A 50,536-nucleotide genomic window follows, 5' to 3' on the forward strand; every position below is an offset into this window, starting at 1 on the left:
CAAAGAAGCCTGTTTCCTGCGCCCCCGGTCGGCTTATGCTGCTGACTGAGTCGGCGCACCCCGTCTGGAACGGGACCGCTGCAGGAACAATCTATTCGGATCGCAGGCAGGGAACAATCGCCGGAATGTCGTCACGGAACTGGACAATTGCGACACTGATACTGCTCGGGCTGACTCTGGCCGGGCTGGGCTGGCTGTTCTTTGCCCCCGTCGACAGCCGCCCGATCCGGGCGGGCAGCGATCTCCCCCCGGTTCCGGAGACCGCGTCAGCTGATCCGGTGCCAGACACGACACCCGCTCATCCGTCAAGAAACGCAGCACCGCCCCGACAGAATCCGACCCCGGTTCCGGAGCCTGTCGTCACGCCCCCGTCACCTGCTGCCGGGAAAACAGTTGTTAAAGCCCCGGTCACATCTGCCCGCACGCCCGTCAGCCCGCCGCCCTGGCATCGTTATGCAGCCCCCTTTAAAGCACAGGGCAAACGTCCGCTGATCGCCATTGTCATTGATGACGTCGGGCTGAGTGGCGACCGGACCCGGGATGTCATCAGTCTGAGAGCACCGGTTACCATTGCGTTCCTCAGCTATGCCGAAGACCTGCCGGCGAAATCAGCGGCAGCACGAGAGGCCGGACATGAAGTCATGGTGCATGTTCCGATGGAACCAATGGCAAAGGGAGACCCAGGACCTAATGCGCTGACAACGAATCTGTCCGCGGCAGAAATCCGTGAGCGGCTGGACTGGGCGCTGGGCCGCTTCGAGGGGTTTGTCGGTTTTAATAACCATATGGGCAGCAAGTTCACCTCAGACCGCGCCCTGATGACACAGGTCGCTTCGATCGCGAAGGAGAGGGGGCTATTGTTTCTGGATTCGGTCACCAGTTCAACGTCGGTCGCCTGGGATGTCGCCCGGGAACAGGGAGTTCCCACGGCCCGCCGGGATGTCTTTCTCGACAATGACAATGCGTTTGAGCCGATCCTGGTCCAGCTTGGCCGTCTGGAACGTGTGGCGCGGCAGGATGGCACCGCAATCGCCATCGGGCATCCGCATGAAGCGACACTGGAAGCACTGAACCAGTGGCTATCGGATATCGAAAAACGCGGTTTTCAACTGGCGCCTGTCAGTGAAATCGTCAGACGCAGAATGGCCGCGACGCCAGCGAACTGACGTCGCGATCACACCATCCGGTCAATAAAGCTGATCAATCATTTCACGGTTGACGGTAACACCGAACCGGGCACGCAGATCAGCCGTCAGCTGTTCGATGACATCACTCTGCAACTGGGCTGAAACCTGCTGTGTCAGTGCCGTATGACGGGTTTCATCCTGAACAGCAGGGCGAACTTCAACCAGACGGGCTACCGTCAGACCACCTTCACCGGGAGCCGTTGCCACGCCATTTACCTCAAGACCAAAAAGCTGTGCTGAAAGGGCCGGGCCGATATTGGCTGTCGGGTCACCGGTTTCGCGAACGAAAGCCTGAGACTGGGTGACAGGGAGATCATAGGCCTTGGAGACTTCACTCATCGCCTCGCCATTCTTCAGCCGTTCGGCGATATCGGCGGCAAGCGTCTCAAGACCTTCCTCGACTTTTTCACTTTTCCAGTCAGCAACCACCTGATCCTGTACTTCGGACAGGTCTTTGATCCGGCTTTCAGTGACTGCATCGACACGAAGCATGAAGAACCCGGAATCAGGAGATTCTGTCAGAATACTGGTTTTACCGGCTTCCGTTTCAAATGCCGTTGTCAGGAAGGGACGGGAAAGCTGAAACTGCTCTACCAGTGACTTGCCCTCCGGTGACCCACCATTCTGGTCGACGGCATCGATAATGATTGGCTCGACACCGATCTGACTGCCAGCAGCTTCAAGTGACGCACCTGCACCGACCGCATCTTCCAGCTTGTTGGCCAGATCGAAGCCGTCTTCGGTTGCCTTGTCGAGTGCCAGCTGTTGTTCGATTTCGTCACGGACATCTTCAAACGGGCGGACAGACTGGTCTTCACGTTCGTCGACGCGGAAGATGTGCCAGCCAAAATCACTCTTTACTGGCTCGCTGTAGCCACCCTGAGAGGCTGAAAACGCAAATTCGGCGACCTCGTCGCTGAGCAGGTCACCACGGTTTACCCAACCCAGATCAATGGCACCGGAAGAACCGGCAGCATCTTTGGCGACCGTATCAAAATCGCGGCCTTCAGAGAGCTGCGCATAAGCTGCGGCTGCATTTTCTTTGGTATCAAACAGCAACTGCGTCAGCTTGCGACGACCCGGAACCGTATAGTCATCCAGTTGTTCGTCATAGGCCGCCCGCAAGCTGTCCTCGCCGATGCTGGCATCGCGGGCCAGCAGGGCCGGGGCCAGATTAACCGCGACGATCTTGCGGTATTCCGGTGCGCGATAACGCTCCGCATTCGTTTCATAGTATTTCTGCAGTTCAGCTTCTGTCGGCTCGGCCGGTGCCGGCAGCTTGTCTGCGGTCAGGGTGATGGTTTCTGCAACACGCTGTTCATTACGATAGGCAAACAGCTTGTCGACGAGGGCCGCCGGGGGCTGAACGCCAATCGTTGCAGCCGTGACCAGCTGACGACGACGGATGTCCTGACGCAGAATATCCAGATACCCGCTTTCACTCATACCACCATTCCGCAGAACAGCCGCGAATACACTCGGATCAAACTTGCCACTGGCATCATGAAACGCCGGTTCGGCGGCTAGCTGCTGACCAATCACACCATCACCAGCGGCAATGCCGAGCTCAAGCGCCAGTGCATCAACTGCCGTCTGGGCAACCAGCCGGTTGACGACCTGATCGACCAGACCGAACTGACGCATCAGTTCCGGCGTCAGCTGTCCGTTGAACAGGGGGGCCATGCGCGCCGTTTCCTGCCGGATCTCCCGGGACATATCGACGGCGCTGATCGAAGCGTCACCCACTTCGATGGGGCGGTCATCGGCCTGAATGCGGGCAGAAACGAAATCGCCCACTCCCCATACGGCAAAAGACAGTGCGATGAGAATCAGGAAAGCTTTGACGACCCAGGAGCCGGTCTGACTGCGTATGGCTTGAAGCATTTTTTCATCCGGAAACAATAAATCATTGAACGGCGCCATCATTGAAAAGGCTGTAAAAGCGCCGAACTGGCCCGGATAATGTGTTCGGCGGCTGGATTATGCAAGGGCAGCATGGTAGCCGGTCCAACATACAGGTTTCAGATAAATCAGATCAGGAGAACGAATCATGGCGCGCCGCCCCCTCATCGCCGGTAACTGGAAAATGAACGGCCTCAAACAGGCCGGTCTCTCACTGGCGACAGAACTTGGCGAACGCCTGAAAGCTGCCGCACCTGATGCCGGTTTTGATATGCTGGTTTGTCCGCCTGCAACTCTGATCGATGCCGTCTCGACGGCTGTTTCAGGTACCGGCCTGCTGGTTGGCGGGCAGGACTGCCATGCCCGCTCAAATGGCGCACATACCGGCGATATTGCACCGGAAATGCTTGCCGACCTTGGTTGCAGCCACGTTCTCCTTGGTCACTCCGAGCGCCGGGCCGATCATGGCGAAACGAGTGACGAGGTCGCAGAAAAGGCTCTGAAAGCCGTCGATGCCGGTCTTGTTCCGGTCATCTGTGTTGGTGAGACCGAAGCCGAGAAAGATGCCGGACGCACCCTTGAAGTGCTTGGCGATCAGGTATCACGGTCCGTACCCGACGGTCTGGGAGCAAAGCTTTTTGTCCTGGCTTACGAGCCGGTCTGGGCAATTGGTACCGGACGCACACCGACGGCAACCGAGGCCAATGATATTCATGGTGCCCTGCGTAAAATGCTGGAGCAGAAGGTAGGTGACGCGGAAACCGTCCGTATTCTCTATGGTGGTTCCGTAAAACCATCCAATGCGGCAGAGTTCCTGTCATCAGAACATATCGATGGCGCACTGGTTGGCGGGGCCAGCCTGAAAGCGGATGACTTCTGGGCAATTGCCCAAGTTTGCGCTGGCCAAAATTGAGATCAGTGACTATGTACCGGCAACAAATTCTGCGAACTACTGACTGAATGACTCATGGTTGCTGTCCTTCTCGCCGTTCATTTGCTTCTCGCCATCTTTCTGATCGCTGTCGTTCTGATGCAGCGCAGTGAGGGTGGTGCGCTTGGCATGGGCGGTGGTGGCGGTGGCGGTCTGATGACCTCCCGTGGTGCCGGTAACCTGCTGACACGTTCCACGGCTATTCTGGCTGCCTGCTTCATGGCAACCAGCCTGGCTCTGGCTGTGTTTGGTGAGTCAGACCGCAACGCAGGGGCACTTCAGTCGATTCCCACGCCTGCTGTCGAGCAGCCAGCCGAACCGGCTGTTCCTGCGGCGCCGACAAGCGACTGATAACTAAGCTATTTCCGTTTTTTCCAACGCAACCCTTTGGGTTGCGGCACACATTGCTATAGGTTAACCGCCCATGGCGCGGTATATTTTTATCACAGGCGGCGTGGTTTCCTCTCTCGGGAAGGGGCTGGCGTCAGCGGCTCTCGGTGCGTTGCTTCAGTCCCGTGGATACACGGTTCGTCTTCGCAAGCTGGATCCGTATCTCAATGTCGATCCGGGCACGATGTCGCCCTATCAGCACGGGGAAGTCTATGTCACCGATGACGGGGCAGAAACCGACCTTGATCTCGGGCATTACGAGCGGTTTACCGGCGTTGCATCCCGACAGGCCGATAACGTCACCACCGGACGCATTTACCAGAATGTGATCGCGAAGGAACGGCGCGGAGATTATCTCGGCGCAACCGTTCAGGTGATTCCGCATGTCACTGATGCCATCAAGGAATTCGTGCTGAATGACGTGGAGGATGAAGATTTCATTCTCTGCGAGATCGGCGGCACGGTCGGTGACATTGAAAGTCTGCCGTTTCTGGAAGCCATTCGTCAGCTTGGCAACGAACTGGGCCGTGAACGGACAATGTTCGTTCATCTGACCCTGCTGCCTTATATCGCCGCAGCCGGCGAGCTGAAAACCAAACCGACCCAGCATTCCGTCAAGGAACTGCTCAGTGTCGGTATTCAGCCGGATATGCTGCTTTGCCGGGCAGAGCGCGATATTCCTGAATCTGAGCGCCGCAAGATCGCGCTGTTCTGTAATGTCAGTCAGGATGCCGTTATCCCTGCACTGGATGTCTCCAACATCTATGAAGTCCCCATCAGCTATCATGCCAAGGGAATGGACGATGTGGTCTGCCGACATTTCGGACTGACCGGCGCACCGTCACCAAACCTCAGCACCTGGCGACGGATTTCCCAGACAGTCAGCGCCCCGGAAGGCGGCGACGTGACGATTGCGGTTGTCGGCAAATACACGGTTCTGCTGGATGCCTACAAGTCACTGGCGGAATCCCTGACCCATGGTGGTATTGCCAACAATGTCCGGGTCAATCTGGACTGGATAGAATCCGAGATATTCGAAACAGACGGTGCCGTACAGCGACTTGAGAATGTTGACGGCATTCTGGTCCCCGGCGGTTTTGGCGAGCGCGGCTCCGAAGGCAAGATTGCCGCAGCCCGGTTTGCGCGGGAACGTGGCGTTCCTTATTTCGGTATCTGCTTCGGTATGCAGATGGCTGTCATTGAAGCTGCACGGAACCTTGCCGGTATAAAAGATGCGGGGTCGACTGAATTTGGCCCTTGTGACGAAGCTGTCGTCGGTCTGATGACTGAATGGGTTCGGGGTAACCGGCGGGAGACCCGCAGCGAAGAAGACGATCTCGGCGGCACCATGCGCCTTGGCGCCTATGATGCGGTGCTGGGGGAAGGAACCCGTGTCCGGGAAATCTACGGCAAGGCGAATATTTCGGAACGTCACCGGCATCGTTATGAAGTCAATCCCGACTATCGGGAACGGCTGGAAGCAAACGGCATGATCTTCTCCGGAATGTCACCGGATGGCGTGCTGCCTGAAATCGTCGAAATTCCGGAACATCCCTGGTTTATCGGCGTCCAGTATCACCCAGAACTGAAATCCAAGCCGTTTGATCCGCATCCGCTGTTCACCTCGTTCATCGAGGCCGCACGGAAGCATTCACGGCTGGTCTAGGAGCAACCAGATGGTTGAGCAGAGGACGGTCGAGGTCGGTTCGGTCAGAATAGGCAATAACCTGCCGCTGGTGCTGATTGCCGGGCCCTGTCAGATGGAAAGCCGCCAGCACGCACTGGAAATGAGTTCCGCGATCAAGGAAATCACCGATGCGCTCGGCATTGGCCTGATCTACAAAACCTCCTACGACAAGGCGAACCGTACCAGCGTTTCCGCCGCACGCGGTGTCGGGCTTGAAGCTTCACTGCCGGTTTTTGCAGAAGTCCGGGAAACCGTGGGCTGTCCGGTTCTGACCGATGTTCATGACGCGCTGCATTGCGCTCCTGTCGCTGAAGCGGTGGATGTGCTGCAAATCCCGGCTTTTCTGTGCCGCCAGACCGACCTGCTGATTGCCGCCGGTGAAACCGGCCGGGCCATCAATGTGAAGAAGGGCCAGTTTCTGGCTCCCTGGGACATGGCAAATGTCGCTGATAAAATCCGCAGTACCGGGAATGACCGGGTAACCCTGTGCGAACGCGGTGCCAGCTTTGGCTATAACACGCTGGTCAGCGATATGCGGTCACTGCCGATCATGGCACAGACCGGTTGCCCGGTCGTCTTTGACGCCACCCATTCGGTACAGCAGCCAGGCGGGCAGGGGACAAGCTCCGGCGGCCAGCGAGAATTCGCGCCGGTCCTCGCCCGCGCCGCCGTCGCTGTTGGTGTCGCCGCCGTCTTTATCGAGACCCATCAGGATCCGGACAGCGCGCCGAGCGATGGACCAAACATGATACCCATCAATGAGTTGAAGGGCGTTCTTGAGACATTGATTGCCTTCGACAAACTATCGAAGTCACTTCAGTAATCTTGACCCGCAGGCTTGGTCAGACAGTCTGCGAAAACCCTGAACGCTTTACCATGCCGGCATTTAAAGCCGGTCCCAGATACGCTGTTCCAGTTCAAGTTCCTCCTCAAACTCACGTAATTCGGATTTCGGAAAATCCTTTACCGAAACAACGTGATAACCGTGTTCACCTGTGTCGCTGACAACAATATGCCGCGTATTGTGCTCTCGCATCAGGCGAACGGCCTCGAACCCTTTCGCATCACAATCCAGACATACGGGGTTTGTCGTCATGACTTCCCTGACTTCTGTCTGCTTCGGGTCCAGGCCCGCTTCAAAGACACTGTTCAGCAAATTATAGAGTGTAAAAATCCCTTTGAGTTCATCACCTTCAAGAATCAAAACAGCGCCAACGCCGTGATCTTTCATCTTGCCGGCAACAATACTGACAGGATCAGACGGACGGACAGCCAGTAATATCTGGCCCTCAACAATTTCACCAAGTTTTCTCTGGGGCATGTCCTGATACCTCCTTCCCGGATCGTTATTTACAGGAAGTATCCGGGAAATTGCTTCCCGTATGAATGATATGGATCAACCCAGAGCAAGTTAGCAGAAAAAAGGCCTCATTTCTGCATCAGTAACGCATCCCGGGCTTCAATAGGCAGATGTCCCGAAATGCTTTCGGAAAGCTTCCATTTCCGCGCGTTCCGAGGATGAAGCTTCAACCAGCCATTGCCGGAACTGAGTAACCAGCGGACGTTTTGCTGATTGTTCCGGGCAAACAAAAAAATAATTGAAACAGCTGGTTAACTGGATATCGAGAGGCATCACAAGATTGCCATTCTCAAGGTCCGGTTTCACAAAACCATAATCGGCAATCGCCACACCCAACCCGCGCATCGCCGCACTGACAGCCATTTCAAGGGTCGAAAAGGCAAGGCCGTCGGTGGTTTCAATTGTCTGCTGATATCCCGTCCGCTCCAGCCAGTCGCGCCAGTCTTCGCGGCTGGGTGTCGGATGAATCAGTACATGCCCAGCGAGGTCAGCCGGTGATGAAAGCGGATGCCGTTCCAGATAGTCACGGGAGCATACGGGGGTAAGGACCTCCGTCAGAATATGATCGCTGACAAGACCCGCAGGGGGAGTACGGTCGCAATAAATGGCAGCATCGAACTCCTCGCGCCGGAAATCCGCATTCTCCCCGGTCGTAATCCGGACATCGATATCCGGATGCAATTCCTGAAATTCAGAAAGGCGCGGGATCATCCAGCGAATCGCAAAGGTCGGCGGTGTCTTGATACGCAGTTCCCTCCGTTCTTCCATCACCGAAGCGACAGCATCAGCCAGCCGGTCAAATGACACAGACAGATCTGGCAACAGGGCTGCGCCACGGTCAGTCAGACTGATGGCCCGGTGCAAACGCCGGAACAGCGGAAAACCGAGATACTCTTCCAGTCCCTTGATATGACGACTGACCGCACTCTGGGTGACATGCAGTTCCTCTGCTGCATCCGAAAAACTCAGATGTCGCGCAGCTGCCTCAAACGCCCGAAGCGCATTCAATGACGGAAGACGTCGCATTATTAGCATCTCTTTTTATCATGCAATGGATTAAATCTATCCGTTTGAGAGCCCTTATATCAATGAATACTCTGGATTTCTGACATAAACGGACAATCACATGAATATCACAGCATCAGTTTTTAGAATAAGAGTGGCCCTGACAGAGACACTCATCTCAGTTAGAAACTCCGGTCCTGGTTTTTCTGAAACCCTGCGCTGCTGGAGCTATCGCATCAGAACCCGCCATCATCTGTCCACCATGGACAGTCATCTGCTGGCAGATATCGGGCTGACGACGGAAGATGCCATCACCGAGTCCCGGCAGCCGTTCTGGAGGCCAGTATCTCCATCCCGGAGCGGGCTTGGCTTGCGCCGCTAAGCGGCCTCGTCTAGAACCGCTCGTCCTTTCACTGACGCCGGAGTCCGGAGGTATCATGTCTGCCATTATCGATATTCATGCCCGCGAAATTCTCGATTCCCGGGGCAACCCGACCGTTGAAGTCGATGTCTGCCTCGAAACTGGTGCTGTTGGTCGCGCGGCGGTGCCGTCCGGTGCCTCCACGGGCGCCCATGAAGCCGTAGAACTGCGGGATGGCGATGCCTCCCGGTATGGCGGCAAGGGTGTTCTTAAAGCCGTCGAAGCCGTGAACGGCGAGATATTTGATGCGCTTTCCGGTATGGATTCAGAAAATCAGACCGCCCTTGATCAGATCATGATCGCGCTGGATGGCACCCCGAACAAAAGCCGCCTCGGCGCGAATGCAACGCTTGGCGTCAGTCTCGCGCTGGCCAAAGCGACCTCGATTGAACTCGATCAGCCGCTGTTCCGCTATGTCGGCGGCGTCTTCGCCCGCGACCTGCCTGTGCCGATGATGAATATCGTCAATGGCGGCGCCCATGCGGACAACCCGATCGACATTCAGGAATTCATGGTCATGCCGGTTGGCGCGGAAAGCGGATCGGAAGCCATCCGCGTTGGTGCAGAAATTTTTCAGGCCCTCAAGAAGGCACTGTCGGCTGCGGGCCATAACACCAATGTCGGTGATGAAGGCGGCTTTGCTCCCTCACTGAGCAGCGCCGACGAAGCTCTCTCCTTCATCATGAAGGCGATTGAAGCAACCGGTCGCAAGCCGGGCGATGATGTGTTGCTGGCGCTGGATTGCGCCTCCACCGAATATTTCAAAGATGGCATCTATGATCTGGCGGGTGAGGGCAAGAAGCTCGATGCTGCCGGTCACGTCGCCTATCTCGCCGACCTCTGTGCCCGCTATCCCATCCTGTCGATTGAAGACGGCATGGGCGAAGACGATATGGCGGGGTGGGAACATCTGACAGCCGAGATCGGTGACAAGGTACAGCTTGTCGGTGACGACCTGTTCGTGACCAACACCGCGCGCCTCATTGATGGCATCGCCAACAAGCGGGCCAACGCCATTCTGGTGAAGGTGAACCAGATCGGTACCCTGACTGAAACACTGGAAGCGGTCGAGACGGCCCACAAGGCTGGTTACCGGGCCGTCATGTCTCATAGGTCGGGAGAGACCGAAGACTCAATCATTGCCGATCTTGCGGTTGCCACGAACTGCGGCCAGATCAAGACCGGCTCACTGTCGCGTTCTGACAGAACGGCGAAATACAACCAGTTGATCCGGATCGAGGAAATGCTGGGTGCAGCAGCCCGTTACCCCGGACGTGCCGCCCTGGCACGATAATCCCGGCGACATTTACGCTTTTTAAAGCGGCGGAGGTGTTATCTGACCTCCGCCGTTTTGTTTTTTGGGGCAGGGGACCGTTATCTGGCAATGACTATTGTCGAACAAATCAGAATGCGCAGCCGTCGTGCGGTCATGCCAGCCTGTGCCATCGCCTTCCTTGGTTATTTCGTCTATCATGCACTGCAGGGGGATCTTGGCCTTGTGGCATGGTGGCGACTGAATCAGGAGATCACTGTCGCTCAGGCTGAACTGGCTGAGGCGACAACCCTCCGTGAAACATGGGCCCGCCGGGTGCATCTGCTGCAGCCGGAAAATCTCGATCCGGATATGATGGACGAAAGGGCACGCAAAATGCTCAATCTGGTCCATCCGGACGACCGCATCATTCCAGTCCCCGGAAGTATAAATTAACCGATATCAAGTTATTTTTCATATTCACAAATAAAATCAATGACTTAACGATTTTTACGATTTTTCCGTCTATTGCATAACTGAAGAATTATCATTATCCTCCAAGGAAAGATTAGGCTGGACCCGTTGGTATCTGGCTGACTGACCGCGCAGATCACAGCGCAATTTCTGGAGGGAATGATGGCGACATCGACCAAACGCAAATCATCCGCGCGCGGTAAATCCGCGGGGCCGGACAAGGATACCCTGCTTCATTATTATCGCGAAATGCTGCTGATCCGCCGCTTTGAAGAAAAAGCCGGGCAAATGTACGGCATGGGTCTGATCGCCGGTTTCTGCCACCTCTATATTGGTCAGGAAGCTGTCGTGGTCGGTATCCAGGCAGCCATGAAAGAGGGTGATACCGTCATCACCAGTTACCGCGATCATGCGCACATGCTGGCAACCGGCATGGAAAGCCGTGGCGTGATGGCAGAACTTACCGGCCGTTCCGGAGGGTATTCCCGCGGTAAAGGCGGGTCGATGCATATGTTCTCCCGCGACAAGGGCTTCTTCGGTGGCCATGGCATCGTGGCGGCTCAGGTGCCGATCGGTACGGGACTTGGCTTTGCTCACAAATACAAAGACGAGGACAACCTCTGCGCCACCTATCTTGGTGATGGCGCCATCAATCAGGGGCAGGTCTACGAGGCTTTCAACATGGCCGCTCTCTGGAAGCTGCCGGTCCTCTATATCATTGAGAACAACAAATATGGCATGGGCACTTCGGTCGCCCGCGCCTCGGCCCATACGGATCTGTTCAACCGCGGCAGCGCCTATGGCATTCCCGGTGAGGAAGTCGACGGCATGAATGTGGTGACCGTCAATGCGGCTGCCGCAAAAGCCATCGAGCATATCCGGGCAGGCAAGGGGCCTTATATCCTTGAAATGAGCACCTATCGCTACCGCGGGCATTCCATGTCCGATCCGGCGAAATACCGCTCAAAGGAAGAAGTTCAGAAGATGCGGTCCGAACGCGACCCGATTGATAATGTGCGGGCCATGTTGCTCGACATGAAGGATGTCACGGAAGAATCGCTGAAAGAAATCGACAAGGAGGTGAAAGCCATCGTCTCCGATGCAGCAGATTTCGCACAGCAGTCTCCTGAACCCGATATTTCCGAACTCTGGACCGACATTCTGGTGGAGGCCTGATCCATGCCAATCGAAATTCTGATGCCGGCCCTCTCGCCAACCATGACCGAGGGCACACTATCCAAATGGGCCGTCAAGGAAGGTGACAGCGTCGCCAGTGGTGACGTCATTGCTGAAATTGAAACCGACAAGGCGACGATGGAAGTCGAAGCCGTTGATGAAGGCAAAATCGGCAAGATCCTGATTGACGAAGGCAGCGAAGGTGTTGCGGTAAATACACCCATCGCCATCCTGCTCGAAGAAGGCGAAAGTGAATCGGATATGGAGAACATGTCCTCATCCGCGCCGAAGCCGGATGCCGGGTCTGACGCCGACAAGCCGAAGGCAGAGCCGGACAGCGCGCCTGAATCCCGCCCGGAACCGACTGCGGCTTCCGCCAGCCCGATTCCTTCCGCCCCCGCAGAACCGGAATATTCCGGCGAAACGACAAGCTGCACGGTCCGTGAAGCACTGCGCGATGCGATGGCAGAGGAAATGCGCAAGGACGAACGCGTCTTCCTGATGGGCGAGGAAGTCGCTGAATATCAGGGTGCATACAAGGTCAGTCAGGGCCTGCTCGACGAATTCAGCTCGAAGCGGGTGATTGATACCCCGATCACCGAGCACGGATTTACCGGCGTTGGCGTTGGTGCCGCTTTCGGGGGCCTGCGCCCGATCGTCGAGTTCATGACCTTCAACTTCGCCATGCAGGCGATGGACCATATTATCAACTCCGCCGCCAAGACGCTTTATATGGCCGGTGGTCAGATGGGCTGTCCGATCGTCTTCCGTGGTGCGAATGGTGCGGCCTCACGTGTCGGCGCACAGCATTCACAATGCTATGCCAGCTGGTACGCCCATGTACCCGGCCTGAAGGTTGTCTCGCCCTGGAACTCGGTTGATGCGAAAGGCCTGCTGAAAGCAGCCATCCGCGATCCGAACCCGGTGATCGTGCTGGAGAATGAAATTCTCTACGGCCAGAGCTTCGACGGCGTTCCGACCGACCCGGACTGGGCATTGCCAATCGGCAAGGCCAAGATCGAACGGGAAGGCTCCGACGTTACCATCATCGCCTATTCACTGATGGTTGGCCGCGCACTTGAAGCCGCCAAGAAGCTGGAAGAAGAAGGCATCTCGGCAGAAATCATCAACCTGCGCAGCCTGCGCCCGCTGGATACTGAGACCATCGTCAAGTCGGTCAAGAAGACCAACCGCATCGTTTCAGTCGAAGAAGGCTGGCCGGTGGCTGGCATGGGTTCGGAAATCGCTGCAATCTGCATGGAACAGGCCTTCGACTGGCTTGATGCGCCGGTGGTTCGTGTCTGTGGTGCAGATGTGCCGATGCCCTATGCCGCCAATCTTGAAGCCCTCACCATTCCGCAGGCAGACAAGGTGGTCGAAGCCGCCAAGTCCGTCTGCTATCGCGACTGAGCCGGTAGGGAGGAAAAACCATGACCGTTGAAATTCTGATGCCGGCCCTGTCCCCGACGATGACGGAAGGGACACTTGCAGCCTGGCATAAGAAAGAAGGCGATAGCGTTGCCTCGGGTGACGTGATCGCTGAAATTGAAACCGACAAGGCCACGATGGAAGTCGAGGCTGTCGATGAAGGTGTGATGGGGAAAATTCTCGTCGAAGCCGGCACGGAAGGCGTCGCTGTCAATGCGGCCATCGCCATCCTGCTGGAAGAAGGCGAGGACGAAAGCGCACTGGATGCCGCCGTGAAGAACGCCGGTTCCAGCGCCCCGTCAGGATCCGGATCCCAGCCGAAGGAAGAAAAGGCGGAAGCCAGGGCCGAACCTGAAAAACCGGCTGCTGACAGCAAACCTGCCGAAAGCAAATCCGGTGGCGTCACCTTGTCGGAAGATTCAAAAGCACCGGCAGCACCGAAGTCGGAAAGTGGCGAGCGTATTTTTGCCAGCCCGCTGGCCCGCCGCATCGCCAGCCAGGAAGGTGTTGATCTGAAAGCCGTGAAGGGCTCCGGCCCACACGGTCGTATCGTGAAGGCTGATGTTGAAGAAGCCATCAAAAGCGGTACAGGCAGTCCGGCAAAAGACGCTGCGAAATCTGCCGACAAGCCGTCAGAGAAGGCAGCGACACCACCTGCACCGATGTCGACAGACAATCCGTTCGAGCCGGAGTTCGAGCTCGAAAAACTCAACAATATGCGCAAGACCATTGCCAAGCGCCTTGCCGAATCGAAACAGAACATCCCGCATTTCTACCTCACGGTGGATGTCGAACTGGATGAACTGCTGGCGCTGCGCAAAAAACTCAATGACCGCGCAGACGGGGCCTACAAGCTGTCGGTCAACGATCTGGTGATCAAGGCCGTCGGCATTGCCCTGCGTCAGGTCCCGGCAGCAAACGCATCCTACACGGCGGATGGCATCAAACTGTACAAGCAGGCTGATGTCTCCGTAGCTGTCGCCATCGATGGTGGCCTGATCACCCCAGTGGTCCGCGATGCGGGGAACAAGGGTCTGTCCGTCATTTCCAATGAAATGAAGGAACTGGCCAGCAAGGCGAAAGAAGGGAAGCTGCAGCCTGAGGAATATCAGGGCGGCACTTTCTCGATCTCCAACCTCGGCATGTTCGGCATCACCAATTTCCAGGCAGTCATCAACCCGCCGCAGGCCTGTATTCTGGCCGTCGGTGCGGGACAGCAGCGTGCGGTCATCAAGGATGGTGCCGTACAGGCAGCGACCGTAATGTCCTGCACCCTGTCGGTTGACCACCGGGCCGTTGACGGTGCTGTCGGTTCCAGCTTCCTCACAGCCTTCAAGAAGCTGCTGGAAGAGCCACTTTCAATGATGCTGTGAGTTTGCGCGCATGAATTGCGTAAACATCAGCGACAAACTGGCGCAGTTCGATGACTGCTGGTCACCAAAGGTGGTCGGTCAGGTCAACAACTGCGCCATCAAGCTGGTGAAACTTGAAGGCGAATTCGTCTGGCATCATCACGAGGATGAAGATGAAATGTTTCTGGTCCTATCCGGCCAGATGAACATGGAATTCCGGGACAGAACCGTCGAGGTCGGTCCCGGAGAATTCATCGTCGTCCCGCATGGCGTCGAGCACCGGCCGGTTGCGATCGGTGGTGTCTGCGAAGTGATGCTGGTGGAGCCGGACAGCGTGCTGAATACCGGGAACGTTCATAACGAACGCACCGTCGAACATCTGGACAGGATTTAGAGGAGGCCGGTCATGGCCGATAACAATTTTGATATCCTCATCATCGGTGGCGGCCCTGGCGGCTATGTCGCTGCAATTCGGGCTGCTCAGCTCGGGATGAAAACCGCCGTGGTCGAGAAGAAACATCTCGGCGGCATCTGCCTGAACTGGGGTTGTATCCCGACCAAGGCGCTGCTGCGCTCGGCTGAAATTTATCACTACATGAACCACGCCGAAGATTACGGTCTCACGGCCGGCAAGGTCGGGTTTGATATTGCCAAGGTGGTACAGCGTTCCCGTGGCGTCTCGAAGCAGCTTAACGGCGGTGTCGGTCACTTGCTCAAAAAGAACAAGGTGACAGTCATCGATGGAACCGCCCGTCTGCTTGGTGGCGGTAAGGTCGGTGTGTCGAAAGATGGCAAGAGCATCGGTGATTACAGTGCCAAACATATCATCATCGCAACCGGTGCACGTCCGCGCGGGCTGCCGGGTATGGAGCCTGATGGCAAACTGATCTGGACCTATTTCGAGGCCATGGTTCCTGAAACCATGCCGAAAAGCCTGGTTGTCGTCGGCTCCGGCGCCATCGGTATCGAATTCGCGAGTTTCTATCGCACCATGGGTGCAGATGTGACTGTGGTTGAGGTCATGGACCAGATCATGCCGGTCGAAGATGCCGAGATTTCCAAGATTGCCCGCAAGCAACTGGAAAAGCAGGGTCTCAAGATCATGACCAAGGCCAAGGTGACTGCCGTCAAGAAGGGCAGCAATGATGTCACCGCGACGGTTGAGGATGCCAAGGGCAAGACCATTGAAATCAAGGCAGAACGCATGATTTCTGCGGTTGGTGTGGTCGGAAATATTGAAGATATCGGCCTGGACAGCACAAAGGTCAAAACCGACCGCGGCTGCATCGTCATTGATGAATATGGCCGGACAGCAGAGCAGGGCATCTATGCCATCGGCGATGTTGCCGGACCGCCGATGCTGGCGCACAAGGCAGAACATGAAGGCGTGATCTGCGTCGAAAAAATTGCCGGACTGCATCCGCATCCGATGAAGAAAGAACAGATCCCCGGCTGTACCTACTGCCACCCGCAGGTAGCCAGTGTTGGTCTTACCGAAGCAAAAGCCAAGGAAGCCGGCTATGACGTTCGCGTCGGACGTTTTCCGTTCATTGGAAACGGCAAAGCCATCGCTCTGGGTGAGCCGGACGGCCTGATCAAGACGGTCTTCGACAAGAAGACAGGTCAGCTACTCGGCGCCCATATGGTCGGGGCGGAAGTCACCGAACTGATCCAGGGTTATGTCGTCGCAATGGGCCTTGAGACCACCGAGGAAGAGCTGATGCACACCGTCTTCCCGCATCCGACACTGAGCGAAATGATGCATGAAAGCGTCCTCGACGCCTACGGCCGCGTCATTCACATGTAAAATCCTCCGCTTCATCCCGAACGCTTCCGGGATGAAGCGGAGTTCACAGCCTCAGGCTGCGGCTTCCAGAGACGACCGGCGAAGCTGGCTGGCCCGGTGCATCAATGTCCTGTTGATATGTCCGTTGGACTTGATCGCCAGACGTTCTGCTGCGAATGCTTCAGCCACATCCCGTGAGCCGGAACGAATCGCGGCATCGGTCAGTGTCCAGTCAATGATATCGCGCTGGGCGTGACTTCCACCGAAAGCATGCGCGAAACGGCGCACCGGATGCAGGCGTTCCACAGCCTGCGAGAAATCACCCCGGTGCCAGGCCTGAAAACCTTCAATCAGGGGCAAGGCAATGGTGGCAGCCCAACCGGCTGACTCGCTTCCACACGCTGACTGTTGCCGGCAGGTTGACAGCAGATCCTCAACCTCTTTCTCCCGCCCGGCGCCGAGATAAACCATAGCGGCATGCCAGTCATTAAAGCCATAAAGCCTGCCATCCGCATGCAGGGACCATCGGTCTGCAATCGATATGCAGCGGTCACTGACATCCACCCCCGTCATTTTCAGACGCCATAACATCGCGGCCGCATCAACCAGATCGGCAGCAACGGTACTGGCCCCGGCAACAATATGATCATCATAGATGGCGATGGCTTCCGCTGACTGGTCCAGATCAAGATGAAACAGGGCCTTGTGCCACCAGTTATGGACCTGAAAGAAATTATCCTCGGCTGACCAGTAAGCCTCACGGGTTGCCATCCAGCCAATGCCATCTTCCGGACGACCCTGCATTTCCATTACATGCGCGACGGCGTGATGTGCCCAGCAATCCCGTGGATTCATCGCCAGCGCACGACGTCCTGTTTCCTCGGCTTTTAAATAATCACCGGCTTCCTCAAGCCCGAAACTATGCATGCCAAGGACCAGCGAGTACCCAGGGATATCCGGAGTCCAGTGGGGCAGGGCGCGGGCAATCCGGTTGCGCAGATTCCGCGCATCGCCGCGAAAAAAATCAAGCAACTGCCCGACCTGCAATGCCAGAATGTCCCGTGGGTACTGCATGGACAGGAAATCCAGTGTCACGGCCGCCCGGGACCATTCGCCGCGCAGCAGGTTGTCCAGCGCAGCGATGTGAAAGCCTTCACGCTCATCATGACCAAGTGATTTGGCATGCATGACAATTTCACTGGCAGCAGCGGTTGCTTCCGGCTCTGTCGACACAGCAAACAACCAGCTCTTCAGAATATGGGCCATTGCAAAAGCCGGCGCTTTATCGATAGCTGCATCAGCCAGCGCCACCGGATCACCTGAATAAATCTGGAATGCAGCAACGGCATCATCATAAAGCTCCGCAGCTTCAAGGGTCGCACCCGTTACCGCATTGCCCTGTCTGTCTTTCGTTATCATCTCTACTCCTTCGGATAAAAGCCATCACCGGCACCCGGCCGGAGATGTATTGAGGGGAGCGGTTTTCTATATTTCAGGCCCATGCAGAACCAGAGAACCTGTGGTATGGTTTTCACGGTTATATTTATTGTTTTAAATCAGATAGTTATATTCTCCAGATCAGAAACCTTCCCTGATCTCGGTTCAAACGGGTCTGTCAACTATACCTGCGGTACAGCTGGAATGATGGAGTGAACGACAATGTTGTCAGCTGATGAAGGGAAACCCGGCGGTACCCGCCAACAAATTCTGGACGCGGCGGAGGAAGCTGTTCTCGCAAAAGGCTTCGGCGCGACCTCAATCGAGGAACTGATTGCCGCTGTTGGTATTTCGAAAAGCGGTTTCTTCTACCATTTCCGGGACAAGGGAGAACTCGCCAAGGCATTGCTGAACCGTTACATCGAACGGGACGACAAGATCTTCGATGATATATTTTCCCAGGCTGACGACCTTGATGAGGACCCGTTACACAGCTTCCTGATCGCCCTCAAAATACTGTCTGACCTGTTCCGGGACTTGCCCGGCGGTCATCCCGGCTGTCTCGTCGCCTCAATCTGTTATCACGAGCAGCTTTTCGATCAGGGAGTTCAGGCGCTCAACACGACAGCCGTGCTGAAATGGCGTGCCCGCTTTCGGGCAAGACTGGTAAAAATCGCTGCTGTTTACGAACTCTCTGCGGAACACGACCTCGACGATCTGGCAGACATGTTTTCCAGTATCGCTGATGGCGGCATTATACTGGCCAAGGTGACCAGGGAACCGGAGGTTCTGGCACGACAGATGTTGCTCTACCGCAGCTTCATCAGGCTCGTCTTCAGTAAAAAGCGGGAAGCTGCCTGAAAGCGTTATCCCGCCAGTTCGGTTATCTTTTCATACAGGCTGCGGTTTACCTGAATACCCTCGACCGGTGTTTTCTGCCGGTTCTTGTGCCGGCGTTGACCGGGCAGGCGTACCCCGTCCTGTGAGGTCAGTTCCCGGAAGAATCCTTCCGCATGAGTACGCCAGCCATCGGCGTCGCCAAAACGGGCGGGGTCGAAGGCCAGGATCAGTTCACCACCCGGCGGGGGGCCACCATCTGCATTGTCCTGTTGTCCGGCCTCATAGCTGAACAGATCGCCCATAAGGCCGCCGGTCAGCAGTTCGACCATCATCGCAATTCCCGAGCCCTTGTAGCCGCCAAACGGTAATTGTGCGCCTTCCAGAACCTTGTTCGGGTCTGTTGTCGGATTGCCGTCCGCATCAATGCCACAACCCGGCGGCAGTTCCTTTCCATCACGGGCATGGATCATCACATCACCACGGGCCATAGCAGCAGAAGCCTGATCGAAGACCAGAGGAGGGGCCCCGTCGCGGGGAAATCCGAACGCCATCGGGTTGGTGCCGAAAAACGGCTTTGTCCCGCCTGCCGGTGCCACCATTGGACTGGCGGCAGTGAAGGCCATGCCGACAAGACCGGCGTCAGTCAGCATCTCGATCTCCGGCCAGAGCGCCGCAAAATGATAGATGTTACGAAGCGCCAGAGCCGCCATGCCCTGTGTGCGGGCCAGTTCAATGAGCCGGGGCATGCCCGTCTCGATAGCCAGTGGCGCAAACCCGCCTTTACCGTCAACACGCAGAACAGAAGGCGCGATCACGGAAGCCTCAGGCACTGCCTTGCCATCAACCTTTCCATTGCGCAGCGAGGTGACGTAGCCCGGCAAACGGAACAGCCCGTGCGATTCGCAGATATCACCTTCTGCAACCATCATGATTTCGGCAACAGCCTCGGCATTGGCCTGGTCACAGCCATTTGCCAGCAATGCCCGGACAGCCAGCGCCCGGGCATCTGCGAGAGAGATGTTGATGCGTTCCATATAAGGTCTCCTGCGATTTAGGTTCCGCCATGAGACCGTGCAATGAACGTGCACGCAACCCGGCTGCAGAAAACTCTCAGCTCACGTCATCGACAGGAACTGCTGGCCCTGATTTCAGCCTCTGGTTCTATCCCTTGGCTTTGGCTTTTGCCCAGGCATCACGGAGTCCGATTGTCCGGCTGAAAACCGGTCTGCCATCCGCTGTATTCTCTGCATCGCGGACAAAGTAACCCTGACGTTCAAACTGAACCGGGTCTTCGCCGGTAAAGTCGAGCAGGGAAGGCTCCAGCATGGCGCTTTCAATGACCGTCAGTGACTCCGGGTTGATATCATCCAGCCAGTCACCTTCAGCCCCCGGATCGGGACGACTGAACAGATAGTCATAGATGCGCACTTCCGCAGGCACCGCCTGCGGTGCTGAAACCCAGTGCAGAGTTGCTTTTACCTTGCGGCCGTCGGGCGCATCGCCGCCACGGGTTTCCGGATCATAGGTGCAACGCAACTCAATGACATTACCCTCATCATCCGTCACGTAATCCTGGCAGGTAAGGAAATATGCCCAGCGCAGCCGTACTTCACGGCCCGGGCCAAGGCGGAAGAATTTCTTCGGCGGATCAATCATGAAATCTTCGCGCTCGATATAAAGCTCGCGCGAGAAGGGAACCTGACGAACACCGGCGGCTTCATCTTCCGGGTTGTTCACCGCATCCAGATATTCGGTTTCACCTTCCGGATAGTTCTCGATCACCACCTTGATGGGATTCAGCACGGCCATCCGGCGTTCTGCCGACTTGTTCAGCAGATTACGTACGCAGAATTCCAGCATCGCCATCTCGACCGTGCTGTCACCGGTCTTGGTGATCGCAATCCGGCTGATGAAGTCACGGATAGCCGCGGCCGGAAAACCGCGGCGGCGCAGACCTGCAATCGTCGGCATCCGGGGATCATCCCAGCCCGCCACATGACCGCCGGTCACCAGTTCATTCAGCCGGCGCTTCGACAGCACGGTATGGGTCAGGTTGAGGCGTGAAAACTCATACTGCTTCGGTGTCGCCGGCACCGGAAGATGAGCAATGAACCAGTCATAAAGCGGCCGGTGGTCAGAAAATTCGAGTGTGCAGAGAGAGTGGGTCACATGCTCGATGGCGTCGGACTGACCATGCGCAAAGTCATAATTCGGATAGATGCACCATGTATCACCAGTCCGCGGATGTGCTTTCTTCAGGATGCGATAGAGCACCGGGTCCCGCAGATTTATATTCCCCGAAGCCATGTCGATCTTTGCCCGAAGCACGCAGGTGCCCTCAGCAAACTCACCGGCCCGCATACGGCGGAACAGGTCCAGATTTTCTGCGCTGCTGCGCTCACGATAAGGGCTGGCTGTCCCCGGTTCGGTCAGCGTTCCACGGGTTTCACGAATCTGATCAGCAGTCTGATGGTCAATGTAGGCATGGCCGTTTTCAATCAGATGTTCAGCCCAGGCATAAAGCTGCTCAAAATAATCCGAGGCAAAGAACAAGTTGTCGTTCCAGTCAAAACCCAGCCAGCGGACATCGCGCTGAATCGCATCGATATATTCCTGTTCTTCCTTCGCCGGGTTGGTGTCATCAAACCGCAGATTGCACTGGCCGCCAAACTCTTCGGCGACACCAAAATTCAGACAGATCGATTTTGCATGACCGATATGCAGATATCCGTTCGGCTCCGGCGGAAACCGGGTCTGAATGGCCTGAACTTTACCGGAGGCAAGATCACTGCGGATCTGGTCGCGGATAAAATCACGGGCTTCTGCGGCGGTTTCGCTCGTCTTCTCGGTCATGTCGCATCATTCGGGCTGTGGGAGGGCTTTTGAAACACATGTTTTGCGTATCGGGTCCGCACCTGTCCAGCAGGAACCTCTAAGAGCCGCTATTTGCCCGAGGAAAGCTTGACGAATCACGGCTTTGGGTCCATCTAGCATCTATGGCTGATCCCAATCTTCGCCACCCGGAAAAGGCGCACAAACCGGATAGTCCGATCCAGCGGAAACCGTCATGGATTCGTGTAAAGGCGCCGACGTCGCGTGCCTATCAGGAAAGCAAGAAGGTCGTCCGCGACGCGGGTCTGCATACCGTCTGCGAAGAGGCCGCCTGTCCGAATATCGGTGAGTGCTGGGCGGCGAAGCATGTGACCGTCATGATTATGGGCGACACCTGCACCCGCGCCTGCGCCTTCTGCAACGTGAAAACCGGGAAACCCGGCGCGCTCGACCCGATGGAGCCGTACAATCTTGCGATGGCGACGAAGGATCTTGGTCTCAAGCATGTGGTGATCACCTCCGTTGACCGGGATGATCTGGAAGATGGCGGGGCGGCCCATTTCGCGGAATGCATCACGAAAATCCGGGAAGCCACGCCGGAAACCACAATCGAAGTCCTGACACCGGATTTCCTGAACAAGCATGGCGCTTTACCCAAGGTCGTCACGGCACGTCCGGATGTCTACAATCATAATCTGGAAACCGTGCCCCGGCTTTACCATTCGATCCGGCCCGGCGCGCGCTATTTCCACAGTTTGCGTGTTCTTGACGAAGTAAAGCGTCAGGACCCGTCGATCTTCACGAAATCCGGCCTGATGGTCGGCCTCGGAGAAACCCAAGACGAAGTTACCCAGGTGATGGATGATCTGCGCTCTGCCGGTGTCGATTTCCTGACCATTGGCCAGTATCTCCAGCCAACCCGGAAACATGCCCCCATTGACCGGTTTGTGACCCCTGATGAATTTCAGGATTATGCACAGATTGCCCGTGGCAAGGGATTTCTCATGGTTTCTGCCAGCCCGCTGACCCGGTCTTCCTATCATGCGGATAGCGACTTCGCAGAAATGCGGGCCGCCCGCGAGGCGAAGCTGGCCGCAGCCAGCGCCTGACCGGGTATGCCGAGCCACGCTGAAAAGCGCATTCTGCATCACAGGCCGGAACAGTTGTTCGACCTGGTTGCTGATGTTGGTCGCTATCCCGAGTTTCTGCCCTGGTGCATTGCAGCCCGCCGGAAAAGCCAGAGTGGGAATGTCCATCTCTGGGATCTGATCATCGGCTTCAAAATGATCCGCGAGCGTTTCACCTCGAAAGTCACGCTGACGCCGGATGATATGCGGATTGATGTGACCTATCTCGACGGACCGTTCCGCTATCTCAACAATCACTGGATATTCCTCAAGCATGAGGACGGCTGCATGATCGACTTTTATGTCGACTTTGAATTCCGCTCGAAGATGCTGTCAAAAATCATGGGCATGGTGTTCAGCGAAGCCGTACAAATGATGGTACGGGCGTTTGAAAAGCGGGCAGATGCGCTCTATGGCCCCGGCGGCGATACTCTCTCCGAAACCTGAGTCACCCCGTATCAAATCGATGTGAGGCTGCTGTTTCCTTCCGGCTGAAAGTCTAGACTGTCTCAGCCATTAAGGAGGTATCCATGTTGCGCTTCATCTCGATTTTCATTGCACTGACCCTTGCCGTTCCTGCCCTGGCGGACGGCCCCGAGCAACAGAGGGTCACCACCGTTAAACCGTTTCAGCAACTGGTTGAAGACCTCAAGGCATCCGTCAAAACGCACAAGATGCTTGTGGTCACCTCTGCCTGTGCAAGCTGTGGCGCAAAGGGCAGGGGAATCATCATCCCCGGGAACATGGTCATCGGTGTTTACCGCAACGATTTCGCGATTCGCATGCTGGAAGCAGATACGGACGCCGGTATAGAGGCACCCATTCGCTTTTACGTGACCGAAAACCCTGACAAATCGGCCACCCTGTCCTGGCGCAAGCCATCGGATATCTTTGCCCCATACAGTAATGCAGGTCTCACGGCGCTTGCGCTGGAACTGGACGGCATTTTCTCGGTCATTGCTGCCGACGCCGTGAAATAACAACACCAGATCATGAGCGGCACAGAAATCCGGACGACACCGAAACCACAATATCTTATCGCCGGAACGGCTGTTGCTCTGTTGGCCATACTGGCACCACAGGCCGGGTCCGGCGGCTATCTGTCTCCCACATTGATGGTTGTCGGCACAGTCCTCGGTATCGTGCTCTATCATGCTGCATTCGGATTCACGGCGGCCTATCGGCGCTGGTTCCTGCATGGGGATCGCCGTGGCGTACGGGCACAACTGATCATGCTTGCTGCCGTTACCCTGCTGTTTGCCCCCACACTTGGCGCGGGCGAAATTTTCGGGCATGCGGCGAACGGCATCTATGCCCCGGTTGGTCTGCGACTGCTGATCGGTGCCTTCCTGTTTGGCGTCGGGATGCAACTCGGCGGAGGATGCGGCTCGGGCACGCTTTTCACCACCGGTGGAGGCAGCCTCCGGATGCTGGTCACGCTGGTGTTCTTCTGTGCCGGCTCCCTCTGGGCAACACTCGACATGACATTCTGGCAAGGTCTGCCTGCCTGGCGTTCAGTCTCTCTGATCGAGGAATTTGGCTGGATACCGGCGGCAACCGGACAACTCTGTTTCATCAGTCTGTTATACTGGTGGCTGCGGCGACGGCCGGGAGAACCCGTCTCCCGGCCGGAAGACGGGAAACATCTGTCGCGTATCCTGCTCTCCGGACCCTGGCCGTTAATCGCCGGGGCCTTGCTTCTGGCCGGGCTGAACTGGCTGACACTGGCGCTCGCCGGTCATCCATGGACCGTAACCTGGGGTTTCGCGATCTGGGGCGCAAAAAGCGCCGCTTTGCTGGGCTGGGATCCATCGACTTCGGTCTTCTGGTCAGGTGAGTACACCCGGCGCCTGCTGGAGCAGGGCATCCTGACAGATCACGCATCAATCATGGATATCGGTATTCTGATTGGCGCGATGATGGCAGCAGCTCTGGCCGGGCAATTCAGACCAACATTACGCATTCCGCCCCGGTCGCTGGCCGCTGCTGTCATTGGCGGCCTGATGCTGGGTTATGGCGCACGGGTTGGGTTTGGTTGCAATATCGGGGCGTTCTTTTCCGGGGTTGCCTCGATGAGCCTGCATGGCTGGGTCTGGATTCTCGCCGCGCTCGCCGGCTGCTTTGTCGGTATCCGGTTACGACCCTGGTTCGGCCTCGCCAACTGAACAGGAGCAGATATCAGATGATATCACGCAGCATGACGAACGCCGTCATGACCGTGGCATGACGTACATCGGTTCTGTCGCCGGGAAACACTTCCCGGCGGGTCCGGACAACGCTGTTCAGCCGTTTCGCGACGGCCAGATAAACCAGCCCCACCGGTTTCTCCTCTGATCCGCCACCCGGGCCGGCAATACCGGTAACGGCGACAGAGACATCAGCCAGAGAATTCATCAGCGCGCCATAGGCCATTGCCCGGGCGACCGGCTCACTGACAGCCCCATGTTCGGCCAGCATCTCCGTCGGCACGCCCAGCATTTCGGCCTTGGCTTCATTCGAATAAGTGACGAATCCGCGATCGACCACATCTGATGAGCCGGCAACCGCGGTGAGGGCTCCGGCAATCAGTCCGCCTGTGCAGCTTTCCGCGGTCACAAGCCGGAATTTCTGCTCTCGGGCAAGGGTCAGGATCGACTCGGCTTCGAAAATAACGTCAGAATTCAGCATGCCTACACCACATATTCAGCAAAAACCCAGGTTGCCCCGGCAGAATAAATCGCCGCGAGGACATCATCCAGCATCACCCCCTGCGCCCCTTTGACAGTCCTGTCCGCCCAGCCCGCTGGCCAGGGCTTGAAGATATCGACGATCCTGAAAGCAACGAATCCGAAAGCGTAAATCACCAGATCGGGAGGGACCATAATCAGGGTCATCCACATACCGGCAACCTCATCAATAACCACCGGCCCGGGGTCGGGGTCGTCTGTTGTCCGCAGAAACACACGTGTTGCCCAGACACCGACCAGATAGACAATCACGGTAGCAGCGGCCAGCGACCACATTCCGCCGCCCGAAACAATGACCCAGGCAAAGGGCAAGGCGGCCAGCGATCCCCAGGTCCCCGGCGCTTTTGGCAACAGGCCGGATCCAAACCAGGTCGCGAGTGCACGACCCACTATATTCTCAACGGACACTGACAACCGCCTTTCTTGGTTAAAAAGTACTTATCGACACTTGAATTGATAATGCCGACCAACTACGGTCATGCCCACAATATTCGGGGTTGCAGACAAGGCGTCGGGGGATGCCCCTGCAAAACACAGGCAGGTACCTGTTCAGACCTGCAAATAATTTATTTCGCGCCACTATTTGGCCGTGATTAGGAACTACGTAGCCGGCGACGCAACGCGGGTTGCATGGGGAGGGTCCTGAGAAGATGAGCGGTTTCGATCCTGAAACCTTTGACGGCGGTTCAGAAGAACGCACGATGATGATGCGGCTTTTTCCCGAGAGGGAAATCATCCTGCGCACCGAGACCCGGGTCCGTTATCTGAAGGTTCGGCCCTGGTTCCAGAAAACCGTGGTCCTGTTTTTGATCGGTCTTGTATCCTGGGCCGGCTTTTCCAGTTTTCAGTATTACCGGCATGACCGGATTGTCCTCGCCAAGGAAGATGAGATTGCCCGTGGCAATCAGGCATACCGGGCCCTGCTGGATGAGATCGCCAATTCCCAGCGCGAAATCGCCCGTATTTCGCGGGAGCTCGATCAGAATGACAAGCGCGCACAGCAACAGCTTGCTTCCACCCGCACACAGGCTGAACAGCTTGAAAAACAGAATATCTCGCTGAAGGAAAAACTGGGCAGCGTGAAGATAGAACTGGGCCGCACCGAGCGGGAGCGCAGCCAGGTTCTTAACCAGCGCGAACAGCTCAACTCTCAGCTTTCTGCCCTCGAACAACGGCTGAACGGAATCTCCAACCAGAAATTCAGCCTCGAAGACAATCTGAATTCGGTCGAGAGTGAACTGCGCCGCGTGACCAGTGAACGTAACGTCGCACGGCTGGAACTTGACCGCATGCAGGGACAGGTCAAGAACCTGCAGACCCGCCTTGGCGAGATACATACCTCCCAGCTCGCAATGATGACCGAGTTCAGCGAACGCAGTTCCGAGAAGATCGACAAGCTGGAAAACCTTCTGGCCATGACCGGTGTCAATGTCGAGAGCATGATCAGCCGGACCGATGTTCCCCTCGGGCAGGGCGGGCCTCTGGTTGAAATAGATCTTGAGAAGGCGGATGAGAAACAGGTCTTGCAGGCATCTGTTCAGGCATTCGAATACCAGATGAACCGCTGGGACGCCCTGAATGTTGTGTTGAGCCAGCTTCCAATGGCACTGCCTGTCAAAAATGGCCGGCTGAGCAGCACCTACGGCAAACGGAAAGACCCGGTCACCGGCCGCTGGGCCATGCATGGCGGGATTGATTACGCCGCTTATTTCAAGACGCCGATTTACAGTACAGCCGCGGGCAAGGTAAGCTATGCAGGCTGGAAGTCCTCCTTCGGAAAAGTGGTTGAAATCGACCACGGTTTCGGGATCACAACCCGCTATGCGCATATGCATAAGCCTTTGGTGGAAACCGGTGAAACTGTTGCATTTGGACAGGCAATTGGACAAATGGGCAGTACAGGACGCAGTACCGGCACGCATCTGCACTATGAAGTTCTTCTGGATGGCGTACCGCAGGACCCCATGAGATTCATCGAAGCAGGACGATATGTTTTCAAAGAACAGTAAAGAGAATAGTAGCTCGCAGGTTGTTCCGGCCTCACGCTCCTCGGTACCGTCGATTATCTCGGTTGATCTCACGGTTCAGGGAAATCTGATCAGCGAAGGGGAAATCCAGCTGGATGGATCGGTGACCGGGGATGTCACGGCCCATGCACTGACCATCGGTCAGAATGGTACTGTGAATGGTGAAATCGATGCGGAAACGATCCGTGTTCATGGCACCGTGAATGGCCAGATCCGGGCCAAGTCGGTTTTTCTGGCGAAATCGGCGCGGGTTCGCGGGGATGTTGTTCACGAATCCCTCGCCATTGAACCGGGAGCCCTGCTGGAAGGTCACTGCAAGCGCATGACAACCCTGCCGGATGCCGTGAACGCCTCGAAAACCAAGACAAACGGTTCAAAGCCGGAAGACGGGAAGATCAATCTGATTGTCTCGGACAGCGATAAAAAACCGGAAGCCGTAACGGCCTGACCAGCCGTTTAACCGGCTGCGTCGAAAGCCCGCCGGAACATCTCCGCATCGACATTGCCACCGGATGCAACAACCACGGTGGTTCGTCCCCGTGTTTCCAGCCGTCCTGCAAGGGCTGCGGCGAGAGCAACAGCACCGCCCGGCTCAATGACCAGTTTCAGACGGTCAAAAGCATGGCGCATAGCCATAAAGACTTCCTCGTCACTGACTACCAGTCCACCACTCAGCCGGCGTGAATTGACCGCAAATGTCAGTTCTCCCGGTCGTTCTGAAAGCAAGGCATCACAAACGGACCGTGCTGCCGGATCATTTCCAAGACGATGCCCTGCGACCAGAGATCGCGCCGTATCATCAAACCCGTCGGGCTCTGCACTGTAAATCGCAAGCCCCGGAATCGCGTCCTGTAGCGCCGTTGCACATCCGGCAGTGAGACCGCCGCCGCCACAACAGATGATGACCTGATCCAGTTCGGCCTGCTGTTCCCTGCATTGTTCAGCAATCTCATATCCGATGGTTCCCTGACCGGCGATTACGCCCGCATCATCGAATGGCCTCACCAATGTCCCTCCGGTACGCTTCAGCACATCAGCGGCGACGGCTTCCCGGTCTTCGCTATAGCGGTCATAGGTAATAACCTCCGCACCATAGGCACGGGTATTTGCCAGCTTCATTTCCGGGGCATCGGCAGGCATGACAATACAGGCCGGAATGCCGGAAAGCTGAGCCGCATGAGCGACCCCTTGCGCATGATTACCCGATGAAAAAGCAACGACCCCGCGGCCACGCTCATCCTCCGCTATCTGTGCTATACGGTTATAGGCCCCCCGGAACTTGAATGAGCCGGTGCGTTGTAACGGCTCAGCCTTCACCAGCAGGCGGCCACCTACGAGATCATTGAGGAACGACGATTCAAGCAGCGGCGTCAGGACCGCAACCCCGGCAAGCCGTTCCCGGGCTTTTCGGATGTCAGCCGGTGTCGGTGCCCGATCCGGAAACTCTGGAGGCCGTTGCCCTGCATTATTGGCAACCGGTGGACGGGATGGCGCGGCAGCACTCATTTTCAGGCACCAAGAATGGACGGAAGAGCAGTGAGATCAGTCAGTTCATTTTCCGGCCCATCCGGGAGGCGCTCCCGCTTCTGGCCGAACCGGTTGATCCAGTTCACACGAAAGCCAAAGGTTGCCGAACCGGCTGCGTCCCAGGCATTCGATGACATGAACGCTACCTTTGACGGGGCACTGATCCCGAGGTCATCCATTGCCAGCTGATAAACACTGGGATGCGGTTTATAGATTCCGAGATTGTCGACAGAGAGAACGCCGTCCAGCAGATCTGACAAACCGGCATTTCTGACAGCAGCATTCAGCATATCCGGCGACCCGTTTGACAGAACAGCGGTTTTCAATCCCGCCTCTTTCAGACGTCGCAACACATCCGGCACTTCCGGATAGGCATCCAGCTCCAGATACAGCTGCATCAGCCGCTCCCGCAGGGCAGGATTGTCTATTCCCACGGTCTCCAGAGCAAAATCGAGACCATCTCCGGTTATCTGCCAGAAATCCACATACCGTCCCATCAGGCTCCGCAGCCAGGTATATTCCAGCTGCTTTGTCCGCCATATCTGGGCCACCTGATCCGCCTTGCCGCCCAGGTCGTCACGACATCTCGCAGCAGCAGCCGTCACATCAAACAGGGTTCCGTACGCGTCAAATACACAGGCTTCCATATCCTGCATCTGTGTTGGCTGGGGCATATTCAATCCTGTTTCAATTACGGGTCAGACAAAATGATTACTGGCAGGCTGTGCAGGCACGCTGCAAATCGTCAGGCAGGGATGCCGTAAGATCGGCACCATCGAGCAGATGGCGGTACACCTGCAAATTCTCCATGACCCGCTGAACATAGTTGCGGGTTTCCGTGAAAGGAATCGATTCAACCCAGTCAATGGGATCTGTCGAGGGGTCACGCGGATCCCCGAACTCCCTGATCCAGCGTGAGACGCGATGCGGACCGGCATTGTATCCGGCGATCGCCATGATGTAGGAGCCGTCGAAATTTTCAATCAGACCGCCGAGATAAGACCGCCCCAGACGTATGTTGTAAGCAACATCATCCGTCAGTTTGCTGCGCTCGTATTTCAGCTTCAGAGAACCTGAAACCTGTTTGGCGGTCGCTGGCATCAGTTGCATCAGCCCGCGGGCCCCGGCAGGACTGATAGCATCCGCATCAAACACACTTTCCTGACGGATGATAGCGTAGGTCAGAGCAGGTTCCACAGCCGCGTCATCCTTACCGAAAGCAATCTGGGGATAGCCGGCAACAGGCAGTATCTGACCATCCAGCATGGCCTTCTTGGCCAGCCGGACCCCAAGATCGGGATGCCCGAGCCCCGTCGCAAGTGAGGCGGTCAGTGTCCGGTGAGTCATATTCTCATTCATTTCGAACAGCCTGTCGACGAGGCTGCGGAGCGGCCAGCGGTCTTTCAGCCGAGCCGCATAACGTATCGCACGAACCAGTTCGTGACTGGCAAAGGCGGCCCGCTCGGCCGGCTCGATGGTCACAGCCCCCGGCGGGGTGAGGGGGCCGACAGACGCCCCCAGTCTGGCAGCAGCCAGTTGCCCGTAATAGGTCATCGGCAATGCCGCCGCGAGTTTGTACCAGTTGCCTGCCGCAAGCTCGTCCTTCATCGCCTCAGCGGCACGACCGCTCCAGTAAGCCCCACGGGCAACACTGATCGGATAGCTGACATTGGCATATAATTCTTCAAAATGTTTGCGGGCCAGAGCCGGGTCATCCAGAAACCGCAGCGCAATCCAGCCGGACAGCCAGAGGGATTCAGCCCGGTCCGCGCCGGAGATATCGCCGCTTCCGGAGGCCAGTTTGTAAGCATCCGTGATATGCCCCTGGCGCAGCAGATAACGGGCGATATAGCTTCGTTCATCCCACCAGCGGCCGGGACCACCGACATCCGGCGTTTTCTTTGACAGCAGCAGCTCTGTCGAGCCTTCCAGATTGCCGGCACGCCGCCGCCAGCGAACCCGTTCGAAGATCAGACCGGGGTCATCAGACAACGCTGCCGGCACCCGGTCGATTGCAGCATCAACACCGGCAAGACGCTGCCGAAGCCGGATTCGTGCATCCGCCAGTTTCCTGTAGTCATCCGAAATGAGAGGAAACATGCGCCGGGCTGAGTTCTGATGGCCATCCCACAACAGCCTGTCCAGTCGGGCAAGGTGGTCAGCTGATGTCAGGGTTCCGCCGGAGAGCTTTCTGAAAGCCGTTTCAGAGCGTGCATCGAACGTCATTTCGACCCAGGTTCTTCGCGCGTAATCTGCGGCCCGGGTGTTATCCCCACCTGTCATGAGAGCCGAGAGATACAGAACGGCACCATCATCCGTGAGCGGCTCACCGAGTGAAAAAAAGTCCAGAATCACCGCTGCTGGCATCGTTGAGACAAGCTTTCGCTCGGCATTGAGCCGCAACCGGCCGCGAGATGGCCAGTCGGGATTCCGGTTCATGAACCCGGTGATTTCCTCAAAGCTGCCCAGAGAATTGCGATAGGCAATCCAGTCAACCAGTTGCCGGGCAACATCATCCGCAGCATTGGCAACGGCTGCCCTTGCCGCATCGGGATCACGTTTTTCAATGGCTTTCTCGGCATTCAGCAATGCCGCAACGGTTTCATCAAAGGAGGCAGCGGCCGCCCCCGGACGGCCTGAAGCCAGAGAAAGGAAAATCAGTGAGGTAAGAAAAACGGCCCTGTATGTCATGAGCCTATCCTATTGGGTCGCGAATCCCACAACAAGAGGCGCTGCGATCAACTTAGAGCGAGCCTTGCCCGACATTCCCTTGATCGCTATGTTCGGCGCCCGAATACATCATCCGCCATGCTGAAGGAAACTGGCCATGTTTATAGGATCTTGCGTTGCCCTGATCACACCGTTCACTAACGGCACCGTGGATGAAAAAGCATTCCAGAAATTCGTGCAGTGGCAGATTGATGAAGGCACGGAAGGCGTTGTACCTGTCGGAACGACCGGGGAATCCCCGACGCTGAGCCACGAAGAGCATATGCGAGTCGTGGAACTCTGCATCGAAGTCGCTGCAGGCAAAATCCCTGTCATTGCCGGAGCTGGCTCAAATTCGACCAGTGAAGCAATCATGCTGACCCAGCATGCCGAACAGGCAGGGGCCGACGGCGCGCTGGTCGTCACGCCTTACTACAACAAGCCAAGTCAGGAAGGCCTGTACCAGCATTTCAAGTCAATCCATGATGCCACCAACATTCCGATCGTCATTTACAATATTCCCGGTCGCAGCATCGTCGACATGACCGTCGAGACCATGGCCCGTCTGGCGAAACTGCCCCGGATTGTCGGCCTGAAGGATGCAACGGCTGATCTCAGCCGCCCCCAGCTCACCACACAGGCCTGTGGGACAGACTTCTGCCAGCTCAGTGGCGAAGATGCCTCTGCATTACCATATCTTGCTGCAGGCGGGCATGGCTGCATTTCGGTCAGTGCCAATGTTGCCCCCGGTCTGCTGGCGAAAATGCATCGCGCCTGGCGTGACCGTGATATCAACACCGCACTGGAAATCCAGCGCCGGCTGACGCCACTGCACAAGGCTATGTTCTGCGAACCAAGCCCGGCACCGGCGAAATATGCTGCTGAACTTCTGGGGCTTGCCGGCAGCGAGGTGCGTCAGCCGATTCTTGAACTGACCGACGCCGGAAAGAAGCAGGTTCATGATGCAATGGTCTTTGCCGGACTGCTGAACTGATTGTCGGGTTGAAAGCGGAAACAAATGAGTCTTCCTGACCGCATAGCGGCACAAAATCGCAAGGCCCGTCACGATTTCTTCATTCTGGAGACAATCGAGGCAGGGATTATGCTGACCGGTACCGAAGTGAAATCACTTCGGTCCGGACGTGCCAGCATTCAGGAATCCTACGCAAGCGAAAAAGACGGGGACTTCTGGCTCGTCAATGCACATATCCCGCATTACGAACATGCCGGGCCGGCCTTTGCTCACGAACTCCGCCGTCCGCGCAAGCTGTTGCTCCACCGCAAGGAAATCTCCCGGCTTGTCGGGGCGATCAACCGCAAGGGCCATACGCTTGTTCCCCTGAACATCCACTTCAATTCCCGTGGGCTGGCAAAGGTCACTCTGGGCCTTGCCAAGGGCAAACAGGCCCATGACAAGCGCCAGACCATCAAGGAACGGGACTGGGAGCGCAACAAGGCCCGGGTGCTCCGCGATAACGGCTGACGAACTTTGTTTCGGTCTTCGCCTGGTACTCGCCCGGGCTGACCTTACATGCGGCAGGCAAGCCGGACAGCAGAGAGACAGATGGTCAATCACATCGAAACCAAGCGGCGCCTCGCAGCAGAACGTAAAAGCTTCCGCTCATCTGGTAGTCCGGACGCAAGGCGGCCGGCTGGACAACATGTGACCCGTGACTTTCCGGTTCTGGACCTTGGCACCCAGCCTGCTGTCACCCCGTCCGACTGGGAGCTCAGAATTGGCGGGGCAATCGGGCAGCCACTGACGGTAAACTGGTCTGACCTCGACCGCTTCCCGGCAGTTCATTTGAAATCTGATATTCACTGTGTAACTGGCTGGACAAAATACAATAATCTGTGGCGGGGCATTCGGCCCAAATGGTTCATTCAGGAAGTTCAGCCGAATGCTGATGTCAGTCATGTCATGGCTCGCGGCTATGACGGATACTCTACCGTCATTCCGATCAGGGCATTCACCGACGATCAGTCACTTATTGCAACCCACTGGAATGACGAGCCGCTGAATCGCGAACATGGCGGGCCGGTCCGACTTGTGATTCCACGGTTATATTTCTGGAAAAGCCTCAAATGGCTTCACAGCCTGACATTCATCACCAGATATCAGCATGGATACTGGGAGGCACAGGGCTATCATCCGGAAGGCGATCCGTGGAAGGAACAACGATATGAATAAGTTCACCATACAGCCCTTGCTGGCGATGTCCGGCCTTCTGCTGACAGCTATGTTGTCGTTTGCCGGTTCAGCCTCATCTGCCGGGAATGCCCATGACTTCAGCTTTACCGCGATTGAGGGTGGCACGCTGCCGCTCTCCCGTTTTCAGGGCAAACTGGTGATGGTGGTGAATACCGCGTCGCAATGCGGTTTCACGCCGCAGTATGAGGGGCTTCAGACGCTCTATGAGAAGTACCAGTCGAAAGGCTTTGTCGTACTGGGTGTTCCCTCGAACGACTTTGGCGGACAGGAGCCCGGCACTGCGGCTGAAATAAAGGAATTCTGTGAAACCAGCTTCGCTGTCGATTTTCCCATGGCCGATAAAACGGCTGTACGCGGGGAGGCGGCCCATCCTTTCTATCGCTGGGCACGGGATGAATATGGCGCTCTGGCCGCGCCCCGCTGGAACTTCCACAAATATCTGGTCAATGGTGACGGAGAACTGGTCGACTGGTTCTCGACGGCCACTGAACCCGGTTCATCCCGGATCGCCCGACGCATTGAAGAAATCCTCGCAACACAGAAATAACGGAGAATGACTTGTCCGCATATGATTACAGCTTTGAGAAAATAACCGGCGGTTCTTTGCCGCTTGATCAGTTCCGCGGCAAGGCCCTTCTGGTCGTCAATACAGCATCTAAATGCGGCTATACCCCGCAATATGCCGGGATGCAGGAACTCTATGACGCCTATACCAAACGCGGACTTGTCATCATCGGTGTGCCCTCAAACGATTTTGGCGGTCAGGAACCCGGAACCAATGAGGAAATTTACGCATTCTGTCATACGCATTACGCCGTCGACTTTCCGATGACTGCCAAAGTTCCGGTTAAGGGGCCGGACGCACATCCGTTTTACAAGTGGGCTGTCGAACAACTGGGCACTGATGCAACACCAGCCTGGAATTTCCACAAGATCCTGATTGATCCGCAGGGCAACGCCGTTGACTGGTATCCGGCCGGCACCGCCCCTGTTTCCGAAGCGATCATCAACCGGCTGGAAGAGCTGCTCCCCGCAGCCTGACATCAATTGTCGATGAACTGCCGGACTGCGTGGAAAACGGTTTCGAACATTTCTGTCGTCAGCCGGCCCGTGTTCGTGTTGTAGCGTGAGCAATGATAGCTGTCGAAAAGGGTCAGCCCGCTCTCCAGCTTGTAGCTGGCGCCATGCACAAATTTGAATGCTGAGCGTTTGAGACCGAGGGTCGACAGCACATTCGCATGTGAGACAGATCCCAGTGACACAATCGCCCGCAGGCCAGTCATTGCGGCAATTTCATCGCTCAGAAACGGACGGCAGGCCTGCTGTTCCGCACCAATCGGCTTGTTCTGTGGCGGCACACAGCGAACCGCATTGGTGATCCGGCAATCCGTCAGTTCGAGTCCGTCATTCGGATCTGCGGCAAATGTCCCTCTGGCAAAGCCAAACTTGACCAGAGTCGGATACAGCAGATCACCCGCCCAGTCACCGGTAAAGGGGCGGGCGGTACGGTTCGCACCGCGCAGCCCCGGCGCGAGACCAACAATCAGCAGCGGCGCACCAAGCGGGCCGAAGGCTGGCACCGGGCCATTATGCCAGTCCGGAAAGGCCGCCCGGTTCTGTGTTCTGAACTCAACCAGCCGGGGACAGAGAGGGCAATCCCGCGAAGGTTCGTTAAAGCCCGTGCTCACGAGTCATCTTCATCGTCAAAGTCGTCATCCTCGCCCAGCGGGGCTGCATGTTCGGGGCGGCCGCCGCGTGCAATATGCTCACGCAGGTCTGAAAGTTCGAGAAAGACATCTGCCTGACGGCGAAGTTCGTCGGCAATCATCGGCGGCTGGGTACGGATCGTACTGACAATGGTGACCCGGACGCCGCGACGCTGCACGGCCTCAACAAGGCTGCGGAAATCACCGTCTCCAGAAAAGATCATGACATGATCGAGGTGAGGGGAGAGTTCCATGACATCGATTGCCAGTTCGATATCCATGTTCCCCTTGATTTTCCGGCGCCCCGTGGCGTCAGTGAACTCTTTCGCCGGTTTGGTAACCATCGTGTAGCCGTTGTAATCCAGCCAGTCGACCAGCGGGCGGATCGGCGAATATTCCTGATCTTCGAACAGCGCGGTATAATAAAGCGCCCGCACCAGACGTCCCTTGCTGCCAATCAGATCAAGCAGCTTTTTGTAATCGATATCAAAACCAAGTGTTTTGGCAGCGGAATAAAGATTCGCACCGTCCACAAACATGGCAATTCGTTCTTCCGGGTAAAATATACGGCCCATGACTTAATGTCCTTTTGTCTGAATTATATGCTTTGGTTTATGATGGTCGGTAAACGCATGAAGTAAGCAGAAGGTTCCTAGACCTGCCTGTCGTTTGCCGCAAGCGCCCTGGAGTTGAATGACAGAACATATATACATCGCGCTCGGTTCAAACCTGTCTGCGCCCGGATTCAATACACCCGCGGAAACGCTCGAAGCAGCCATCAGTGCCCTGATGGCTGCCAGCCTGCCCATTATCAGGCGGTCCGACATCTGGCTGACAGAACCAGTCCCGGTATCTGACCAGCCGTGGTTTGCAAATGCAGTGATTGAGACGGCCAGTGAGGATGAACCGGGCATCCTGATGCAGAGGCTGCATCGTCTGGAGGCTGATTTTGAAAGGGTCCGGAGCACGCCGAACGCCGCCCGGACACTGGACCTCGACCTTATCGACTATGCGGGACGACTGTCGCAAACCGGTGATAACGGGCCAAATCTTCCCCATCCACGACTACAGGACCGGGCATTTGTGCTGTTGCCGCTACAGGAAATTGCCCCGGACTGGGTCCACCCTCTCAGCGGAAAGGCGATCAGTGATTTGATCGCTGCTCTGGATTCTTCGCAGAAAGCCATACGAATATAACCAGACCCCTTGCGTTTTCAGCATCCCGGGTTATATCTCTCGCCCACCTGAATTCTGGAGCGAATACGCAATGGCGCGCGTCACTGTTGAAGATTGCATTGTCAAGATCCCGAACCGTTTCGACCTCGTGATGGTCGCATCCCAGCGTGCGCGCGATATTTCCGGCGGCATGCCGCTTACCATTGACCGGGACAACGACAAGAATCCAGTCGTATCGCTGCGGGAAATCGCTGACGAAACAGTTGATCTTGACGAACTGCGCGATGCCATCGTCAAGGGCCTGCAGAAGCACGTCGAGATTGATGAGCCCGAAGATGATGATCCGGAGCCGACAGGTCCGGAAGCAGGCATGAATCCGGATCTCGAGCTTGGTGGTTCCACCTTCGATGATGGCGATCCCCTGCGTGCCGCGATCATGGCAGCCAAGGCCCAGGCCAGTGAGCTGTTCGTCGAGGAAAGCAGTGAACCTGCTGTCGAATTCCCCGTAGACGAGGACTGAGCCGGCAACCAAGCCAACGCTTGTCGGACGCCCCATATCAAGAAACAATACTGCTTCTGACAGTGTTGGAAGACAGTTATGATTCGGCAGTTTGAGCTCGTCGAGAAAGTTCGCGCCTATGACCCGAATGCAGATGAAGATCTGCTGAACCGGGCCTATGTCTTCGCGATGAAGGCACATGGCACGCAAACCCGTGCGTCCGGCGACCCGTATTTCTCGCATCCGCTTGAAGTTGCCGGCATTCTGACCGGGTACAAGCTGGATACCGCCTCAATCGTTACGGCACTGCTGCACGATACGATTGAGGACACCCGCGCGACCTTCGAGGAAATCGAAAACCAGTTTGGCCCGGGAATCGCCAAGCTTGTCGATGGCGTGACGAAACTGTCTTTGCTGGAGCTTCAGTCCGACAGCACCAAACAGGCAGAGAATTTCCGCAAGCTGCTGCTGGCGATGTCGGAAGATATCCGGGTGCTGCTGGTCAAGCTGGCTGACCGGCTGCACAACATGCGTACCCTGCATCACATAAAGAAGCCCGAGAAACGAAGCCGTATCGCCCTTGAAACCATGGAAATCTACGCCCCGCTGGCTGAGCGGGTCGGGATGAAGGAGGTCAAGGACGAGCTGGAAGAGATCGCCTTCAGGGAGATCAATCCGGAAGGCTATAACTCGATCAATAAACGCCTCGAATTTTTGCGTAATGAAGCCGGGACGCTGGTTGACACCATTGTCAGCGAAATCCAGACCCTGATGGATAACAGCGGAATCGCCGCCTCAGTCGGTGGCCGCGAGAAAACGCCTTATTCCATCTGGCGCAAGATGCAGCACAAGAATGTCGGCTTTGAACAGCTGGCCGACATCATGGCATTTCGCGTTGTCACCGAAGACACCAACGACTGCTATCGGGCGCTGGGCGCGCTACACCAGAAATACCGCGTCGTTCCGGGCCGGGTGAAAGACTATATCTCCACACCAAAACCGAACGGCTACCGGTCCCTGCATACCGGCATTATCGGCCCGTCCCAGCAACGGGTCGAAATCCAGATCAGAACCCGTGACATGCATCATGTGGCAGAACTGGGCGTTGCAGCACACTGGATCTACAAGCAATCCGTACCGAATACTGAAGGCCGTCAGTATCGCTGGCTGCGCGAGCTTCTGGACATTCTGGAACATGCTGAAAGCCCTGAGGATTTCCTCGAACATACCAAGCTGGAGATGTTTCAGGATCAGGTCTTCTGTTTCACGCCGAAAGGTGACCTCATCACACTGCCGCGCGGATCGACCCCCATCGATTTCGCCTATGCCGTTCATTCGGAAGTCGGCGACACCTGCGTTGGTGCCAAGATCAATGGCCGGATGGCACAGCTGAAAACCGAACTGCACAACGGGGATCAGGTCAAGATCATGACCTCGAAGGCGCAGACACCGTCACCGGTGTGGGAACGTTTTGTCGTGACCGGCAAAGCACGGGCGCGCATCAGGCGGTTTGTCCGCGCCAAGCAGCATTCCGAGTATGTCACCCTGGGTCGCGCCATTCTGGAGCGCGCCTTTGCGCAGGAAGGCCACGAGTTCGAACCGAAAAAGCTGATGCCGGTTCGTAATCATTTTGGCGTCACTGATGTCGATGAACTGATCGCATCAGTAGGTGAGGGGGTGCGCCCTGCGGGAGACGTTCTCACAGCAGTCTTCCCCGGTATCAAGCGCAAGGCCGTTGCCACCCCGCGGCGTAACCCGAACGATCAGGATGTGAACGCCATACCGATCAAGGGGCTGATCGGCGGAATGGCGGTGCATTATTCAAGCTGTTGCCATCCGCTGCCAGGCGACCGGATTGTCGGCATCGTCACCTCGGGCAAAGGGGTCAGTATCCACACCATAGACTGCGACACGCTGGAAAACTTCACCGACAGTCCGGAACGCTGGCTGGATGTCGCCTGGGTCGTCGACAAGGATGCTGCCCAGATGTTCGTCGGCCGGATGAAGGTCACCCTGTCGAATGAACCGGGCAGCCTTGGAGACCTCTCCACTGCAATCGCCCGCAATGAAGGCAACATCATAAATCTGAGGATAACCAACAGGTCATCAGACTTCTTTGAGATGGAAGTTGATGTCGAAGTCCATGATGTGAAACATCTCAGCGCGATTATCGGTAACCTGCGTGCCACGCCGACAATCACTTCCGTCAATCGCATGAAGACCTGACACACGGTTATAACGATATTCGCGATTAAATCGTCTGACTTCACCGCTCATAGTCACTATATCTGCGCCATGCTGTTTCGCGCCCGCCAAAAACCATCACTGTTTCGCCGTGTCGCAAATGTCGTCTGGCCAAGAATTGGCCTGCGCCGCAGCGGCAAATATGTTGCCTATCGCGTCGCACGGTTGCCCGGCACGCCCTACAGCATTGCCGCCGGGTTTGCGACGGGTGCTGCCGTTTCCTTCACGCCGCTGGTGGGCCTGCATTTCCTGCTTGGCGGCGTACTGGCCTATCTGATCCGCGCCAATGTCGTTGCATCCGCCATTGGCACCATTCTCGGCAATCCCTGGACGTTTCCGGCCATATGGCTGTGGATCTACAAGGTCGGGCGCTGGATTGAGAGTTTTGGCAATGCATCACTGGATGCCGCTGCAAATGTTGATTTCTGGGCCGTCCTTGGCGGGCTGGTGCCCGCGCTGGTGGCCATGGATGTCACCTTTTTGAGCGAAGAAGCATGGCCGCTGATCCGGCCCATGTTCATTGGCGCCATACCGACAATGATCTTTGTATGGTTAGCTTTCTATTGGCCGATCAAGACCTTGCTGATTAAATACCAGCAGCGGCGGACGAGACGGAGAGAAGCCCGTGTCGCCGCACAACAGGTTCTTCAGGTGCAGGAGTAGGTAATGAGCAACAAACTCAGGCTGGGCGTCAATATCGATCATGTAGCCACGATCCGTAATGCCCGTGGTGGCATCCACCCGGACCCCGTGCGCGCGGCCATTCAGGCTGCTGCTGCCGGAGCCGATGGTATTACCGCGCATCTTCGTGAAGACCGTCGCCATATTTCTGACGATGATATGTCGCGGCTGATGCGTGATATTGATCTGCCGCTGAATTTTGAAATGGCAGCTACTGACGAAATGCTGGGGATCGCCATTCGTCATCGCCCGCATGCAGCCTGCATCGTGCCGGAAAAACGCGAAGAACGAACCACGGAAGGCGGTCTGGATGCCGCCGGTGGACATGACTATCTCGCTCCCTATGTTGCGAAACTGGGGGCAGCAGGCATACGGGTATCCCTGTTTATCGAACCGGACTGCCGCCAGCTTGACGCCGCCCGCAGCCTCGGGGCACCGGTCGTCGAACTTCATACCGGCGCTTACTGCGAGGCCCGTGGCAGCGAACAGGCGCGGCATCTGGTGCGCATCCGCGATGCCGCAGAATATGCCACAGCCCTCGGGCTGGAATGCCATGCCGGTCACGGCCTTGATTTCGATACGGTCGCACCAATTGCCGCCATTCCGGAGCTGTATGAGCTGAATATCGGCCACTTCCTGATCGGAGAGGCCATTTTCAGCGGCCTCGACAGCTCAATCAAACGGATGCGGGCGCTGATGGATAATGCCCGTGCTGACGCCACCGGATCACGCAGCGCCTGACATGATCCTCGGCATTGGCAATGATATCATCGATATCCGGCGTATCGGTGAAACACTGGAGCGGTTCGGAGACCGGTTCCGTGACCGCATCTACACACCGGTGGAGATTGCAAAGGCCGAAAAACGCCGGCTCTCTGTCGATACATATGCCAAGCGGTTTGCCGCCAAGGAAGCCTGCTCGAAGGCTCTCGGCACCGGCTTCCGCAAAGGTGTCTTCTGGCGGGATATGGGGGTGGTCAACCTGCCCTCCGGCAAACCGACAATGGCACTGACAGGTGGCGCCCTGAAACGCCTTCAGGAAATCACACCCGAGGGAATGGAAGCACAGATTGACCTGACGATCACCGACGACGGCCCGATGGCGCAGGCTATCGTCATCATTTCCGCCAATCCGAAACCCTAGAACAAAGCCCGCAAAGCTTGACATAGGCAGGGTCCGTGGGCTTCATCCGCCTCAATCCTGAAAGCCCGGCGCCCGGCGTCCTCCTACAGAAAAGACGACATCTGATCATGAGTGAAAAATCCGGCGGCATCCTCGATATGCTCAAAACAGTCGTTTACGCTGTATTGATCGCAGTCGGGGTCAGAACCGTTGCCTATGAGCCGTTCAATATTCCTTCCGGCTCAATGCTGCCGACGCTGCTGATCGGTGATTACCTGTTCGTCTCCAAACTGTCCTATGGCTACAGCCGCTATTCCCTGCCGCTGGACCTGCCCCTGTTCCCCGGACGCATTCTGTTCGAAGAACCCGAGCGGGGAGATGTCATCGTCTTCAAGCATCCGACCGCCGACAAAACCTACATCAAACGGCTGATCGGACTGCCCGGAGACAAAATTCAGGTCAGGGGTGGCATCCTGCATATCAACGACGTTCCGGTGAAGCGGCGCAAGATTGAGGATTACGCCCATCATACTGAAAATGGCGGTGTGATTGTCTTCCAGCAATATATGGAAACCCTGCCAAACGGAGTTGAGCATCGTATTCTCGAACAATCCGATACCGGCTTTCTCGACAATACCGGTGTATATGATGTTCCTCCCGGCCATTACTTCATGATGGGCGACAACCGGGACCGGTCATCCGACAGCCGGAATATGTCGGATGTCGGCTTTGTCCCCCAGGTCAATCTGGTCGGGCGCGCTGTCATTCTGTTCTATTCCGTCGATGAAACCACATCACTGCTGAAACCATGGACATGGCCGACCGGCATTCGCTACGGTCGTCTTCTGAACGGGATCGAGTAGGGATATGGCGGATCGCACCCGGTTACTCACCAAAATCAGACATGATTTCACCGACAAGTCCCTGCTGAACTCTGCCCTGAGCCATCCTTCAACAGCGGGGGAACAGAGCCGCAATTATGAACGGATGGAGTTTCTGGGCGACCGGGTTCTGGGACTGGTTGTTTCTCACTGGCTCTACGAAAAATATGGCGAAGATGCGGAAGGAACCCTCAACCGCCGCTTTACCGGGCTGGTCAATCGCTGGGCACTGGCTGATATCGCCCGCAGCCTTGGCGTCGACGAAGCCGTTCATCTCGGTGATGACGAAAACGGTGATCAGCTCCGCCAGCAGCCGGCATTGCTGGCCAACACGCTGGAAGCGATCATTGCCGCTCTCTATCTGGACGGGGGGCTGGAGCCGGCCAGAAGCTTCATTCATGAACATTGGGAGCGCCTGCTGACCGAAGATCTGAAGCCGCCGAAAGACCCGAAAACCGCGCTGCAGGAATGGGCGCAGGGCCGGGGGCTTGGGCTGCCCGAATACACGGTAGTTGAACGCTCCGGCCCGTCACATGCCCCGTTTTTCCGAATGACGGTCTCGGTCGCCGGTGGCGAACCGACAGAAGGCAGCGGCCCCTCAAAACGTGCGGCCCAGATGCAGGCCGCAAGTGAACTCCTCAAACGGCTGGAAAACTCATGAACGAGCAAGCGACTGCGACAAAATGCGGCTTCGTTGCCATCGTCGGAGCGACAAATGCCGGCAAGTCGACGCTGGTCAACCAGGCGGTCGGCACCAAGATTTCAATCGTCACCCACAAGGTACAGACGACCCGCAGCCGCGTTCTCGGTGTCATGATCGAAGACAATGCCCAGATCGTGCTGGTCGACACCCCCGGTATCTTCGATCCCCGCCGGCGGCTTGACCGGGCAATGATTCAGGCTGCCTGGCAGGGGGCTGCCGATGCCGATGTTGTCGCCCTGATTGTTGATGCCAAACGTGGCGCGACAGAGGATGTCCTCGGGATCATCGAAAAACTGGCCGATATCAAGGCTCCGAAACTTCTTGTCCTGAACAAGATAGATCTGCTGGAACGGTCACGGCTGCTGGATCTGACGGCAAAGCTGAATGCCTCGGGAATCTTTCAGGAAACCCTGATGGTCTCCGCCCTCAACGGCGATGGCGTCCGCGATCTTATCAGCCAGTTTACCCGGCATATGCCGGACAGCCCCTGGCTGTTCCCGGAAGATCAGCTGACTGATATGCCGAACCGGCTGCTGGCAGCCGAGATTACCCGCGAGAAGGCCTTTTTGCGGCTACATCAGGAATTGCCTTACAGCCTGACCGTCGAAACCGACACCTGGGAAGAACGCAAAGACGGCTCGGTCAAGATCGACCAGACGATCTTTGTCACCCGTGACGGACACAAAGGCATTGTGATCGGCAAAAGCGGTGCCACCCTGAAGGCGATCGGGGCAGAGGCCCGCGCCGAACTGGAGGAGATACTCGGGCACCGCGTCCATCTGTTCCTGTTCGTGAAGGTCCGGGAGCGCTGGCTGGAGGATCCGGAGCGGTTCCGGAATATCGGAATTGAATTCAATTCCTGACACCTGTCAGCGAAGACTGAGGGCCTAGCCATGGACTGGCGGGATGAAGCGGTTGTTCTGTCCGCTCAGGCCCATGGCGAAAATGGTGCCGTTGTTCAGCTGCTCACCCGTGAACGTGGCCGGCATGCCGGTTTTGTCCGGGGCGCCCACGGCAAGACCGGCCGGGCCGTCTGGCAGCCCGGCAATCTGGTGGATGTGACATGGCGGGCACGACAGGCCGACAATCTCGGTGCCTTGTCAGGGGAACTGATCCGGGGATATGCCGCCGAAGCCATGGAAGCAGCAGATCGGCTGTCCTGCCTCAGCGCAGCCTGCACGGTTGCCCATATGGCTCTGCCAGAACGCGAATCGCACCCAGCCGTCTTCGAGGGGATGCGGGTTTTACTGGAGTCTATCGCTGATGACACAGTCTGGCCGACAATTTATGTCCACTGGGAACTGGGGCTGCTGAAAGAACTGGGATTCGGTCTGGCGCTCGACAGCTGCGCCGCGACAGGAGAGAATGACCAGCTTGCCTATGTCTCACCACGGACGGGCAGGGCGGTCTCTTTGTCAGCGGGAGAGCCATATCGCGAGAAGCTGCTGTCCCTGCCGCCCTTTCTGACAGGACAGGCGATCGCCGACGATCAGCAGCTGGAACAGGCCCTCGACCTGACGGGATATTTCCTGAATGCCTGCGTCTTTCACCCGCTGAACCGGGGAGAACCCGGCGCACGCACGCGATTTGTTGACCGATACCGCAAGCTGACTACTATATCTGGTATTCCAGAAACGACGAATAGCGTCGACTGACGCAACAGGGGATTACGAATGAGCGAGCCGGTTCGCGACGACACTATCAGGCCGGTAGAATTGAAGGACGCTCTGGGTGAGCGTTATCTTGCCTACGCATTATCGACCATCATGTCACGGTCGCTGCCCGATGTCCGGGACGGGCTGAAGCCGGTTCACCGCCGGCTGCTGTTTGCCATGCAGCAGCTGAAGCTGGATCCCGCATCCGGCTACAAGAAATGCGCCCGTGTGGTTGGTGATGTCATCGGTAAATATCATCCCCACGGCGACAGCGCGGTTTATGAGGCGCTGGTGCGGCTGGCGCAGGATTTCGCCCAGCGTTATCCGCTGATCGACGGACAGGGTAATTTCGGCAATATCGATGGCGATAATGCCGCCGCGATGCGGTACACGGAATCCCGGCTGACACAGGTCGCTCAGGCGCTGTTGCAGGGCATCAATGAAGATGCCATCGATTTCCGCTCAACCTATGACGGTGAAGAACAAGAACCGGTCGTTCTGCCATCGGCCTTCCCGAACCTGCTGGCCAATGGTTCGGCCGGTATCGCGGTCGGCATGGCGACTTCCATACCGCCCCATAACGCGCATGAAATCTGCGACGCGCTGAAACATCTGATCAAGTTCCCCAATGCGACCATCGCCAAGCTGGTCGAGTACATGCCCGGCCCGGATTTCCCGACCGGGGGTGAACTGGTCGAAAGCCCGGAATCAGTTCAGGAATCCTATTCAACCGGACGGGGCAGCTTCCGCGTCAGGGCAAAATGGGAAGTGGAAAAGCTGAATCACGGGCTTTACCACATCGTCGTCACAGAAATTCCCTATCAGGTGCAGAAGTCCCGGCTGATCGAAAAGATCGCCGATCTGCTGCAGAACCGGAAACTGCCAATGCTGGCTGATGTCCGGGATGAATCGACGGATCTGGTGCGGCTGGTCATCGAACCCCGGAACCGGACCATCGATCCGGAACAGTTAATGGAACAGCTGTTCCGGCAGACCGACCTGGAAAGCCGTTTCAGCCTGAACATGAACGTGCTGGATGCTGACCACACGCCGAAGGTGATGAATCTGCGCGAGGTTCTGCAGGCCTTCCTCGACCACCGGCATGTGGTCCTGCTCCGTCGTTCACGCTTCCGGCTTGGCAAGATTGAACATCGTCTGGAAGTTCTCGGCGGCCTGCTGATCGCCTATCTGAACCTTGACGAGGTCATCCGGATCATCCGGGAAGAAGACCAGCCAAAGGCCGAACTGATCCGGACCTTTGACCTGACTGATTTGCAGGCTGAATCCATCCTCAATATGCGACTGCGCCATTTGCGGAAGCTGGAGGAAATGGAAATCCGGCGTGAACATGATGAACTGATGGCTGAAAAGCTGAAAATCGAAGAACTGCTCTCTGATGATCAGCTCCAGTGGAAAACAATCACCTGGGAAATCAGTGAAATTCAGAAGGCTTTTGGCAAGGATACTGCTCTCGGCAAGCGCCGGACCGTGATCGGCGACGCGCCCACAGCCGTTGTCGTGCCTCTGGAGGCCTTTATCGAGCGTGAGCCCATTACCGTCGTCTGCTCGGAAAAAGGCTGGATACGGGCCTTCAAGGGCCATCTGGCCGATATGTCAGACCTGAAGTACAAGGACGGGGATAACGCCCGCTTTGCCTTCCACGCCCAGACCACTGATAAAATCATCGCCTTCTCGACAAATGGCCGTTTCTACACCCTTGGTGCCGACAAGCTGCCCCGGGGCCGCGGCCATGGCGAACCGATCCGGATCAGTATCGATCTTCCGAACGACCATGATCTGGTCACCCTGTTTGTACATCAGCCGGACCGCAAGCTGCTGGTGGCCTCAACCGCCGGTCGTGGCTTTGCCATCTCTGAAAACGATGTCATCGCACAGACCCGGACCGGCAAGCAGATCCTGAATGTAAAAGGCCATGATGAAGCCTATGCCTGCCGTTTCATTGATGGTGATTCGGTTGCTGTCATCGGTAACAACAGAAAACTGCTGGTCTTCCCGCTGGATGAACTGCCGGAAATGGCCCGTGGACAGGGTGTGATGCTGCAACGCTACAAGGATGGCGCGCTGTCAGACATCAAGGTATTCAAGGCAGAAGATGGCCTGTCCTGGCGCAGCGGGGAACGCACACGCACAGAAACAGACCTGATAACCTGGATTGGGAAACGCGGGCAGGCAGGGCGACTTGCACCCAGAGGGTTTGCAGTTTCCAATCGCTTCGACTAATCCACCTGTTACAGGTAGAATTCTGAATTAACAGATTGCCGACAGATATATCCGACCGGAGAGTTCCAATGTCACTGACCACGTCAACCCATCCGACACTTGCCTCGCAGTTCTGGCCCAGGGGCGGAATTGCCAAGGCGGTCCTGATCACGATTGTCGGCAGCCTGCTGCTGACCGCTACAGCAAAAGTGAAAGTGCCGTTCTGGCCGGTCGAAATGACCATGCAGACCTTCGCTGTCATCGTCATCGGCATGACCTGCGGCTGGCGCCTTGGCATGGCAACCGTCGGTGTCTATCTGGCACAGGGCGCACTGGGGCTCCCGGTTTTCACCGGCACACCGGAAAAGGGCATCGGCCTTGCCTATATGGCTGGCCCGACCGGCGGCTATCTGCTGGGCTTCCTGTTGTCAGCCGGGCTGGTCGGCTGGCTTGCAGAACGTGGCTTTGACCGGAATATCGGTCTTGCTGCCTTCACCATTTTTGCCGGACTGGTTGTTCTGTATGTCCCGGGTATCATTCATCTCGGCAACCTGTTTGGCTGGGACAAGCCAGTCCTCGAATGGGGTCTCTATCCCTTCCTTGCCGGCGAAGGCTTCAAGATGGCCCTTGCCGCCGCTGTTCTGCCGCTGGCATGGCGGGTTGTCGGAGACGCGCCGAAAGGCTGACCTCATCGACAACAATACCGATATCAAAAGGTCGCTTGCCCATCCGGTAAGCGACCTTTTTTCGTACCTGGCCGGGCACTGGAAACTGACCCGCCATATCACCGACCATAATCGTGACCAGACAGGTCAGTTGAACGGCGAAGCGCATTTCGCCCCGGACGGTCAGGGGCTGATCTATCGTGAACGGGGCCTGCTGCAGATCGGTGATTATGCCGGTGAGGCAACGCAAAGCCTGATCTTTCAGCCAGCAGAAAACGGCGCCGCCGTCCATTTCTCTGATGGGCGGCCTTTCTATGGTCTCAACCTGTCAGACGGTTGCGACAGTGCTCTGCATCTTTGCACACCGGATCAGTATGAAGTCACCACCCGGGTTATCTCGGCAAAGGAATGGCATCAGGCCTGGCGGGTGAGGGGACCAGCCAAGGACCAGACAATCACTTCCCTGTTTCACCGTATCACCAAACAGGGCTGAACAGCCCTGCCAGTAATATCCTGATAATTTCCCGCCACCCCGGTGTGACGACGAAGATCACCCTTCGGAAAGGGATCAGAAGATCACCGTCGGCAGCCAGGTGGCGATAGCCGGGAAGTACCAGAGGACAACCAGTGCCAGAATCTGGATCAGCACGAAAGGGGCGACCCCCTTATAGATCTGCATGGTGGTCACCGACGGTGGTGCGACACCACGCAGATAGAACAGCGCAAATCCGAATGGCGGTGTCAGGAAACTGGTCTGAAGGTTGATCGCCATCATGATACCGAGCCAGACCGGATCAACCCCCTCCATCGCCAGCAGGATGGGGGCGACCAGCGGAACCACGACAAATGTGATTTCGATGAAGTCGAGGAAAAACCCGAGGAAGAACATCACCAGCATGACCATCACGATGGCCGTTGCCTGACCACCGGGAAGGTTGCTCAGGAATTCATGCACGGCGTCATCGCCACCAAGCCCCCGGAAAACCAGCGAGAAGACCGCCGCACCGATGAGAATGACGAACACCATCGATGAGACCTTCATCGTCCCAATCGTCGTGGCCTGCAGAATACGCGTCGCAAAAACCCGCCAGAGAGCAATCGACATCCCCCACATGAAAATCAGGCAGGTGATGACAGCGCCGACAATTGCAATCATGTCAGCTGTCGGGATTTCATCGCGTTTGACACGCAGGTCCATCGTATTGGCAATAACCAGCATGATAACCAGACTGATGGCCGAGATATAGATCGGCCACGGTCCGCCACGGTCCATTCGCTCAGCCAGCGCATAGAACGGACGCATAACAACCAGCGCATTTTTTGGCTGCGTGATCGGCTCGTCCGATATCTTGTCCAGCCGCAGACCGGCCAGCATCAGCGAACCGATGGCACCAACAGCCGCAGCCTCCGTCGGGGTTGCGACACCGGCAAGGATGGAGCCGAGCACAGCGATAATCAGCACAATCGGCGGCACCAGCGCACTCAACACCCGCAGGATCAGCGCTTCCTCGTCATGTGCTGCATCCAGTTCCTCACGCGGAATAGCCGGCGAGGTCGATGGCAATAACAGGGCGACCGTCAGCTGGTAGACCACATACATGCCAACCAGCATCAGCCCCGGCAGCAGCGCACCGGCAAACAGATCACCGACCGAAACCGTTTCCGGTGAGAAAATTCCCTGGGAAAGCTGTGCTTTCTGATAGGCAATCGACAGCTGATCCCCCAGCAACACCAGAACAATGGAGGGCGGGATAATCTGACCGAGTGTTCCCGCAGCACAGATCGATCCGCAGGCCAGTGACGGATTGTAGCCACGGCGCAACATGGTCGGCAGCGACAGTAACCCCATGGTCACAACCGTTGCACCGACAATCCCGGTTGAGGCTGCCAGCAGGGCCCCGACAAAGGTTACGGAAAGACCGATACCGCCGCGCATGCTGCCAAAAGCGGCCCCCATGGTCTCCAGCAGTTCCTCGGCGACCTTCGACCGCTCCAGCATGACGCCCATGAAGACGAACAGCGGAACCGCAATCAGGACTTCATTGGTCATCGTGCCATAGATGCGCGATGCCATGGCCCCGAACAGGCTCATATCGAAGATACCAAAACCCAGCCCGATCAGCGCATAGAGCAGGGCTGTCCCGGCAAGGGTAAAAGCGACCGGAAAACCGCACAGCAGAAACACGCAGGCGGAGGCGAACATCATCAGATCGAGAATTTCCTGAACCAGCATGATCTAGACTCCGTCCTCTCTGACTTCAGGGATCAGCGTCTCCCGGCCAGTAAGGCGCAGAACAGAAGCAATGATCATTGAGACACCCTGAGCAATCACCAGTCCACAAAACATCAGGATCACCGACTTCAGCAGGAAAACAGCCGGGATACCGCTGGTCTCTTTCGAACCTTCCAGCACTTCCCAGCTGGAGACGACATATTGCCAGCTGTAAATCCAGATCAGCAATGCCACGGGAATAAGGAAAAACAGGGCGCCACCAAGATCGACAATGGCTTTGGTCCGGGGACTGGCCTCACGATAGAAGATATCAACCCGTACATGACCTTCATGCAGCAGGGTATAGCCTGCGCCGACCATAAACAGGATGGCATGCATGTAGATAATCGATTCCTGCATCATGATCGAACCGAGACCAAAGATGTAGCGCATCACGACGACAGCGAACTGTATCAGCACCATCACAAGAGCCAGCCAGGCAATCCATTTGCCGACGGCATTGTTGAATCGGTTGATCACCGCCGAAAGACTGGCGAGTGCCTGCATGGTTGATTCCCCCTGAGCTGCTTTTTTTTGCCGCAGAACCAATTCTGTTCTGTTTAGCCGCAAGTGGCCCCGATTGATAGATTTATCGAAAACGGACGTCGTTTACAGCCGACATCCCGCACACGCAACCGGGTCACGCCCTGTTCGACGTGACCCGGTGTCGGACGGCATCATGCCATCAGATCGTGAGCCGCTTACTTGCCGTATTTGAACGGCAGGACGCGTGCGTTGGTATAGGCCTGATCTGCGATCTTCGACCAGGCGAGGGCCTTCTTACGGAACGCGATGAAACTGTCATACACTTCCTTCGTGATGCCACCGTCATTCGCCGTAGCAGACACAACGTCACCCGACGCTTCACCAATCGCGTTCAGCGTCTTGTCATCGAACTTCCGCAGCAGAACCTTGTGCTTCTC

54 protein-coding genes (1 of these 54 only partly in view) are annotated in these 50,536 nt (G+C 56.7%); 38 read left to right on the plus strand and 16 right to left on the minus strand.

Going from position 1 to position 50,536, the window contains the following annotated elements; genetic code table 11:
- Positions 1-1,166, plus strand: the 3' portion of a protein-coding gene (locus GH722_16125) for a divergent polysaccharide deacetylase family protein (GenBank protein ID MRG73297.1). The gene continues 37 nt to the left of window position 1, outside the view; only the last 1,166 of its 1,203 coding nucleotides appear in the window; its start codon lies off the left edge, out of view; the stop codon is at positions 1,164-1,166.
- Between the two features lie 21 nt (positions 1,167-1,187).
- Here GH722_16125 and GH722_16130 read toward each other — a convergent pair whose 3' ends face one another.
- On the minus strand, positions 1,188-3,113 hold the full coding sequence (locus GH722_16130) for a hypothetical protein (protein ID MRG73298.1): 1,926 nt from the start codon (positions 3,111-3,113) through the stop codon (positions 1,188-1,190).
- Positions 3,114-3,234: 121 nt separating this feature from the next.
- Between GH722_16130 and GH722_16135 the strand changes: the two genes are divergently transcribed.
- The 4 genes from GH722_16135 (at position 3,235) to kdsA (ending at position 6,920) form a co-directional block, all read left to right on the plus strand.
- Positions 3,235-4,002, plus strand: coding sequence for a triose-phosphate isomerase (locus GH722_16135; GenBank protein MRG73299.1), 768 nt, complete (start codon positions 3,235-3,237; stop codon positions 4,000-4,002).
- Between the two features lie 54 nt (positions 4,003-4,056).
- Complete coding sequence (gene secG, locus GH722_16140; GenBank protein ID MRG73300.1) at positions 4,057-4,371, plus strand: preprotein translocase subunit SecG; 315 nt, start codon at positions 4,057-4,059, stop codon at positions 4,369-4,371.
- A 73-nt stretch (positions 4,372-4,444) separates the two neighbouring features.
- Complete coding sequence (locus GH722_16145; protein ID MRG73301.1) at positions 4,445-6,076, plus strand: CTP synthase; 1,632 nt, start codon at positions 4,445-4,447, stop codon at positions 6,074-6,076.
- A 10-nt stretch (positions 6,077-6,086) separates the two neighbouring features.
- Entirely contained in the window at positions 6,087-6,920 is an 834-nt protein-coding gene (gene kdsA, locus GH722_16150) for a 3-deoxy-8-phosphooctulonate synthase (GenBank protein MRG73302.1), read from the plus strand.
- Between the two features lie 63 nt (positions 6,921-6,983).
- On the opposite strand, the gene GH722_16155 is transcribed toward kdsA, so the two are convergent.
- The gene (locus GH722_16155; protein ID MRG73303.1) at positions 6,984-7,418 is read right to left on the minus strand and encodes a CBS domain-containing protein; all 435 of its coding nucleotides are present in this window, start codon (positions 7,416-7,418) and stop codon (positions 6,984-6,986) included.
- A 138-nt stretch (positions 7,419-7,556) separates the two neighbouring features.
- Positions 7,557-8,492 (minus strand): transcriptional regulator GcvA, encoded by a 936-nt coding sequence (gene gcvA, locus GH722_16160; protein ID MRG73304.1) that lies wholly within the window; start codon positions 8,490-8,492, stop codon positions 7,557-7,559.
- A 91-nt stretch (positions 8,493-8,583) separates the two neighbouring features.
- Between gcvA and GH722_16165 the strand changes: the two genes are divergently transcribed.
- The 8 genes from GH722_16165 to lpdA all read left to right on the plus strand — a co-directional run bounded on the left by GH722_16165 (position 8,584) and on the right by lpdA (position 16,372).
- The gene (locus tag GH722_16165) at positions 8,584-8,844 is read left to right on the plus strand and encodes a DUF1127 domain-containing protein (protein MRG73305.1); all 261 of its coding nucleotides are present in this window, start codon (positions 8,584-8,586) and stop codon (positions 8,842-8,844) included.
- Positions 8,845-8,899: 55 nt separating this feature from the next.
- Complete coding sequence (locus GH722_16170; GenBank protein ID MRG73306.1) at positions 8,900-10,177, plus strand: phosphopyruvate hydratase; 1,278 nt, start codon at positions 8,900-8,902, stop codon at positions 10,175-10,177.
- Positions 10,178-10,267: 90 nt separating this feature from the next.
- On the plus strand, positions 10,268-10,591 hold the full coding sequence (locus GH722_16175; protein ID MRG73307.1) for a septum formation initiator family protein: 324 nt from the start codon (positions 10,268-10,270) through the stop codon (positions 10,589-10,591).
- Positions 10,592-10,771: 180 nt separating this feature from the next.
- Complete coding sequence (pdhA, locus tag GH722_16180; GenBank protein ID MRG73308.1) at positions 10,772-11,785, plus strand: pyruvate dehydrogenase (acetyl-transferring) E1 component subunit alpha; 1,014 nt, start codon at positions 10,772-10,774, stop codon at positions 11,783-11,785.
- Positions 11,786-11,788: 3 nt separating this feature from the next.
- Positions 11,789-13,195, plus strand: a complete 1,407-nt coding sequence (locus GH722_16185) for a pyruvate dehydrogenase complex E1 component subunit beta (protein MRG73309.1) — start codon at positions 11,789-11,791, stop codon at positions 13,193-13,195.
- Between the two features lie 20 nt (positions 13,196-13,215).
- Entirely contained in the window at positions 13,216-14,586 is a 1,371-nt protein-coding gene (locus tag GH722_16190; GenBank protein ID MRG73310.1) for a pyruvate dehydrogenase complex dihydrolipoamide acetyltransferase, read from the plus strand.
- Positions 14,587-14,596: 10 nt separating this feature from the next.
- Positions 14,597-14,959, plus strand: coding sequence for a cupin domain-containing protein (locus tag GH722_16195; GenBank protein MRG73311.1), 363 nt, complete (start codon positions 14,597-14,599; stop codon positions 14,957-14,959).
- A gap of 12 nt (positions 14,960-14,971) precedes the next feature.
- Positions 14,972-16,372 carry a dihydrolipoyl dehydrogenase gene (gene lpdA / locus GH722_16200; protein ID MRG73312.1) on the plus strand — a complete coding sequence of 467 codons (1,401 nt, stop codon included), beginning with the start codon at positions 14,972-14,974 and terminating at the stop codon, positions 16,370-16,372.
- A 51-nt stretch (positions 16,373-16,423) separates the two neighbouring features.
- Here lpdA and GH722_16205 read toward each other — a convergent pair whose 3' ends face one another.
- On the minus strand, positions 16,424-17,770 hold the full coding sequence (locus GH722_16205) for a tetratricopeptide repeat protein (GenBank protein MRG73313.1): 1,347 nt from the start codon (positions 17,768-17,770) through the stop codon (positions 16,424-16,426).
- Between the two features lie 240 nt (positions 17,771-18,010).
- On the opposite strand from GH722_16205, the gene GH722_16210 reads away from it, so the two are divergent.
- On the plus strand, positions 18,011-18,649 hold the full coding sequence (locus GH722_16210) for a TetR family transcriptional regulator (protein MRG73314.1): 639 nt from the start codon (positions 18,011-18,013) through the stop codon (positions 18,647-18,649).
- 5 nt (positions 18,650-18,654) lie between these two features.
- Here GH722_16210 and GH722_16215 read toward each other — a convergent pair whose 3' ends face one another.
- Positions 18,655-19,662, minus strand: coding sequence for an Ldh family oxidoreductase (locus tag GH722_16215; GenBank protein ID MRG73315.1), 1,008 nt, complete (start codon positions 19,660-19,662; stop codon positions 18,655-18,657).
- Between the two features lie 127 nt (positions 19,663-19,789).
- Positions 19,790-21,481 carry a glutamine--tRNA ligase/YqeY domain fusion protein gene (locus GH722_16220; protein MRG73316.1) on the minus strand — a complete coding sequence of 564 codons (1,692 nt, stop codon included), beginning with the start codon at positions 21,479-21,481 and terminating at the stop codon, positions 19,790-19,792.
- 143 nt (positions 21,482-21,624) lie between these two features.
- Here GH722_16220 and lipA point away from each other — a divergent pair, with 143 nt between their 5' ends.
- From lipA to GH722_16240, 4 genes are all read left to right on the plus strand, one after another.
- The gene (lipA, locus tag GH722_16225; protein MRG73317.1) at positions 21,625-22,569 is read left to right on the plus strand and encodes a lipoyl synthase; all 945 of its coding nucleotides are present in this window, start codon (positions 21,625-21,627) and stop codon (positions 22,567-22,569) included.
- 6 nt (positions 22,570-22,575) lie between these two features.
- The gene (locus tag GH722_16230) at positions 22,576-23,034 is read left to right on the plus strand and encodes a type II toxin-antitoxin system RatA family toxin (protein ID MRG73318.1); all 459 of its coding nucleotides are present in this window, start codon (positions 22,576-22,578) and stop codon (positions 23,032-23,034) included.
- Positions 23,035-23,117: 83 nt separating this feature from the next.
- Positions 23,118-23,567 carry a DUF302 domain-containing protein gene (locus GH722_16235; GenBank protein MRG73319.1) on the plus strand — a complete coding sequence of 150 codons (450 nt, stop codon included), beginning with the start codon at positions 23,118-23,120 and terminating at the stop codon, positions 23,565-23,567.
- A 12-nt stretch (positions 23,568-23,579) separates the two neighbouring features.
- Positions 23,580-24,752 carry a YeeE/YedE family protein gene (locus tag GH722_16240; protein ID MRG73320.1) on the plus strand — a complete coding sequence of 391 codons (1,173 nt, stop codon included), beginning with the start codon at positions 23,580-23,582 and terminating at the stop codon, positions 24,750-24,752.
- A 13-nt stretch (positions 24,753-24,765) separates the two neighbouring features.
- Here the strand turns inward: GH722_16240 and GH722_16245 are convergent, their stop codons facing one another.
- Together GH722_16245 and GH722_16250 are read right to left on the minus strand one after the other, a co-directional pair.
- Complete coding sequence (locus GH722_16245) at positions 24,766-25,254, minus strand: nicotinamide-nucleotide amidohydrolase family protein (protein MRG73321.1); 489 nt, start codon at positions 25,252-25,254, stop codon at positions 24,766-24,768.
- Positions 25,255-25,256: 2 nt separating this feature from the next.
- A complete protein-coding gene (locus tag GH722_16250; protein ID MRG73322.1) occupies positions 25,257-25,727 on the minus strand; it encodes a phosphatidylglycerophosphatase A in 471 nt (156 codons plus the stop codon).
- Between the two features lie 236 nt (positions 25,728-25,963).
- On the opposite strand from GH722_16250, the gene GH722_16255 reads away from it, so the two are divergent.
- Positions 25,964-27,322 (plus strand): peptidoglycan DD-metalloendopeptidase family protein, encoded by a 1,359-nt coding sequence (locus tag GH722_16255; protein ID MRG73323.1) that lies wholly within the window; start codon positions 25,964-25,966, stop codon positions 27,320-27,322.
- Positions 27,303-27,788 (plus strand): polymer-forming cytoskeletal protein, encoded by a 486-nt coding sequence (locus GH722_16260; protein MRG73324.1) that lies wholly within the window; start codon positions 27,303-27,305, stop codon positions 27,786-27,788. The genes GH722_16255 and GH722_16260 overlap by 20 nt, the downstream gene beginning before the upstream one ends.
- A gap of 8 nt (positions 27,789-27,796) precedes the next feature.
- Here GH722_16260 and GH722_16265 read toward each other — a convergent pair whose 3' ends face one another.
- Genes GH722_16265 through GH722_16275 form a run of 3 tightly spaced genes read right to left on the minus strand, consistent with a single transcriptional unit; the run spans position 27,797 to position 31,558 of the window.
- A complete protein-coding gene (locus GH722_16265) occupies positions 27,797-28,846 on the minus strand; it encodes a pyridoxal-phosphate dependent enzyme (protein MRG73325.1) in 1,050 nt (349 codons plus the stop codon).
- A 2-nt stretch (positions 28,847-28,848) separates the two neighbouring features.
- Positions 28,849-29,523 carry a haloacid dehalogenase type II gene (locus tag GH722_16270; GenBank protein MRG73326.1) on the minus strand — a complete coding sequence of 225 codons (675 nt, stop codon included), beginning with the start codon at positions 29,521-29,523 and terminating at the stop codon, positions 28,849-28,851.
- Between the two features lie 55 nt (positions 29,524-29,578).
- Complete coding sequence (locus GH722_16275; protein MRG73327.1) at positions 29,579-31,558, minus strand: transglycosylase SLT domain-containing protein; 1,980 nt, start codon at positions 31,556-31,558, stop codon at positions 29,579-29,581.
- 136 nt (positions 31,559-31,694) lie between these two features.
- On the opposite strand from GH722_16275, the gene GH722_16280 reads away from it, so the two are divergent.
- The 5 genes from GH722_16280 to GH722_16300 all read left to right on the plus strand — a co-directional run bounded on the left by GH722_16280 (position 31,695) and on the right by GH722_16300 (position 34,829).
- Positions 31,695-32,570: a 4-hydroxy-tetrahydrodipicolinate synthase gene (locus GH722_16280; protein ID MRG73328.1), complete on the plus strand. Its 876-nt coding sequence runs from the start codon at positions 31,695-31,697 to the stop codon at positions 32,568-32,570.
- Between the two features lie 24 nt (positions 32,571-32,594).
- A complete protein-coding gene (gene smpB, locus GH722_16285) occupies positions 32,595-33,059 on the plus strand; it encodes an SsrA-binding protein SmpB (GenBank protein MRG73329.1) in 465 nt (154 codons plus the stop codon).
- Between the two features lie 81 nt (positions 33,060-33,140).
- A complete protein-coding gene (locus GH722_16290) occupies positions 33,141-33,767 on the plus strand; it encodes a molybdopterin-dependent oxidoreductase (GenBank protein ID MRG73330.1) in 627 nt (208 codons plus the stop codon).
- Positions 33,760-34,335 carry a redoxin domain-containing protein gene (locus GH722_16295; protein MRG73331.1) on the plus strand — a complete coding sequence of 192 codons (576 nt, stop codon included), beginning with the start codon at positions 33,760-33,762 and terminating at the stop codon, positions 34,333-34,335. Before GH722_16290 ends, GH722_16295 begins: the two co-directional genes overlap by 8 nt.
- Complete coding sequence (locus tag GH722_16300; protein MRG73332.1) at positions 34,332-34,829, plus strand: glutathione peroxidase; 498 nt, start codon at positions 34,332-34,334, stop codon at positions 34,827-34,829. The genes GH722_16295 and GH722_16300 overlap by 4 nt, the downstream gene beginning before the upstream one ends.
- Before the next feature lie 2 nt (positions 34,830-34,831).
- On the opposite strand, the gene GH722_16305 is transcribed toward GH722_16300, so the two are convergent.
- The gene (locus tag GH722_16305) at positions 34,832-35,476 is read right to left on the minus strand and encodes a uracil-DNA glycosylase (protein ID MRG73333.1); all 645 of its coding nucleotides are present in this window, start codon (positions 35,474-35,476) and stop codon (positions 34,832-34,834) included.
- Positions 35,473-36,069, minus strand: coding sequence for an NYN domain-containing protein (locus GH722_16310; GenBank protein MRG73334.1), 597 nt, complete (start codon positions 36,067-36,069; stop codon positions 35,473-35,475). Before GH722_16310 ends, GH722_16305 begins: the two co-directional genes overlap by 4 nt.
- 118 nt (positions 36,070-36,187) lie before the next feature.
- Between GH722_16310 and folK the strand changes: the two genes are divergently transcribed.
- From folK to GH722_16375, 13 genes are all read left to right on the plus strand, one after another.
- Positions 36,188-36,691: a 2-amino-4-hydroxy-6-hydroxymethyldihydropteridine diphosphokinase gene (folK, locus tag GH722_16315; GenBank protein MRG73335.1), complete on the plus strand. Its 504-nt coding sequence runs from the start codon at positions 36,188-36,190 to the stop codon at positions 36,689-36,691.
- A gap of 70 nt (positions 36,692-36,761) precedes the next feature.
- Positions 36,762-37,190 (plus strand): DNA-directed RNA polymerase subunit omega, encoded by a 429-nt coding sequence (locus tag GH722_16320; GenBank protein MRG73336.1) that lies wholly within the window; start codon positions 36,762-36,764, stop codon positions 37,188-37,190.
- A 78-nt stretch (positions 37,191-37,268) separates the two neighbouring features.
- Entirely contained in the window at positions 37,269-39,395 is a 2,127-nt protein-coding gene (locus GH722_16325; protein ID MRG73337.1) for a RelA/SpoT family protein, read from the plus strand.
- Positions 39,396-39,464: 69 nt separating this feature from the next.
- Positions 39,465-40,076 (plus strand): DUF2062 domain-containing protein, encoded by a 612-nt coding sequence (locus GH722_16330; protein MRG73338.1) that lies wholly within the window; start codon positions 39,465-39,467, stop codon positions 40,074-40,076.
- 3 nt (positions 40,077-40,079) lie between these two features.
- Positions 40,080-40,835 carry a pyridoxine 5'-phosphate synthase gene (locus GH722_16335; protein MRG73339.1) on the plus strand — a complete coding sequence of 252 codons (756 nt, stop codon included), beginning with the start codon at positions 40,080-40,082 and terminating at the stop codon, positions 40,833-40,835.
- Between the two features lies 1 nt (position 40,836).
- Positions 40,837-41,238, plus strand: coding sequence for a holo-ACP synthase (locus GH722_16340; GenBank protein ID MRG73340.1), 402 nt, complete (start codon positions 40,837-40,839; stop codon positions 41,236-41,238).
- Between the two features lie 107 nt (positions 41,239-41,345).
- Complete coding sequence (gene lepB, locus GH722_16345) at positions 41,346-42,080, plus strand: signal peptidase I (GenBank protein ID MRG73341.1); 735 nt, start codon at positions 41,346-41,348, stop codon at positions 42,078-42,080.
- Between the two features lie 4 nt (positions 42,081-42,084).
- Positions 42,085-42,759, plus strand: a complete 675-nt coding sequence (gene rnc, locus GH722_16350; protein ID MRG73342.1) for a ribonuclease III — start codon at positions 42,085-42,087, stop codon at positions 42,757-42,759.
- The gene (locus GH722_16355; GenBank protein ID MRG73343.1) at positions 42,756-43,664 is read left to right on the plus strand and encodes a GTPase Era; all 909 of its coding nucleotides are present in this window, start codon (positions 42,756-42,758) and stop codon (positions 43,662-43,664) included. Before rnc ends, GH722_16355 begins: the two co-directional genes overlap by 4 nt.
- A 30-nt stretch (positions 43,665-43,694) precedes the next feature.
- Entirely contained in the window at positions 43,695-44,456 is a 762-nt protein-coding gene (gene recO, locus GH722_16360; GenBank protein ID MRG73344.1) for a DNA repair protein RecO, read from the plus strand.
- An 18-nt stretch (positions 44,457-44,474) separates the two neighbouring features.
- Positions 44,475-46,697 (plus strand): DNA topoisomerase IV subunit A, encoded by a 2,223-nt coding sequence (parC, locus tag GH722_16365; GenBank protein ID MRG73345.1) that lies wholly within the window; start codon positions 44,475-44,477, stop codon positions 46,695-46,697.
- A 68-nt stretch (positions 46,698-46,765) separates the two neighbouring features.
- Positions 46,766-47,362, plus strand: coding sequence for a biotin transporter BioY (locus tag GH722_16370; GenBank protein ID MRG73346.1), 597 nt, complete (start codon positions 46,766-46,768; stop codon positions 47,360-47,362).
- Positions 47,337-47,834 (plus strand): hypothetical protein, encoded by a 498-nt coding sequence (locus GH722_16375; GenBank protein MRG73347.1) that lies wholly within the window; start codon positions 47,337-47,339, stop codon positions 47,832-47,834. The genes GH722_16370 and GH722_16375 overlap by 26 nt, the downstream gene beginning before the upstream one ends.
- 75 nt (positions 47,835-47,909) lie before the next feature.
- On the opposite strand, the gene GH722_16380 is transcribed toward GH722_16375, so the two are convergent.
- The 3 genes from GH722_16380 to GH722_16390 form a co-directional block, all read right to left on the minus strand.
- The gene (locus tag GH722_16380; GenBank protein MRG73348.1) at positions 47,910-49,574 is read right to left on the minus strand and encodes a TRAP transporter large permease subunit; all 1,665 of its coding nucleotides are present in this window, start codon (positions 49,572-49,574) and stop codon (positions 47,910-47,912) included.
- 3 nt (positions 49,575-49,577) lie between these two features.
- Positions 49,578-50,120 carry a TRAP transporter small permease subunit gene (locus tag GH722_16385; GenBank protein ID MRG73349.1) on the minus strand — a complete coding sequence of 181 codons (543 nt, stop codon included), beginning with the start codon at positions 50,118-50,120 and terminating at the stop codon, positions 49,578-49,580.
- Between the two features lie 194 nt (positions 50,121-50,314).
- Positions 50,315-50,461 carry a hypothetical protein gene (locus tag GH722_16390; GenBank protein ID MRG73350.1) on the minus strand — a complete coding sequence of 49 codons (147 nt, stop codon included), beginning with the start codon at positions 50,459-50,461 and terminating at the stop codon, positions 50,315-50,317.
- Between the last annotated feature and the right edge of the window lie 75 nt (positions 50,462-50,536).

Source organism: Alphaproteobacteria bacterium HT1-32 (assembly GCA_009649675.1).
Lineage (GTDB): Bacteria > Pseudomonadota > Alphaproteobacteria > Rhodospirillales > HT1-32 > HT1-32.

Coding starts and splice junctions, on each gene's coding strand:
- GH722_16130 (MRG73298.1), bottom strand. CDS start 3,113: ATGATGGCGCCGTTCAATGATTTATTGTTTCCGGATGAAAAAATGCTT.
- secG (MRG73300.1), top strand. CDS start 4,057: ATGGTTGCTGTCCTTCTCGCCGTTCATTTGCTTCTCGCCATCTTTCTG.
- GH722_16145 (MRG73301.1), top strand. CDS start 4,445: ATGGCGCGGTATATTTTTATCACAGGCGGCGTGGTTTCCTCTCTCGGG.
- kdsA (MRG73302.1), top strand. CDS start 6,087: ATGGTTGAGCAGAGGACGGTCGAGGTCGGTTCGGTCAGAATAGGCAAT.
- GH722_16155 (MRG73303.1), bottom strand. CDS start 7,418: ATGCCCCAGAGAAAACTTGGTGAAATTGTTGAGGGCCAGATATTACTG.
- gcvA (MRG73304.1), bottom strand. CDS start 8,492: ATGCTAATAATGCGACGTCTTCCGTCATTGAATGCGCTTCGGGCGTTT.
- GH722_16165 (MRG73305.1), top strand. CDS start 8,584: ATGAATATCACAGCATCAGTTTTTAGAATAAGAGTGGCCCTGACAGAG.
- GH722_16170 (MRG73306.1), top strand. CDS start 8,900: ATGTCTGCCATTATCGATATTCATGCCCGCGAAATTCTCGATTCCCGG.
- GH722_16175 (MRG73307.1), top strand. CDS start 10,268: ATGACTATTGTCGAACAAATCAGAATGCGCAGCCGTCGTGCGGTCATG.
- pdhA (MRG73308.1), top strand. CDS start 10,772: ATGGCGACATCGACCAAACGCAAATCATCCGCGCGCGGTAAATCCGCG.
- GH722_16185 (MRG73309.1), top strand. CDS start 11,789: ATGCCAATCGAAATTCTGATGCCGGCCCTCTCGCCAACCATGACCGAG.
- GH722_16190 (MRG73310.1), top strand. CDS start 13,216: ATGACCGTTGAAATTCTGATGCCGGCCCTGTCCCCGACGATGACGGAA.
- GH722_16195 (MRG73311.1), top strand. CDS start 14,597: ATGAATTGCGTAAACATCAGCGACAAACTGGCGCAGTTCGATGACTGC.
- lpdA (MRG73312.1), top strand. CDS start 14,972: ATGGCCGATAACAATTTTGATATCCTCATCATCGGTGGCGGCCCTGGC.
- GH722_16205 (MRG73313.1), bottom strand. CDS start 17,770: ATGATAACGAAAGACAGACAGGGCAATGCGGTAACGGGTGCGACCCTT.
- GH722_16210 (MRG73314.1), top strand. CDS start 18,011: ATGTTGTCAGCTGATGAAGGGAAACCCGGCGGTACCCGCCAACAAATT.
- GH722_16215 (MRG73315.1), bottom strand. CDS start 19,662: ATGGAACGCATCAACATCTCTCTCGCAGATGCCCGGGCGCTGGCTGTC.
- GH722_16220 (MRG73316.1), bottom strand. CDS start 21,481: ATGACCGAGAAGACGAGCGAAACCGCCGCAGAAGCCCGTGATTTTATC.
- lipA (MRG73317.1), top strand. CDS start 21,625: ATGGCTGATCCCAATCTTCGCCACCCGGAAAAGGCGCACAAACCGGAT.
- GH722_16230 (MRG73318.1), top strand. CDS start 22,576: ATGCCGAGCCACGCTGAAAAGCGCATTCTGCATCACAGGCCGGAACAG.
- GH722_16235 (MRG73319.1), top strand. CDS start 23,118: ATGTTGCGCTTCATCTCGATTTTCATTGCACTGACCCTTGCCGTTCCT.
- GH722_16240 (MRG73320.1), top strand. CDS start 23,580: ATGAGCGGCACAGAAATCCGGACGACACCGAAACCACAATATCTTATC.
- GH722_16245 (MRG73321.1), bottom strand. CDS start 25,254: ATGCTGAATTCTGACGTTATTTTCGAAGCCGAGTCGATCCTGACCCTT.
- GH722_16255 (MRG73323.1), top strand. CDS start 25,964: ATGAGCGGTTTCGATCCTGAAACCTTTGACGGCGGTTCAGAAGAACGC.
- GH722_16260 (MRG73324.1), top strand. CDS start 27,303: ATGTTTTCAAAGAACAGTAAAGAGAATAGTAGCTCGCAGGTTGTTCCG.
- GH722_16265 (MRG73325.1), bottom strand. CDS start 28,846: ATGAGTGCTGCCGCGCCATCCCGTCCACCGGTTGCCAATAATGCAGGG.
- GH722_16270 (MRG73326.1), bottom strand. CDS start 29,523: ATGCAGGATATGGAAGCCTGTGTATTTGACGCGTACGGAACCCTGTTT.
- GH722_16275 (MRG73327.1), bottom strand. CDS start 31,558: ATGACATACAGGGCCGTTTTTCTTACCTCACTGATTTTCCTTTCTCTG.
- GH722_16280 (MRG73328.1), top strand. CDS start 31,695: ATGTTTATAGGATCTTGCGTTGCCCTGATCACACCGTTCACTAACGGC.
- smpB (MRG73329.1), top strand. CDS start 32,595: ATGAGTCTTCCTGACCGCATAGCGGCACAAAATCGCAAGGCCCGTCAC.
- GH722_16290 (MRG73330.1), top strand. CDS start 33,141: ATGGTCAATCACATCGAAACCAAGCGGCGCCTCGCAGCAGAACGTAAA.
- GH722_16295 (MRG73331.1), top strand. CDS start 33,760: ATGAATAAGTTCACCATACAGCCCTTGCTGGCGATGTCCGGCCTTCTG.
- GH722_16310 (MRG73334.1), bottom strand. CDS start 36,069: ATGGGCCGTATATTTTACCCGGAAGAACGAATTGCCATGTTTGTGGAC.
- folK (MRG73335.1), top strand. CDS start 36,188: ATGACAGAACATATATACATCGCGCTCGGTTCAAACCTGTCTGCGCCC.
- GH722_16320 (MRG73336.1), top strand. CDS start 36,762: ATGGCGCGCGTCACTGTTGAAGATTGCATTGTCAAGATCCCGAACCGT.
- GH722_16325 (MRG73337.1), top strand. CDS start 37,269: ATGATTCGGCAGTTTGAGCTCGTCGAGAAAGTTCGCGCCTATGACCCG.
- GH722_16330 (MRG73338.1), top strand. CDS start 39,465: ATGCTGTTTCGCGCCCGCCAAAAACCATCACTGTTTCGCCGTGTCGCA.
- GH722_16335 (MRG73339.1), top strand. CDS start 40,080: ATGAGCAACAAACTCAGGCTGGGCGTCAATATCGATCATGTAGCCACG.
- GH722_16340 (MRG73340.1), top strand. CDS start 40,837: ATGATCCTCGGCATTGGCAATGATATCATCGATATCCGGCGTATCGGT.
- lepB (MRG73341.1), top strand. CDS start 41,346: ATGAGTGAAAAATCCGGCGGCATCCTCGATATGCTCAAAACAGTCGTT.
- rnc (MRG73342.1), top strand. CDS start 42,085: ATGGCGGATCGCACCCGGTTACTCACCAAAATCAGACATGATTTCACC.
- GH722_16355 (MRG73343.1), top strand. CDS start 42,756: ATGAACGAGCAAGCGACTGCGACAAAATGCGGCTTCGTTGCCATCGTC.
- recO (MRG73344.1), top strand. CDS start 43,695: ATGGACTGGCGGGATGAAGCGGTTGTTCTGTCCGCTCAGGCCCATGGC.
- parC (MRG73345.1), top strand. CDS start 44,475: ATGAGCGAGCCGGTTCGCGACGACACTATCAGGCCGGTAGAATTGAAG.
- GH722_16370 (MRG73346.1), top strand. CDS start 46,766: ATGTCACTGACCACGTCAACCCATCCGACACTTGCCTCGCAGTTCTGG.
- GH722_16380 (MRG73348.1), bottom strand. CDS start 49,574: ATGCTGGTTCAGGAAATTCTCGATCTGATGATGTTCGCCTCCGCCTGC.
- GH722_16385 (MRG73349.1), bottom strand. CDS start 50,120: ATGCAGGCACTCGCCAGTCTTTCGGCGGTGATCAACCGATTCAACAAT.